Genomic DNA, 54827 nt, shown 5'->3' with positions numbered 1-54827 from the left:
CGTTCGGCGCGGTGGCGCGTGATCCACGCATGCGGATCATCTCGGTCGCGTATCTCGCGCTGCTCGACGAAGCCGCCTTCGCAGCCGCGCTGGAGGACACGCCGGGCCTGCTCGCCGCGACGATCACCGTGCCGTGGCCGGGAGAGACCGGCGGCGCGGTCGAGATCGCGACGCCGAAGGGTGCGGTCCCGCTCGCCTTCGACCATGCCGACATCGTCGCGCTGGCAATGCTGCGCCTGCGCGGCAAGCTCGACTATTCCGATGTTGGCTTCGCGCTGCTGCCCGAGCGCTTCACGCTGCGCCAGTTGCAGGACGTGCATGAAGCGATCCTCGGCGTCGCGCTCAACAAGCCCGCCTTCCGCCGCCGCATGCTCGATCGCGGCTGGCTCGCCCCCACCGGCGAGCGCGAAGGCGGCACCTCGTTCCGACCCGCCGAACTCTACCGTTTTACCAGATCCTCGTAAGGAGCCTACCAATGGCCACGATCCGCAACCTGCTGTTCCTCGCGCAGCTTCGCAGCGAGGCGAGCAGCCACATCATCCGCTACCGCAACGGCAAGGTCCGCCAGAGCGGGCGCGGCCTCGTCTTCTGGTTCCGCCCCGAAACCGCCAGCATCGCCGAAGTGCCGATGGACGACCGCGAGATGACGCTGTTCGTGAAGGGCCGCAGCCAGGATTTCCAGACGGTGTCGGTGCAGGGCAGTGTCGGCTGGCACGTCGTCGATCCGGTGCTGCTCGCCGAGCGCGTGGATTTCACGATCAGCCCGTACAGCGGCAAGCCGCAGGGCGAGCCGGTGCCGAGCATCGAGGCGCGGATCACCGGCATCGCCAACCAGGCGGTGCTGCAATATCTCGGCACCGCGCCGGTGCGCGCGCTGCTCGATGCCGGGCCGGGGCCGCTGCGCGCGCAACTGGAAGCCGCGCTCGCCGCCGATCCGGCGCTGGCGGAGATCGGCGTCGCGGCGGTGTCGGTGCGGCTCACCAACCTCGCGCCGTCGAGTGAACTCGAACGCGCGCTCCAGACCCCGACCTTCGAGGCGCTCCAGCAAAAGGCCGACGAGGCGACCTTCGAACGCCGCGCGCTCGCGGTCGAAAAGGAACGCGCCATCGCCGAGAACGAGCTGGCGACCCGCATCGAACTGGCGCGGCGCGAGAAACTGCTGATCGCCGAGGAAACCGACAACGCCCGCAACCGCGCCACCGGCGCGGCCGAGGCGCAACAGGTCGAGGCGAAGGCCGAGGCCGACCGAATCCGCCTCGTCGAAGGCGCCAAGGCCGAGGCCGAGCAGGCGCACATCGCGGTCTATCGCGACCTGCCGCCAGCCGTGCTGTTCGGCCTCGCCGCACAACAACTCGCGGGCAAGCTCGACACGATCGAGCATGTCAACATCACCCCCGATCTGCTCGCGGCGGTGATGGGCGAGTTCCGCAAGAGCCCGGTGGTGGTCGCGGGTTGAGCCCTACCCCGTTCGTCCTGAGTGCTGCTGAGTAGCCCGAAGGGCGTATCGAGGCAGCGTATCGAAGGACGGCCCCCGCGCGGGGCGGTGCTTCAATCCGCGCCTTCGGTACGGCTCTTCGAGCCCACTCAGGCGCTACTCAGCACACACGGATTTTCAGGAGTTCCTCATGTCCAGCATCCCGCCCCGCGCGGTGTTCGTCATCCGCGAAACCGATCTCGAACGGCTCATCGCCCGGCACGCCACGCGCGATCAGGCGCGTTTCTTCCTGGAGACGCGCGGGCAGCGGATCGAGACGGTCGAGCAGCGTCACCATGAGTTCCACGCCGCGCTGGCGGCGGCCCGCGCTTCGGTGCCGGCCGAGTGGCGGCAAGCGCTGGTGCGCCGCGCCGATCTCGACCGTTTCCTGTTCGCGCGCGAGGATGTCGTCATCGCGGTCGGGCAGGACGGCCTTGTCGCCAACGTCGCCAAATATGTCGCGGAGCAGCCAGTGATCGGCGTCAACCCAGCGCCCGATCTGTATGACGGCGTGCTGGCGCGCGTCCGCGTCGAGCGGCTGGCGCGCTTGCTGCCCGGTACGGTGCGGCCCGATGCGCCGGTCGAGCGGCGCACGATGGTTCAGGCGACACTCGACGATGGGGAAATTCTGATCGCGCTAAACGAGATCTTCCTCGGGCATCGCAGCCACCAGTCGGCGCGGTACCGGATCGAACTCGCCGGCGATGGCGAGGAGCATTCGTCGTCGGGACTGATCGTCGCCTCGGGCACCGGCGCGACCGGTTGGGCGCGTTCGATCGCCGAGGCGACCCATCTGCCGCTGCCGCTCGGCACCGATGAACGCGCGGCGGGCTATTGGGTGCGCGAGCCGTTCCCGAGCATCGCCACCGAGACGCGGATGCGCGCGGGCAAGCTCACCGACGATCCGCTGATCGTCACCTCGCGCATGAACGACGGCGGGGTGATCTTCGCCGACGGGATCGAGCAGGATTTCCTCGGCTTCGACTGGGGCCGCCGCGCGACGATCACGCCCGCACCCAATTCCCTTCATCTCGTGATCGGGTAAGGATCGCACACATGGCCGTTACCGACATCGCAACCCGCACCTACAACCACAATTTCCGGCTCGATCCGATCGTGCGGAGCTTGCTCGACACCGATTTCTACAAGCTGCTGATGTTGCAGATGATCCGCCACATCCACCCCGACGTGACCGCGACCTTCTCGCTCATCAACCGGACGAAGAGCGTGCGACTGGCCGAGATCATCGACGAGGGCGAGTTGCGCGCGCAGCTCGACCATGCCCGCACCGTGCGCTTCAGCCGCAAGGAGCTGATCTGGCTCGCCGGCAACAGCTTCTACGGCAAGCGCCAGATGTTCGCGCCGGACTTCATCGCCTGGCTCGCCGAATTCCAACTGCCCGAATACGATCTCCGCAAGGTCGACGGCCAGTATGAACTGCATTTCGACGGGCCGTGGAGCGGCACCTCGATGTGGGAAATCCCCGCGCTCGCGATCATCAACGAACTCAAATCGCGCGCCGCGACGCGCGACATGGGCAAGTTCGCGCTCGACGTATTGTACGCGCGCGCCAAGGCGCGGCTGTGGGAGAAGGTCGAGCGGCTGCGCGACCTGCCCGATCTCGTCCTCAGCGATTTCGGCACGCGGCGGCGCCACGGCTTCCTGTGGCAGCGCTGGTGCGTCGAGGCGCTCAAGGAAGGGCTGGACCACCGCTTCATCGGCACCTCGAACGTGCTGCTGGCGATGGACGCCGATCTCGAGGCGATCGGCACCAACGCGCACGAACTGCCGATGGTCGAGGCGGCGCTGTCGGATAGCGACGCCGAACTCGCCGGCGCGCCCTACCGCGTGCTCGAACAATGGCGCGCGCATTACGGCGGCAATCTGCTGATCGCCTTGCCCGACGCGTTCGGCACCACCGCCTTCCTCAGGCAAGCACCGGCGTGGCTCGCCGACTGGACCGGCTTCCGCCCCGACAGCGCGCCGCCGATCGAAGGCGGCGAACAGATCATCCGCTGGTGGCAGCAACAGGGCGTCGACCCGCGCGAGAAACTGCTGATCTTCTCCGACGGCATGGACATCGACACGATCGAGCAGACCTACCGCCATTTCCACGGCCGCGTGCGAATGAGCTACGGCTGGGGCACCAACCTCACCAACGATTTCCGCGGTTGCGACCCGCGCGGCGGGCACGCGCTGGAGCCGATCTCGCTGGTCTGCAAGGTGACGCGCGCGAACGGGCGGCCGGCGGTGAAGCTCTCGGACAATCCGGCGAAAGCGACCGGCGAGCCGGAGGAAATCGCGCGGTATCTGCGGGTGTTCGGTGACGATGGGCGGGCGGAGAGCGAGGTGAGCGTATAAGGGCGCGCGCGACGTTTCGCCTGCCGGGGCACTTGAAATCCTCCCCCGCCAGGGGGAGGTGTCGCCATAGGCGACGGAGGGGGCGGTCGACGATGCGGATGACAGGGACGAGCAACAGCCGGCAAAACGCGAAAACGCTACGCCGCGAGATGACGCCGCCAGAAATCGCGCTTTGGCGCGCCTTGCGGAAGAATGACGATGGACTGCGATTCCGTAAACAGCATCCCGCAGGCGATTATGTGCTCGATTTCTACTGCGCCCCGGCGAGGCTGGCGATCGAGGTCGATGGCGAAGTGCATGGACGCGGCGACAGGCCCGCGCGAGACGTCGTTCGGGACGCCTGGCTCGCAGCGCAAGGCGTGACGGTGGTGCGCTATCCGGCGCGGGAGGTGCTTTCCGAATTGGATTCTGTCGTTCGCCAGATCGTCGCGGTTGCGGTCGCGCGTAGGGACACCATCGCTAACGGATCCCGAACCTCCCCCTCCGTCACGCTGCGCGTGCCACCTCCCCCTGGCGGGGGAGGATAAGGACAGAGGTGGCGCCGAAGGCGACGGAGGGGGAGGTCTGCGGAACCTTTCAGCGTTTAGCTGCCTCGAACACCGCCAGATCGCGCTCGACCTGCGCCTCCTTCGCGGCCTTGGGGTTCGCGGTCAGAAACGCCTCGCACGCCGGCCCCTGCGTCACGCACGCCGCCGCCTTCACGCCGCCCGCCCGCGCGCGCCACAGGCTCGCGCCCGGCAGGAAGCTGTAGTGGATGCTGTCGCGCACGATCTGCTTGAGATCGGCGTAGCGAAGCCCCTGCTCCACCACCGCGCGGACATATTCGTTGGTCATGTCGCTGCGCGATACGCCTTCGTCGTCGGTCGAGAGCGTCACCGGAACGCCGGCCTCGCGGTACAGCGACAGCGGATGCGCCTTGCCCTTCACGCCGAGGATCACCGCGTTGCTGGTCAGGTTGATCTCGACGTCGACCTGCTTCGCCGCCATCTCGCTGAGCAGCCCGGCGGCGTCGTCCTCATAGGAGATGTCGATGCCGTGGCCGATCCGCCGCGCGCCAGCCACCTCGACCGCCTCGCGGATGTGGAACGCCAGGTCGCGCGGCGGCACCAGCCCGAGCGTCAGTTCGCCGGCATGGAGCGACAAAGCGACCTTGGGGTGCCGCGCCTTGAGAAACGCGATCATCCGCATGTGCAGGGTATAATCGCGCACCGCGATCGGATCATGCTCGGGTGCTGCGATGTTGACGCCGACGAAGCGCGGATCGGCCTCGGCCAGCGCGAAGCCGAGCGCGAGCTGCGCGAAGGTCTGCGCGGGCGGAATGGTGCGGATCGCGGTGTAGAGATAGCGCATCTCGACCGCGCAGGCGGGCTTCGGCCTGGCCGTATCGCACGCGTCGATCCTGGCCGATTCCGCCTCGAAGCGATCATAATCGGCCCGCGCGCGCGCCACCGCATCGGGCAACAGCGGCGCGAGTTTCGCGGACAGCGCCGCGAAGTCGGTCGGGTCCACGTCCTTCACCGCCGCGACGAGCGCGCGGGCCTGACGCGCGCCGCTGCCGAGCTCGACATAGGACACGCGATCCGCCGCCGCCTGCTCGCGAGTGAGCGCGAGTTCCTTCGCCTCGTTGCCGGACGATGCGGTACCGAACGCATCGAACGTCGCGAAGAAACGGTCGTACCCCGACAGCGTCGGCGCGTTGACGCCGGTCTCGAACCCGCGTGTCGAGAGCGCGTCGAGCATGCGGCTGTACAGCGGGTAATTCTGCTCCAGCCCGGCCGCCGGCACGCGGTTCGGCGTGTCGCAGGGCGGCGGCACGATGCTGGCGGTGTCGGTGGCGATGCACAGCCCGCCCGCCGCCGCCCAGCGCAGCCAGTCCTCGGCGTAGATCGAGCCACCGCCGTGATTGTGGAGGTCGCCACCCTTGGGCATGGTCTGGAGGAACACGCGCAGCCGGGGCGGGCTGTCGGCGATCGCGTCGAGCCGCGCGGCGGTGCGCGCTTCGTCCGACAGCGGTCTGGCCTCGCGCGCCGAGGCCGCGCCGCTCGCCAGCAACAGCGCGATGATGAGTGCGGCCAAACGCATGCTTTTCCCCCGGATAACCCCGGAGGCGGCGCTAGGCGATCGGGTGTGCTTCGCCAACCGCAATGAAAAGCACGATCCGTTGCACAAATGCGCGCGGCCGGGTGCGCGCATTTTTCGATGCCGTCGTGCCGTTAACGGCAATGGACGCTTGCACCCACGCGCTTACTAGGTCCGCAATCGCCAAAAATCGGGTCGCGCTTTGAAGATTCCCTGCCCTCTTCGGAAAGCCGTGCGTTGATGCTGTCGCGGCCCTCTCTCGGCGGCGCGCTGTTGCTGCTCAGCACCGCCGTCGCGGCGCTCGCGGCGGCGACGCATTCGGACGGCGTGCGCGCGCAGGCCGTGCAACCGGCGGTCGCGCATGTCGAGAACGGGCCGCCCGAGCTGCTCGAGCAATATTGCGCGCGCTGCCACAATGACGACGACAAGGTCGCCAACCTCTCGATCGCCGATCTGCGCGACAATGATCTGCTGATCGGCAAGCACGCCGACGAGTGGGAGAAGATCCTCCGCCGCACCAGCCTCGACGAGATGCCGCCGCGCAACAAGCCGCAGCCCGATCCGGCGATGCGCGCGGCGTTCATCCAGTGGCTCAAGGGCTCGCTCGACGCCTATGCCGCCGCGCATCCCGACCCCGGCCGCGCGACGATCCGCCGGCTCAACCGAGTCGAATATGCCAATGCCGTGCGCGATCTGCTTGCGCTCGATACCGATGTCAGCCGCGATCTGCCGCAGGACAATTCGGGCTATGGCTTCGACAATATCGCCGATGTGCTGACGGTCTCGCCGACGTTGATGGACCGCTATGTCAACGTCGCGGGCAAGGTCGCGCGGATGGCGACGGGGATGAGTTCGCCGCGTGCGTTCGTCACCAGCTACGAATTGCCCAAGGACGGATCGGTGCTCAACTCGGGCCGCCCCGCCTATAACGAACGCGCCAGCGACGCGCTGCCGCTCGGTTCGCGCGGCGGTGGCGCGTTCAAATATTACGCGCGCCACGCCGGCATCTACGAGGTGAGCGGCTGGCTCAACGCCAACACCAACAACGAGACCGACCGGCTCAAGGAGGACAAGGTCAGCGTGCGCGTGCCCCTGAAGGCGGGCGCGCATACGATCGGCATGACCTTCCACCGCACGCTCGCGCCCGACGAGAGCGTGCAGACGTTGCGCAACGATCTCGACAAGGTGCCGCTGCCGGTCGATGCACCGAAGCCGCTGCCGCTCGACGTTCTGGTCGATGGCGTGCGGGTGAAGCAGATCAGCGTGCCGTCGTACCGGCTGTCGCCGCGCTATTCGCAGCAGAATTTCCCACGCGACGTGCTCCAGATCGACGTCGCCGGGCCGTATGACGCCAGCACTAAGGACGACACGCCGAGCCGCAAGCGCATCTTCCTGTGCCGCCCGCGCGCCGCCTCGGCGGAGACGGCGTGCGCGCGGAAAATCATCACCGCGCTCGCGCATCGCGCCTATCGCCGTCCGGTCGGCGAGGCTGATGTCGCCCCGCTGATGAAGCTTTATGCGAGCGAGCGCGCCGCGTCCGACTTCGATCACGGCATCGCGGCGGCGGTGGAGGGCGTGCTGGTCGCGCCGCAATTCCTGTTCCTCGTCGAAAGCGATCCCGCCGGCAGCGCGCCGGGCAGCGTCCACCGTGTCAGCGATCTCGACCTCGCCTCGCGGCTGTCGTTCTTCCTGTGGAGCAGCATTCCCGACGACACGCTGTTGAAGGCGGCGGAAGAGGGCAAGCTCGCCACGCCGGGCGCGATCGAGGCGCAGGTGACTCGGATGCTCGCCGACCGCCGAGCCGACGCGTTGACGAAGAACTTCGCCGGCCAGTGGCTGTATCTGCGCAACCTCGATCAGCAGCGGCCCGACATCAGCGTCTATCCGGCGTTCGACGCGCGGCTGCGCTCGGCAATGGCGCAAGAGACCGAGATGTTCTTCGGGTACGTGCTGCACAACAACCGCAGCCTGCTCGATTTCATCGCGGCGGATTACACCTTCCTCAACCAGCGGCTCGCCGCGCATTACGGCATCGCCGGGGTGAGCGGCACCGCGTTCCGCAAGGTGGCGCTCGATCCGGCGTGGCATCGCGGCGGCCTGCTCGGGCAGGCGAGCATCCTCACCGTCACCTCCTATGGCAACCACACGTCGGTGGTGAAGCGCGGCAAATGGGTGCTGGAGAACATCCTCGCCGCCGCGCCGCCCCCGCCGCCGCCCGACGTGCCGGCGCTTCAGGAAACGCATGACGGCCGCAAGCTGACCGCGCGCGAGCAGTTGGAGATGCACCGCGCCAACCCGGCCTGCGCCTCGTGCCACGTCAAGATGGACCCGATCGGCTTTGCGCTGGAGAATTTCGACGCGGTCGGCGGCTGGCGCACGCAGGACGCCGGGCAGATCATCGACGCGGCGGCGGTGCTGCCCGACGGCACCAAGTTCGCCGGTTTCGACGGGCTTCAAAAGATCCTGCTCGCGCGCAAGGACGAGTTCGCCGGCGCCTTCACGCGCCGCCTGCTCACCTATGCGCTCGCGCGCGGGCTGATCGCGCAGGACATGCCGACCGTGCGCAAGATCGCGGCGAGCGCGGCGGGCGACGATTATCGCATCCAGACGATCATCAAGGGCATCGCCACCAGCGCGCCGTTCACGCTCAGGAAGACGCCAGCGAAATGACGCGCGCCGCCGTCCCGACCATCAACGTCACCCCGGACGTGTTCCGGGGGCCACGGTGCCGCGCATTGTGCCGCCCGCCGCGCCTGCGGAACGGTGAACCCCGGAACACGTCCGGGGTGACGGAGCGCATAAACCCCACCCGTTCCCCTGCGAAAGCGGGGGTCCAGGGCCACGAGCGCGGCGCTGCGTGGCTCTGGGCTCCCGCTTTCGCGGGAGAACTGCAAGGACCAACGCCATGATCCTCCCCCGCCCCGCGATCAGCCGCCGCACGATGTTGCGCGGCGCCGGCACGATGCTGGCGCTGCCGTTCCTCGAAGCGATGATGCCGGACGCGCGCGCCGCCGATCTCGCGTCGCGGCCGAAGCGGTTGCAGGTGTTCTACTCGCCCAACGGCATGATGATGGACGCCTTCCGCCCGACCGCGCAGGGCAAGGGCTTTGCGCTGCCATCGACGCTGGAGCCGCTCGCGCCGCACCGCGCGCAGATCAGCGTGTTCAGCGGGCTCGGCCATCCGCAGGCGGCGGCGATGGGCGATATCGCCGCGGGGCACGGCCGCTCCTGCCCCGCCTTCCTCACCGGCACGCACGTCAAGCAGACCGAGGGCACCGATATCCGCTGCGCGGTGTCGATCGATCAAGTCTATGCGCAGCATCTCGGCGACGCGACGATGCTCAGCTCGCTCGAACTCGGCATCGATCCCGCAAGCCTGCTCGGCAGTTGCGACATCGGCTATAGCTGCGCCTACACCAACGGCATTTCGTGGATGAACCCGAACGTGCCGCTCCCCGTCACCGCCAATCCGCGCGACGTGTTCGAGCGGCTGTTCGGCGACGGCGACGCGCTCGACGCGCAAAGCCGGCTCGCGCAGGCGCGCCGCCAGACCAGCATTCTCGATTTCGTCCGCGACGATACGCAGCGGCTGTCGGGCCGGCTCGGCGTGGAGGATCGCCGCAAGCTCGACGAATATCTCGAAGCGACGCGCGATATCGAGAAGCGAATCCAGCGCGCCGCCGTTTCCGGCGGGCAGCAGACCGACATGGAGCGCCCGGCGGGCATTCCCGATTCGTTCGACGAGCATGTCCGCATGATGATCGATTTGCAGGTGCTGGCGATGCAGGCCGACATCACCCGCGTCGGCAGTTTCATGATCGGCCGCGAGCTTTCGAACCGCACCTATCCCGAAATCGGCGTGCCGGATTCGCACCACATGCTCAGCCACCACGGCAACAACCCGGAGAAGATGGCGAAGCTCGCGAAGATCAACCGGCACCACATGGAATATTTCGCCTATTATCTCGACCGGATGAAGGCGGTGAAGGACGGCGACGGCACCTTGCTCGATCGCACGATGGTGATCCGCGGTTCGGCGTTCGGCGATTCGAACCAGCACGATCACATGGACCTGCCGGTGATCGTCGCGGGCGGGCTGGTGCCGGGTGACCGCAGTGTCTCGGTGCCCAAGGGCACGACCATGTCGAACCTGCTGCTCGCCGCGCTGAACGTGCTCGACGTGCCGACCAAATCGTTCGGCGACAGCAATGCCCCGCTCGCGGAGCTGGTGCGTGCCTGATCGCGCGCGGATCGCTTTGGCGCTGGCGGCGGTGGCGCTGTGGAGCGGCAGCGCGCAGGCGCGCAAGCCCGTGGATAACGACGCGCTGGTCCGCGCGATCTCCGCCGACGATCTCGCCGCGACGCAAGCCGCGCTCGCCGCGCATGCCGACCCGAATGCCCGGCTCGACTATGGCGCGACCCCGCTCGCGCTCGCGGTCAACACGCAAGACCCGGCGCTGGTGGCGGTGCTGCTCGCCGCGCATGCCAGGCCGAATACCGCCGACGCGGACGGCGTCACGCCGCTCGCGCTCGCGTGCGAACTCGGCAATGCCGCGATCGTCTCGCACCTGCTCGACGCGCATGCCGATGTCCGCGACGCCGCCCCCGACGGCACGACGCCGCTCGCGATCTGCGCGCGCTTCGGGCCAGCCGAGGCCGTGGCGCGGATGCTCGCGGCGGGTGCCGCGCCCGATACGCCTGATGCGCGCGGCCAGACGCCGCTGATGTGGGCGGCCTCGGGAGGCCATGTCGACGCGGTCGCGGCATTGCTCAAGGCTGGCGCGGACGCCAACCGCGTCTCCAAGGGCGGTTTCACGCCGCTGTTCTTCGCGATCAAAAGCGGCGTGCCGGCGGCGACAGCCGCACTGCTCGCCGCCGGCGCGAAGGCGGACTATCGCGGCCCGGAAAACACCAGCGCGCTGCAACTCGCGCTGTACCAGCACAATTACGCCGCCGCCGCGCTGCTCGTGCCCTATGGCTTCGATCTCGCCGCGCGCGACCGCGAGGGCAAGACCCCGCTCGACGCCGCCGCCGAAGGTGGCGACGCGACGCTGGTCAAGCTGCTGCTGGCGCGCGGCGCCGACGCCAATGCGCTGAGCGGGCCTTCCACGATACAATGGGTGACGGAAGCCAATTTCGGCGTCGCGCCGCCGCCGGTCCCGCCCACGCCGCCGCTGCTGTGGGCGGCGCAGTCCGGCCATGCCGAGGCGATGGCGGCGCTGATCGCCGGCGGCGCCGACCCGCATTTCGTCGCGGCGGACGGCACCAATGTCGTGCTGGCGGCGGCAAAGGGTGGCAGCGACGCCGCGCTCCGGCTTGCGCTGCAGGTCGCCCCCAACGTCGATGTCGCCAACGCGACCGGATTTACCGCGCTCCACATCCTCGTCGCCGGACGACCCTTCCCCGATCTCGCGGCGATGCTGCGCACGCTCGCCGCGCATCATGCGCGCACCGATCTCAAGAGCAAATACGGCACCGCTGCCGAGATCGCCGGCAAGGGCCTCAACGAAGTGAAGGCGATTTTCGCCGAAACCTTTCCCGATGGGGCTGGCGCAAACCCGGCAAATCGGGGAGGACAGCAATTGGCCGCGCGGCCATGATCCACGTTAATTCGGAGCGAGACCGTTCATGATCGTGACACCAGCTTTCAAGACCCTCCGCGTCGCGGCGCTCGCCGTGATCCTGTCGTCGCCGGTGATGGCCGCCGCCCCCGCGCCGCAGGACATCGTCAACGCGCGCGTCGTCGGCTTCAAGAAGATGGGCGGCGCGATGAAGGCGATCGGTGATCAGCTCAAGAGCGGTGCGCTCGACAAGGCGAAGACGCTCGCCGCCGCGCAGACCATCGCCACGACCGCCAAGGGCCAGGGCAAGCTGTTCCCGGCCGGCACCGGCCCCGCCGCCGGCGTCAAGACCGATGCGCTGCCCGGTATCTGGACCGACCGCGCCACCTTCGACGCCGACATGGCCAAGCTCGTCGGCGAATCGGGCAAGCTGGTGACGGTCGCCGGCACCGGCGATGCCGCCGCGATCGGCGCTCAGATGAAAGCGGTCGGCGGCACCTGCGGCGCCTGCCATCGCCAGTTCCGCGCCGATACCTGATCCTGCGTCATGACGACGGACACCGTTACCGCGAGCGTGTGGGATCTGCCGGTCCGGCTGTTCCACTGGCTGCTCGTCGCCCTGCTCGGCTTTTCGTGGTGGAGCGGCGAGAATCACCACATGGATTGGCACCGGCTGTCGGGCTACACCATCCTGGCGCTGCTGGTGTTCCGCATCTACTGGGGCTTCGCCGGCAGCCGCACCGCGCGTTTCACGCAGTTCGTGCGCGGGCCGCGCGCCGCGTTCGCCTATCTGCGCACGCTCGGCAAACGCCCCTATCAGGCGGCGGACGGGCATAATCCGGTCGGCGGGTGGAGCGTCGTTCTGATGCTGTCGGCGCTGGTGGTGATGGTGACGGCGGGGCTGTTCTCGGTCGATGTCGACGGGCTGGAATCGGGGCCGCTCGCCGATTACGTCAGCTTCGATGCCGGCCGCGTGGCGGCGGATGTGCATCACCTCGTCTTCAACGTGCTGCTCGCGCTCGTCGCGCTGCACGTATTGGCTGTGCTGTTCTACCTGATCGGGCTGCGCCACAACCTCATCGCGCCGATGATCCACGGCCGTCGCAGGGCCGGTGCGGAGGCGGTCGCGGCAAAACTCGGCGCGTCGCCGTGGAAGGCGGCGATCGGCGTGCTCATCGCGATCGCCTTCGCTTATGCGGTGTCGAAGGGCTTCCGCTTCTAACATTTGATGGCGGATGATGCGTTCACCTTGCACGGCAATCTGCCGTTGTACGAGCGAGTCGCGATCCTCGACGCCGCGCGCCACGGCGACTGCGCGCTGCTCCCCGCCGATGCACCCTATCGCTTCGCCAGCGCTGCCCCGCTGATCGCGGTGACGATCGACGAGTTCGATCGCGCCGCACTCGATTACCCGATCCTCTTCTTCGCGGCGGAGCGCGAAGCGGTGATCGTCACCGGGCTGACCGCCGATCGCAACCTGTTCGTCGCGCCCGACGGGCATTACGCACCCGGCGCCTATGTGCCCGCCTATCTGCGCCGCCACCCGTTCACGCTGGCGCGCCGCGAGGGGCAGGATGGCAACGTCATCTGCATCGACGAAGCATCGGAGCGGCTGGTCCCGCTCGGCACGCCGGGCGCGGTGCCGCTGTTCGAACGCGGCCGCCCGAGCGACGTGGTGCGCGAGGCGATCGGCGTCTGCAACGCGGTCGATGCCGCCGAAACGCGCACCCGCGCCTTCGTCGCGATGCTCGACGATCTCGGGCTGCTGGAGCCGCGCCAGGCGTATCACAGCCCCCCTGGCGGCGCGCGCATGCTGGTGGTGGAGTATGACTCGGTTTCACGCGCCAAGCTCGACGCGCTCGATCCGCCCGCGTTCGCGCGGCTGCGCCAAGGCGGCGCGCTCGCGGCGATCTACGCGCACCTGCTGTCGGCGGGGAATTGGGACGTGCTGCCGCTGTGGGCGGCAGGATAACACTCCCCCGTTCGTGCTGAGCTTGTCGAAGCACGTGCCGCAAACGTTGAGGTGTTTAGCACGCCCTTCGACAAGCTCAGGGCGAACGGGATTAGCCGTTCAGCCCGTGTACGCCTTCACCAGCCGGTACATGAACGCGCGCCCGTCCATCAGCGACTTCACCCGGATACGTTCGTTGAGGCCATGCACCCCCTGCCCGTCCGGGTCCGAGAACAGCCCCGAGACGCCATAGGTCGGGATGCCGGCCGCATTGGTGAAGCGGCCGTCGGTCGCGCCGGTCGACAGGCGCGGGATCACCGGCACGCCCGGCCACATCTCCTTGGTCAGCGCTTCGATCGGCGCCATGATCTGCGGCGTCAGCGGCGGCGCGGAGGATTTCGGCTGGGGCGGATCGGCGAGCGCCACCGTCACCTTCGGGTTGGCCGATACCGTCGTCAGCGTGGCGAGGATCGCATCGACGCTCTCGCCCGGAATGATCCGGCAATTGACGTTGGCGCTCACCGATTGCGGCTGCGCGTTGGTGGCGTGTCCGCCCGAGATCATCGTCGGGATGCAGGTGGTGCGCAGCGTCGCGTTCCAGCTTGCGTTCGCGGCGGACACCGCGGCGTAATCGGCAGGCGTAGCCTTGCCCGCGCCGATCGCCGCCATCGCGCTTTGCGTCCTGGGATAGAGCGGCGCCGACGCGCCGAAATAGGCCTTGGCGGCAGGCGTCAGATCGACCGGGAAATCATAAGCGTTGATCCGCGCCAGCGCCTCGGCCATCCAGCCGATCGCGTTGACGTGCGGCGCCTGGCGCGAGCTGTGCCCGCCCGGCGCGGTCGCGGTGAAGGTGAAGTCCTGATAGACTTTCTCGCCCGCCTGCACGCCCTGGCTGACCGGCTTGCCCGCCTCGTCGAGCGACCCGCCGCCGCCTTCGTTGAGCGCCCAGCCCGCCTGCACCGTCTCGGGCCGGTTCTTGAGCAGCCATTCGACGCCGTTGAGCGCCTTCTCGGTCTCCTCGCCGCAGGTCAGCGCGAGCTTGATCGTGCGCCTGGGTTTGTACCCCTCCTGCCGGAAACGCACCATCGCATCGGTGAACGACGCCGCCATCGCCTTGTCGTCCGAAGTGCCGCGCCCGTAGAAATAGCCATTTTCCTCGATCAGCGTGAACGGATCGCGAGTCCAGTCGCTGCGCTTGGCGGCGACCACGTCGATATGCGCGAGCAGCAGCAGCGCGGGCAGCTTGGCGTCGCTGCCGCGCAGGATCGCGGACAGATTGCCTTCCTTGGGGTGCGCGGGATCGACGATCACCTGAACGTCGGCGGCCGGATAGCCCGCCGCCGTGAGATGCGCGCCCATCCGCTCGGCGGCGAGCGTGCAACTGCCGTCGGGCCAGCTCGAATCGGTTTCGACGAGTTCCTTGTAGAGCGCGCGGAACGCCGGTTCGCCGCCGCGCGGATCGGCGGGCGCGGCGTGGAGCGGTGCGGCGCTGATGAGCAGAGCGGCGAGCGCGACGGGTGCGGCGCGACGGATGGGCTTCATGGCAGGCGTTCCCCCTGGTGTGATGCGCAGAGTGACCGAGCCGCCGCGCTTCGACAAGCAGCACATCGACTGGACGCGCATAGATTTTCTCCTTATGCGAATGACTCTCATTATTGCTTGGGGAAGCATGAGCATGAATGCGCCGTTCATACCGCCACGGACGCTGCGGCCTGCCTTCGCGACCGCGACCGAGCGCACCGCATATGACGGTGCGCGGGGGTTCGACCCGATATCGCTCGCCGCGACCTTGCTCATCATGGCGGGTCTGTTCGTGGTGTTGATGACGATGGCGGGGCATCATCGCCACCACCGCCACCATCGGCAGCGGCTCGTCTTCGACATGCTGGAGATGCCGCGCCAGCCACCGCCCGCGCCTCTGGCCCCCGCACCCAAGACGGTCCACAAGACCCCGCCGCGTGTGTCCGAAATCGTCGCGCCGGTGCCGCAGGTCACGACGCCCACGCCAGCGCCTGCCGTGTTCGTGAGCGAAACCACCGCGCCGCCCCGCCCGGCACCCGCCGCCGCCAGCGCCGAACCAGCACCCGCCGCGCCCCCGGCACCGCCCGCGCCCGCGCCCGCCGCCGGCGGTGATCTCTCGGCCAAGATGCTTTCCGCCAAGCCGCCGAGCTACCCGCTCGAATCCCGTCGCCTGCGCGAGCAAGGAACGGTCGTGCTGGCGGTGCTGCTGGCCACCAACGGGCGTGTCGAGGAGATTTCGGTCGCGCACAGCAGCGGGTTCGAACGGCTCGACCACGCCGCGCTCTCCGCCGTGCGAAGCTGGCGCTGGTCGCCGCTGATGCGTGGCGGCGAAGCTGTGATGGTGCGCGGCATGGTGACGATCCCGTTCGTGCTGCGGACGTGACCAGAAATCATCGAAGACACGCAATAGTTTAATGCGATAATGCCTCGCATTATGAATTGACCTTGCGAATGACTCGCAATATCCGGCCCCCACACAACAACCGTTTCGGGGAAACAATGACACAGTCCAGCTCGCGCGCCGCACGGCAGCACGCTTTTCTCGCTCTTTCGTGCGTCGGCGCGCTGATCGCGCCAGCCGCGCTCGCGCAGACCGCCGACGACACCAGCCGGAAAGATGCGCCCGCGCTCGGCGGCGTGACCGTAACCGATACGGTGATCACGCAGGCACCCGGTCGCAGGCAGGACAGCCCAAAGGCGACGCGTCCGCTGCGTGACACGCCGCAGACCGTCACCATCCTCACCAAGGAGGTGCTCGAACAGCAGAACCTGCTGTCGCTGAAAGACGCGCTCTCCACCGTGCCCGGCATCACCTTCGGCGCGGGCGAAGGCGGTGGCGGATACGGCGACAGCATCACGCTGCGCGGCTATTCGGCGAACAACGACATCACGATCGACAACGTCCGCGACAGTGCCCAGTACAGCCGCACCGATACGTTCAACGTCGAGCAGATCGAAGTCACCAACGGCGCCAATTCGGTCAGCAACGGCTCGGGTTCGGTCGGCGGTAACATCAACCTCGTCACCAAGCGCCCGCTCGATCACGATACGTCGATCGTCACCGCCGGCGTAGGCACCGACAATTACTACCGCGCCACCGCCGATATCAGCCAGCATGTGACCGACACGATCGCTGTGCGGCTCAACGCGATGTACCACCGCAATGACATTCCCGGTCGCGACGTCGAGAAGAACAGGCGCTGGGGCGTCGCACCGTCGATCACCTTCGGAATGGGCACGTCCACGCGGCTGACTTTCGAATATATGCACCAGGAGGATACCAATATCCCCCAGTTCGGCGTGCCCTATATCAGCGGCGCGATCGTCGGCAGCACGACCGGGGCGTCCTACAGCGGGCCGATCCCCGGCGTCGATCGCTCCGATTATTACGGCTTCCGCAACCTCGATACGCAGCGCATCAATTTCGATCAGGCGACGCAGATCTTCGAGCATGACTTCAGCGACAAGGTCTCGATCCGCAACCTGACGCGGTATCAGGACGTGACGCAGTTCACCCGCGCCGATGGTCCAGAGGGCAATTTCTGCCTGCCCTCGGGCCGCACCGTGCTGGGCGCGGTCTGCAGCGCGCCGGGGCTGTTCACCCCGAGCGGCGGCTCGCGCGGCAACACGCGCTCGACCGAGAACCAGCTCGCCTATACGCAGACCGACCTGAAGGCGGTGGCGAACACCGGGTTCATCGAACACACGCTCGACGTCGGCTTCTCGCTGTCGCGCGAAAATTACAATGCCGCGACCGGCAACTCGCAGCGCGCCGCCAACGGTGCCGCGGCGACGATCACGCCGTATGCGATCTTCAATCCCGACGCGAACAACGTCTATACCGGCCCGGTCAACTTCGTCGTCGCCTCGCGGCCCAAATCGCAGGTCGACAATTACGCGGTCTATCTGTTCGATGCCGCCAAACTGTCCGACCATTTCGAGATCAACGGCGGCGTGCGCTGGGAACGCAACATCGCCAAGTCGCAGACCAACAGCTATTCGACCACGGTCGGATCGACGTTCGGCACGCTGACCACCGCCGGGCCAACGCTCTACAACCGCGACAGCCTGTTCTCGTACCGTATCGGCCTCGTCTACAAGCCGATCGAGGCGGCGAGCCTCTACGTCGCCTATGGCAATTCGAAAACGCCGTCGCAGAGCACCGTCAACGGTAGCTGCACCTTCACGCCGACCGCCACCGTGCCGTCGTCAACGTGCAGCACGCGCCCGGAAGGCGCCAAGAATTACGAGATCGGCGGCAAGGTCGAGCTGTTCGATGGCGGCTTGTTGTTGACCGCCGCGCTGTTCCGCAACGAACGCGACAGCTACCGGGTGCCCTCGGGCGATCCGACCGTGCCCGACCAGCAGACCGACGGCCGTTCGCGCGTCAACGGCCTCGCGCTCGGCGCTTCGGGTCACATCACTCCGGCATGGTCGATCACCGCCAATTACACGCATCTCAACAGCAAGCTGCTCCAATCGGTTTCGGACAAGTGCCTCGCCGCGCCGGGATCGGGCAATTGCACCAACACCGTGGCGGCGCCCAATCCGGGCGGCGGCTCGGAACTGTTGGCGACGCCCAAGGATTCGGGCAGCATCTACACCGCCTACACGCTGCCGTTCGGGCTGACGCTGGGCTATGGGGCGACGTATCAGGGACCGTTCGCGCTCAACACGCCGACCACCACGTCGGCGCTGGTGTACCACTCGCACGGCTACATCGTCCACAACGCGACGATCAGCTACGACATCACCAAGGCGCTGTCGGCGCAGGTCAATGTCAAGAACATCGGCGACAAGCTGTACTACACGCGTATCCGCGCCAACAACGGCTGGGCGACGCCCGGCGACGCGCGCTCGGCGTTGCTGACGATCAGCTACAAGCTCTGATCCGGTGTCGGGCGGCGGGCCCCGGTTCGCCGCCCTTCCCTTCTGCGCACCGCGCCGTAAGACACGATCATGCTGCTCCACATTCCCGCGCTGTTTTCCACCGACGAGGTGCGCGAGGCGCGCGCGCTGCTCGAAACCGCCGATTGGCAGGATGGCCGCGCCACCGCCGGGCACCGCGCCGCACTGGTGAAGCGCAACCTGCAACTGCCGCTCGACCATGCCGTCACCCGCCAGCTCGGCGCGCGCATCCTCGATCGGCTCGGCGCGACGCCGCTGTTCATCGCCGCGACGCTACCGCTGCGCGTGCTGCCGCCGCGCTTCAACCGCTACGAGGGCGGCGGCGACTATGGCCCGCATGTCGACAACGCGATCTTCCCGCTGCCCGGCTCCGCCGAGCGCGTGCGCAGCGACGTTTCCAGCACACTCTTCTTCAGCGACCCGCAAGAGTATGACGGCGGCGAGCTGGTCATCGAGGATACCTTCGGCGATCGCCGCGTGAAGCTCGCCGCCGGCGACATGATCGTCTATCCCGGCACCAGCCTGCACCATGTCACGCCGGTAACGCGCGGCACCCGCTTCGCCGCGTTCTTCTGGACTCAGAGCCTGGTCCGCGCCGACGAGCAGCGCCGGCTGCTGTTCGATCTCGACACCGCGATCCAGTCACTGAGCGGCGACCATCCCGAGCATGGTTCGATCGACACGCTGACCGGGGTCTACCACAATCTGATGCGGCAATGGTCCGAGACGTGACCCCGCTGCCACCGCTGACGGCGATCCCGCCCGACCTCCAGACTCTCGCCGACTATGAGCGCGTGGCCGAGCGCCACATGCCCGCCGCGTCCTGGGCGCACGTCCAGTCCGGCAGCGCCGCGACGCTGGCGCGCAACCGCGCCGCGTTCGAGCGGATATCCCTGCTGCCGCGCATGCTCGCCGATCTGCGCGGCGGCCATACCCGGCTGACATTGTTCGGGCGCGAGCATCAGGCGCCGATCCTGTTCGCGCCGGTCGCCTATCACCGCCTCGCCCACCCCGAGGGCGAACTGGCATGCGTGCGCGCGAGCGCGGCGATGGGGATCGGCATGGTCGTCAGCACGCTGTCGAGCGTGCCGCTGGAGACGATCGCCGAGGCCGCACGCGATGCGGCGCGCACGCTCGGCGTCGCGCCGGTGCCTTTGTGGTTCCAGCTCTATCTTCAGGAGGACCGCGCGGTCTCCGCCGAACTGGTCGCGCGCGCGGAAGCCGCCGGATACGAGGCGATCGTGCTGACGGTCGATGCGTCGATCAAGACCTCGGGCTTCGCGCTGCCGGCCGGCGTCACCGCCGCGAACCTCCCCGGCGGCGCCGATCGCCGCCAGACCAGCGCGCCGGGCGGCCGCATCCTGTTCGGCACCCGGCTCGCGGACGACGCGCCGAGCTGGGACGATGTCGCGTGGTTGCGCGCGAGCACGCGGTTGCCGGTGATCCTCAAGGGCCTGCTCGCCGCCGAGGATGCGCACATCGCCATCGCCCACGGCGCCGAGGCGATCATCGTCTCGAACCACGGCGGCCGCACGCTCGACGGTGCGCCCTCGGCGATCGATGTCCTGCCAGCGATGGCGGAGGCGGTCGCCGGCGCGGCGCCGCTGCTGATCGACGGCGGCGTGCGGACCGGCACCGATATCGTCAAGGCGCGCGCGCTCGGCGCGACGGCGGTGCTGGTCGGCCGCCCGCAACTGCACGGCCTCGCCGTGGCGGGCATGGCGGGTGTGGCGCATGTCGCGCACATCCTGCGCGCCGATCTCGAACTGGCGATGGCGCAACTCGGCTGCCCGACGCTCGATCGCATCGGCCCTGCCTGCCTGTTCACCCGCGCTTCATAACGCTTCCGTCATATCTGTTGCGCCGCAGCAACAGCTTGCGACTTTCCGCAATGGGGGTGGATCGTCCGCGTCGGATGATGGTTACGCACCCGCTGAATATAAAAACACCAAAGGAACTACGTATGCGTAAAGCTTTCCTCTCCGCCGTCGCCCTCGGCCTCGCCACCTTCGGCGCACAGGCCGCAACCGCCCAGGACACGACCGTGACGGACACCTCCACGCAGGACACCAGCCCGAACGGCGCGTCGACGTTCCGCGGCTTCCGCGTCGAAGGCAATGCCGGCGGCGATCGCTTCCAGTCGCAGGGCCGCCACCACGACAAGTTCGGCTACGGCGCGACCGTCGGCTTCGACGGCGTGATCGGCGACAAGATCGTGGTCGGCCCGGAAGCATCCTACTGGCGCGCGAACAACTGGAACGAGAACTGCTCGCTCGGCGGCGGCAACAGCCGGATCTGCGAAAAGTCGTTTGAGGAATATGGCGCGGCGGTGCGTGCGGGTTACCTCGTCACCCCGAACTTCCTCGTTTACGGCAAGGGCGGCTACGTCAACAACCAGCAGCGCAAGCGCATCGACGCGCCGAACGGCCAGAACATCGTGTACGATCGCTACAGCACCGACGGTTATCAGGTCGGCGGTGGCGTCGAATATTCGCTCGGCAAGGACGTCATGAAGATGCCGCTCTTCGTCGGCGCGCAGTACGTTTTCTCGCAGTATAACGACCACACCTCGCGCCAGCGCGTGATGGGCACCATCGGCTTCCACTTCAAGTAAGCGTCACGCTTCTTCAGGAAGTAGGGAAAGGGCGGCTCGCAAGGGCCGCCTTTTTTCGTTGGGGCCGAGAGCGCGTCCGCGCGCGTCTCAGCCGTGGCGCACAGCGCGCGCGGCGTCGGCAAGGAACCCGGAACGGTTCGATGCGATCCGGTCGATCCGGTGCAACAGAACTTCATCGCGCTGATGTTGAGGCGGACGGCCTTTTCCCGGCCGCTCGGCCCGGACCAGAATGCGCGCGACCTCATCGACCTCTGGATACCGACCAGCGTGCGATTGCCGACGTCACGCGAGCAGCGCGCGCGTGGCTGCCCCCGGCTGAACCAGGATTTCACGCTGGCATATGGTGATGAGCTTCGAGCGCACCGTGCCGTGCTGCATGGCGCTCGGGAAACAACGGCTTCTGAGCCGTTGGGAGACACCCCGGGATGAAGGGGTGGTGGACAGGGCTGGATTCGAACCAGCGTACGCTTGCACGGGCAGATTTACAGTCTGCTGCCTTTAACCACTCGGCCACCTGTCCAGATTGGGCCGCCAAAAAAGCGAGGCGTGCCAATGCCGACCTCGAAGCCCCCTGTCAACGCCCAACAGCGGCGAATTGCGGCCGAGACTTGCATGCGGGCAGCGCGGCGCATACCGAACGGCGAAGATTCCTCGCCGGGGACGTTGATCCCCGCGCTTATCCGGACGATTCTTGATGATGACCTGTGCCGATCTCCCTCCCGTTGCCAGCGCCCCTGAAGCCGCAGGAGCGCCGAACTGATGGCGCGGCGTGGACATCGCCCGTCGCAGGCACCCGCCGGCCGGCCGCGCTTCTGGGGCCGCCATGCGGTGATCGCAGCGCTCGCCAACCCCGATCGCGTCGTGCGCAAGATGTGGGCGACGCGCGAGGCGCTGGCGAGCCTCGACATCCCGCCGGTGATCCCGATCACCTACGCCGAGGTGACCGATCTGGCCCGGCTGGTGCCGTCCGACGCGCCGCATCAGGGGCTGGTGGCGGAAGTCGATCCGCTTGAGGATATCTGGCTCGGCGATCTGCTCGAACAGGGTGCGGACGATCGCCGGCCGCTGCTGGTGCTCGATCAGGTCACCGATCCGCACAATGTCGGCGCGATCCTGCGCTCGGCGGCGGCGTTCGATGCGCTCGGCATCATCACGCCGGACCGCAACGCGCCGCCCGAATCGGGAACGATCGCGCGCGCCGCCTCGGGCGCGCTGGAGATGGTGCCGTGGGTGCGCGTGGTGAATCTCGCGCGTGCGCTCGAAGAGGTCGCCGAGGCCGGCTTCTGGCGCGTCGGATTGACCGGCGAGGCGCCGCAGACGCTCGAACAGGCGATGGGGCAGCAGCGCGTGGCGCTGGTGCTCGGCGCCGAGGGCGAAGGCATGCGCCAGAACACCGCCGCGCACTGCGACGAACTCGGCCGCCTGCCGATCTCGCCGCGCATGGAGAGCCTCAACGTCTCCAACGCCGCCGCGATCGCGCTCTACGCGGCGACGACGCGGGTTATGCCGTAGCTATCTGGGGACGGTTCGCTGGCCCCACCTCACCGTTCGTCCTGAGCTTGTCGAAGGACGTCTCCAAGGCGCAGTCGCCGGTGTGCGGGACACGTGCTTCGACAAGCACGAACGGCGGAGGTGTGTAGAGACGGGGCTAAGCCCCCCTCACCCCTCCAGCGTGTGCAGCAGCGTCCTGACGGCGGTATCGACATCGCGATCCTTGTCGCGCAGTTCCTCGATGCGGCGCACCGCATGAATCACCGTCGAATGGTCGCGGCCGCCGAACTTGCGGCCGATCTCGGGCAGCGAGCGCGTGGTCAGCCGCTTGGCGAGGTACATCGCGATCTGGCGCGGGCGGGCGATCACCACCGCGCGGCGCGCCGAGATCAGTTCGAGCGGCTTGAGATCGAAATGCGCGGAAACCACCTTCTGGATCTCGTCGATCGTCACGCGCCGCTCGGCGCCGCGCAACACTTGGCCCAAGGTCGCCACCGCGAACTCCAGGTCGATCGCGTCGCCGGTCAGTTGCGAATAGGCGATGACGCGGTTGAGCGCGCCTTCCAGATCGCGAATGCTCGCGGTGATGCGAGTGGCGAGCAGGTCGAGCACCTCCTGCGGCACCCTCACGCCCGGCAGATCGGCGAGCTTGCGGGCCAGCACCGCGCGGCGCAGCGCGAGATCGGGCGCCTTGATATCGGCGACGAGGCCACATGACAGCCGCGAGGTGATCCGCGCCTCGACTCCGTCGAGATCCTGCGGGCAGCGATCGGCGCTGATGACGAGCCGTTTGCCCGCGCCCATCACCTCGTTGATCGTGTGGAAGAATTCCTCCTGAGTCGAATCCTTGCCGGCGATGAACTGGAGGTCGTCGATCAGCAGCACATCGGCCGAGCGCAGCCGCGCCTTGAAGCTGTGCGTGTCGCGCGCGCGCAGCGCCTGGACGAACTCGAACATGAAGCGTTCGGCCGACATCAGGATCACGCGCGCGCCGGGCACCGCCTCCAGATACGCCGCGCCGATCGCGTGCATCAGGTGCGACTTGCCCTGTCCGGTGCCGCTATGCAGGAACAGCGGGCTGAACCGCGGCACCCCCGGCTCGGCGAGCGCGCGCGCGGCGTTGAACGCCACCCGGTTCGAGGCATCGACGACGAATCGGTCGAAGGTGAAGCGCGCATCGAGCGGCGGACGCTCGACGGCGGCGGGCGCCGGCGCGGCCGCCACCGGGCGCAACACGGCAACCTCGGCGGGCAAAGCTTCGGCGCGCAGCGTCGCAGGCTGCGGCATCGCCGACCGAGTCTCGATCGACACGGTCCGCACGCTCGGCACCTGTGCGCGGAATTCCTGAAGCAGCCGGTCGGCATAATGGTTGCTGACCCAGTTGCTCATGAATGCGGACGGCAGCGCGAGCCGCACCGCTTCAACAGTATCGTCCTCGATCAGCTCAATCGGCTTGAGCCACTGGTCGAACAGCCGCACCCCCGCCGATTCGCGCAGATGCGCGCGCACCACTGCCCAGGCTTTCGCGATCTCGCCGCGTCCGTCCCGGTCGTCCGCACGCAACGCTCCCCTGGCCCCGATCCCGTTCACGCAACACCTTTCCGGCGGCCGCAACGCGTCGCGGCCACAAATTCAGACACACCCTCCCCCAGCCGGGAATCGCAATGCCCCGTCCGTTGGTGACGTTCAATCAATTGGGTAGCGCGGACGAACGTCTGCGCTTCGAGGGTCGATTATGAAGATCGCGGCGAGTCGATCAAGAGCCGGAGCCGTCAGATATCTGAAATAATCCGGTTGACTCGGTACGGGCCTAGGTTTCCCGTCGAAAATCTTATAACCGACTGAAAAGCGGTCTATTTTCGGAAGAGGCTGGGTCGATGGGGGGTGCGAATCGCGGGGAATCCGACACTTACCGTCTGGCCCGGGATTTGCTCACGCCTATCGGTACGGCGCGAACCTTCGCACCGCATCTATCGCGGACACAGCAAAAGCCCGCTTGGAGAAACCCCAAGCGGGCATCGGCATTCTGGTACGGGGAAAACGGCTTAGGCGAGCGCGGCGAGGCGCTTGGTCAACCGTGAGAATTTCCGCGAGGCGGTGTTCTTGTGCATCACGCCCTTGGAGACGCCACGCGCCAGCTCGGGCTGAACCTGTGCCATCGCTTCGCTCGCGGCGGTCTTGTCGCCCGATGCGAGCGCAGCTTCCGCCCGCTTCACGAAGGTACGGATGCGACCGACCCGATTGCCGTTCACAAGGGCGCGGTTCGCGTTGCGCCGGATTCGCTTTTTCGCCTGTGGCGTATTGGCCATGAAGCCCTCTAAGTCTGAAGTTCGGATGACGCGCAGGGATCACTCCCCGCGCCGGAAGGCAGGCCCCTTAGCCAGTCATGATAAACCGGTCAACCATTTACCGCTGACACTCCGGGCACCAGAAGGTCGATCGACCACCATCGGCATAGCGTAAAACCGTGCCGCCACAGCCACATGGCTCGCCCTCGCGGCCATAGACCGCGAACTGCTTGGAAAAATAGCCAAGCTCTCCATCCGGCCGCGCATAGTCGCGCAGCGTCGAACCGCCCGCCGCGATCGCGGCGAGCAACACGTCGCGAATCGCCACGACCAGCTTGGCGAGCTTCGCGCGCGAAATCTGCCCGGCGGCGCGCTTGGGGCTGATGCCCGCGAGGAACAGCGCCTCGCACACATAGATATTGCCGAGTCCCGCGACGATTCGCTGGTCGAGCAGCATCGCCTTGATCGGCGCGATTCGCCCTTCGAGCATGCGCGCAAGATAGGCCGCGGTGAGAGTCTCGCCGAGCGGCTCCGGCCCCATCGTGGTGAAAGGCGGATACGCACCGAGCGACTCGGTCAGCACCAGATCGACCGAGCCGAACCGGCGTGCGTCGTTGAGCGCGAGCCGCCGGCCCGCGTCGGTTTCGAGAATCAAATGATCGTGCGCCAACACTTCGCCCGGATCGACTCGCCATCGCCCCGACATGCCGAGGTGGAAGATCATCGTGTCGCCGCGATCGGTGTCGATCAGCCCGTATTTGGCGCGCCGGCCAAGGCCCGTCACGCGCGCGCCGGTCAGCCGCTGGCGCAGATCCTCGGGGAACGGACGGCGCAGATCGGGGCGACGCATCTCGACCAGCGTCAGCCGCGCGCCCTCCAGCACAGGTGTCAGCCCGCGCACGGTGGTTTCGACTTCGGGAAGTTCTGGCATCGCCATCAGCTAGGTTGCGTTTGCCCGCGCCACAAGCGCCCGCTAGAGCGGCGCGATGACCGATACCGTATCCTTTGGCTATGAAGACATCCCCGCCGCCGAGAAGACCGCCCGCGTCGGCGGCGTCTTCTCGAACGTCGCCGCGAAATATGATCTGATGAACGATGCCATGTCGGGCGGCATGCACCGGCTCTGGAAGGATCGCTTCGTGCGCCGCGTGAAGCCGCGCGAGGGCGAGCAGATCCTCGACATGGCGGGCGGCACCGGCGACATCGCGTTCCGGCTGGAAACGTCGGGCGCGTCGGTCACGGTCGCGGACATCAATCCCGAGATGCTCGCGGTCGGCATGGAACGCGCCGCCAAGCGTGGGATAGACGGCCTGGTCTGGACCGAAGCCAACGCCGAGACGCTGCAATTCCCCGACCGCTTCTTCGACGCCTATACGATCGCGTTCGGCATCCGCAACGTGACCGATATCCCCAAGGCGCTGCGCGAGGCGCACCGCGTGCTGCGGCGTGGCGGTCGCTTCTTCTGCCTCGAATTCTCGACGACGGTGTGGCCGGGTTTCGCCGAGGCGTATGACGCCTATTCGCACAAGATGGTGCCGCAACTCGGCAAGCTGCTGGCGGGCGATGCCGACAGCTACCGCTATCTGATCGAATCGATCCGCCGCTTCCCCGACATGCCGACCTTCGAGGCGATGATCCGCGACGCGGGCTTCGTGAACACGAACGTCGAGCCGATGCTCGGCGGGCTGGTTGCAATCCACAGCGGCTGGAAGATTTGAGCGTGGTACATCGCTGTCTCCCCTCCCTCGAAGGGAGGGGTCGGGGGTGGGTCGGCCCGCGTGGAAACGGTACGACCGCCTCAAGCCAACCCACCCCCAGCCCCTCCCTTTCAGGGAGGGGATCAAAGTCGTGACCGCCCCCACCGTCCACCTCTGGCGGCTCCTCAAATGGGGCCGCATCCTCGCCCGGCACGGCGCGTTGCAGGGGATCGAGCGCGATCCCAATACCCCCACCCCGGTACGCCGGCTGGTGCGGATCGCACGGCTCGGCGCGCGCGTGCCGGCGACGCCGCGCTATGCCGATGCCTTCCACGCGATCGGCCCGGCCGCGGTCAAGCTCGGCCAGACGCTCGCGACCCGGCCCGACATCGTCGGTGACGCCGCCGCGCATGATCTGCTGCGCTTGCAGGACGCGCTGCCGCCGCTCCCGTATGAGACGATCCACGCCGCGATGGCGAAGGCGTTCCAGCGCGATCCGGCCACCTTGTTCGCCTCGATCGATCCGGTGCCGGTCGGCGCCGCCTCGATCGCGCAAGTCCACCGCGCCGTCACCACCGACGGACGTCACGTCGCGGTGAAAGTGCTGCGCCCCGGCGTCGAGGACGATTTCGCCCGCGCGATCGACACCTATGAATGGGCCGCCGCACAAATAGAAGCGATGGGCGGCGAACTCGCCCGGCTGCGCCCGCGCCTCGTCATCGCCACCTTCAAACGCTGGACCGCGCGCGAACTCGATTTCCGCCGCGAAGGCGCCTCGGCGTCCGAACTCGCCGATGCGATGACGGCCGAACCCGATTTCGTCGTTCCCAAGATCGACTGGCAGCGCACCACCGGCAAGGTGCTGACGCTCGAATGGATCGACGGCATCAAACTGTCGAACCGCGCCGCGCTGGTCGAGGCCGGCTATGATCTGCCCAAGCTCGCCAACACGCTCGTCCACGCCTTCTTGCGCCAGGCGATCGCGGAGGGCTTCTTCCACGCCGACATGCACCAGGGCAATCTGTTCGCGCTGCCGGGCGCCAACGGGCAAGGGCGGATCGCGGCGATCGACTTCGGCATCATGGGCCGGATCGACCGGCGCGCGCGCGTCTGGCTCGCCGAAATCCTCTACGGGCTCATCACCGGCAACTACAAACGCGTCGCCGAGATTCATTTCGAGGCGGGCTACGTACCCGCGCACCATAATGTCGCCGAGTTCGCGACGGCCTTGCGCGCGGTCGGCGAGCCGATGCGCGGCCTCGCGGTGAAGGACATGTCGATCGGTATGATGCTCGACAGCCTGTTCAACATCACCCGCGATTTCGACATGCGCACGCAGCCGCATCTGCTGCTGTTGCAAAAGACGATGGTGATGGTCGAGGGCGTCGCGACCAGCCTCGATCCCGATATCAACCTGTGGGACACCGCAGCGCCGTTCGTGCGCGAATGGATTCGCACCGAACTCGGCCCCGAGGCGGCGGTCGCGGACCGGCTCATCACCGATCTGCGCACGCTCGCGCGGATCCCCGAACTCGTGCGCAACATCGAACGGCACTTCCCCACCCCCGGCGGCGCCCCGCCCGAACCGCCGATGAAGCCGATCGCTGTGCTCGGCTCGGGCCGGCACGTCGCGCTACGCTACGTGCTGGTCGCGGTGGTGAGCGCGAGCGCCAGCTTCGCCGCCGCCTGGCTGGCGCTGCACTGACACGGTGTCGCGCCCGCTCGCCCCGCTCTGGCTTGCCGCCCCCAGCCGCTTCGCGCGGCTGAGCCGGGCGCAGGCGCGGCTGGTGCTCGCCGGGCTGGCGCTGCTGATCGCGGCGAGCCTGTTCGCGCTGGCGGTGCCAGCGTCCGTGGATGCGCCGGCCGATCCGGCGCAGACCGATCTCAATCTCTACCAGACGATCGTCGAGGGGGTTCGCGCCGGCGGCGATTATTACAGCGTCGCGGCACGGTCGCTTCGCGCTGGCGATTTTCCGCTCAAGCCCTTCGTCACCTTCCGCTTGCCGACTCTGGCGGTGATCGAGGCGGCACTGCCGCATGATGCGATCGTGGCGTTGCTCGACGTGCTGGCGCTCGGCGTGTTCGTGGCGTGGGGCTTTCGGCTGCGCGATGCCTTCGCGCGGCGGCTGCCGCTGGTGGCCGCGCTGATGCTGCTCGCCGGCGGGATGCTCGGCTTCGTGCAGAGCGATCTCGCCGCGTTCCATGAAATCTGGGCCGGGCTGCTGATCGCCTTGTCGCTCGCGCTGCGCAAACCGGGTCGCTGGGTCGAGGCGGTGGCGTTCGGGATGATGGCGATGCTGATCCGCGAGACGGCGGCGTTGTACGTCGCGATCATGGCGGCGCTCGCGCTGGTGCAGGGCCAGCGGCGCGAAGCCATCGGCTGGGGCGCGACGCTCGGTGTGTTTGCGGTGGTGGTCGCGCTGCACGCGCATGCCGTCGGGCAGGTCGTACATGCCACCGATCCGGCTTCGCCGGGCTGGGCCGGAATGCTCGGCTTCGGCTTCTTCGCCGGGGCGATCGCGGTATCGACCGTGCTGACGCTGTTTCCGCTGGTGGTGGCGGCGCCATTGGTCGCGCTCGCGCTGGCGGGCTGGGCGGCGTGGGAGAACGATCTCGGGTTGCGCGTGACGGTGACCTTGGTCGCTTACGCGGTGCTGATCGCGCTGTTCGCGCGCGTCGACACCTTCTATTGGGGGCTGATGATCGCCCCCACGCTCCTCGTCGGCCTCGCCTTCGTGCCCGATGGCCTGCGCGATCTGGTGCGTGTCGCCGCAGCGCGCCGGCGGATCACGGTAACCCGGGTGGTGCGGTGAAGATCCTGCTCATCATCGGCGGCGGCATCGCCGCCTACAAGGCGTGTGAACTGATCCGGCTGTGCCGCAAGGCGGGCATCGCGGTGCGCTGCGTACCCACCGCCGCCGCGCAGCACTTCGTCACGCCGATGACGCTGGCGGCGTTGTCCGAGAATCCGGTGTTCACCTCGCTGTGGGATCTCAAGGACGAGGCCGAGATGGGCCACATCCAGCTCAGCCGCGAGGCCGACCTGATCGTCGTCGCCCCCGCCACCGCCGATCTGATGGCGAAGATGGTCGCCGGCATCGCCGATGATCTCGCGACGACGGTGCTGCTCGCCACCGACAAGCCGGTGCTGGTCGCACCGGCGATGAACGTGCGGATGTGGGGCCACCCCGCGACTCGCCGCAACGTCGCGACGCTGCGCGGCGACGGGCTGACCGTGCTGGAACCCGACGAAGGCCCGATGGCCTGCGGCGAATTCGGCGCCGGGCGGTTGCCGGAACCGGACGCGATTCTGGCGGCGATACAGGCCGCGCTCGCGTGACGAAGCGAAACTCGTCGCCCCGGCGCAGGCCGGGGCCGCTGGGTGTGGGGCAATCGGCCCGCCAAGCTACGCAGCGGCCCCGGCCTGCGCCGGGGCGACGATAATGGTCCACATCCTCATCACCGCCGGCCCAACTCACGAACCGATCGATCCGGTCCGCTACATCGCCAACCGCTCGTCGGGCAAACAGGGCTTCGCGATCGCCGGCGCGCTTGCCGAGCGCGGCGCGCGAGTCACGCTCATCGCCGGCCCGGTGACACTGCCAACGCCGCCCAACGTCGACCGCATCGACGTCGAAACCGCGCGCGACATGGCCGCCGCCGTCAAGGCGGCGCTCCCCGCCGACGCCGCCGTGCTGGTCGCCGCCGTCGCCGACTGGCGTGTCGAAAGCACCGCGCAGAAGATCAAGAAGGGCGCCGGCACGCCCATCCTCCAGCTCGTCGAGAACCCCGACATCCTCGCCGGCCTCGCGCAAAGCCCCGAGCGCCCGCGCCTGCTGATCGGCTTCGCCGCCGAGACCGAGCGCGTCATCGAACACGCCACGGCCAAGCGCGAGCGCAAGGCGGTCGACTGGATCGTCGCCAACGACGTGTCGGGCGACGTGATGGGCGGCGCCGACAATGCCGTCCACATCGTCACCGCATCGGGGGTGGAAAGCTGGCCGCGCATGTCCAAGCAGGCGGTCGCCGACGCGCTCTCCGAACGAATCCTCGCGGCGCTCGCCGGGGGCGCATGAGCGCGCGGCCTTAGACAAATCCCTCACAACCGTTAAGATGCGCGCCATGAGTCCACCGCCCATCACCATCAGCATCAAGCGTCTCGATCACGGCAAGGGCCTGCCCCTGCCCGCCTATGCGACGGAGGGTGCCGCCGGCATGGACGTTGTCGCCGCGGAGGCGCTGACGCTCGCGCCCGGCGCGCGCGCGGCGGTCGCGACCGGCTTCGCGATCGCGATTCCCTATGGGTTCGAGGTGCAGGTCCGGCCACGCTCTGGCCTCGCGCTCAAATACGGCGTCACCTGCCTCAACACGCCGGGCACGATCGACAGCGATTATCGCGGCGAAGTGAAGGTCATTCTCGCCAATCTCGGCGACGAACCATTCGAGATCGCGCGCGGCGACCGGATCGCGCAACTCGTCCCCGCCCCCGTCCAGCGCGCGACGCTCGGCGAAGTCGATGATCTCGACGAAACGACTCGGGGCAGCGGCGGGTTCGGATCGACCGGGCGGTGATGCTCGCCTTCCTCTTGCTGTTTCAGGCGACCACCGACGCGCTCCCGCCCTTGCCGACCGACTGGTCGAGGCTCGCGCCGATCCCCTATGTCGATGCGCCGACCATCACCGCGCCGCTCGTCAAGTTCGTCGCCGGAGAGGTCGCCGCCGGCCGCTGCGCGATGCAGAGGCCATCCGACGGCCATTATGTCGTCAAGGTCGATGTCGCCGCGCTGGTCGATCAGGACGGAATCCTGCGCCGCGCGGTACCGCGCGCGATCGATTGCCCGACGGTCGAGCAATATAGCGCCGGGCTCGTCACCAGCTTCGCACGCGCCAATCTCAGCGATGGCCCGACGGCGATGTGGTATCGCGCCACTCTGGTCTATGACTGGCAGGGATGACGCTGACCGACGCTGAGCTAGACCGCTACGCCCGCCACATCGTTCTGCGCGAGGTCGGCGGCGCGGGGCAGAGGAAACTGCGCGCCGCACGCGTGGCGGTGATCGGCGCCGGCGGCATCGGATCGCCCGCCATCCAGTATCTCGCGGCGGCGGGCGTCGGCGAGCTGATCCTGATCGATGACGACCGCGTCGATCTCTCCAATCTCCAGCGCCAGACGATCTTCGGCGGCGACGATGTCGGCGCGGCCAAGGTGGCGGCGGCGGCGGCGGCGGTGGCGCGGCTCAACCCGGCGGTGCGCGTGACCGGGCGCGCGGTGCGGCTCGACGCCGGCAATGCCGCCGGTCTGATCGCCGGTGCCGACGTCGTGCTCGACGGCACCGACAGTTTCGCCGCGCGACTCGCGGTGGCCGATGCTGCGCTGGCGGCACGCGTGCCGCTCGTCTCGGCGGCGGTCGCGCAGTTCGAGGGGCAACTCGCGGTGTTCCGTGGCTGGGAAGCGGACAAGCCCTGCTACCGCTGCTTCGTCGGCGACGATCCCGACCGGCCCGACACGAGCTGCGCCGAAGCCGGCGTGCTCGGCGCGATGGCGGGGGTGATGGGCAGCCTCGCCGCGCTGGAAGTGCTGCGCGCGATCACCGGCTTCGGTGACGACAGCGCCGGTAAATTACTGCTGGTCGATGCGCTCGCCTTCCGCTTCCGCACCATCGCCCTGCCCAAAGACCCCGGCTGCCGGAGCTGTGGCGGCCGCACGGATCAGACCCCCGGCTTCGCCGCCGTCTGATCTTCCTTCCCCAGCACATGCCAGCCGTGGAAATCGCGCACCATCTGCACGCGACATCCCTTGCAGACGCCTCGAAACGAGGTGCCATCATGCCAGACAGAGTGGCGGTCGCGGTGATGTTTCCCGAAGATGCAGGAAATGCGCTGCACGATATTCATGCGGTCAGGCTCCGGCGGAGTTCCAAAAACGGATGGCGGTCGCATACTCCCGACCGCGGCGGCTTGGTCATGAATTCTTCGTCACGAAGGAGCGGTTAGCCCGTCCTTAACGCTCGATCGGCAAAGGCTTCGCCATGCAGACCTCCACGCCGCGCACCGTCCTCGTCATCTTCGGCACACGGCCCGAGGCGATCAAGCTGTTCCCCGTCGTTGCCGCGCTCAAAAACATGCCCGGCCTCGTCGTGCGGACCTGCGTCACCGCCCAGCATCGCGGCCTGCTCGATCAGGTTCTCGAGATCGCCGGTCTCACCCCGGACATCGACCTCGACCTGATGGAGCCGGGCCAGTCGCTCGACCGGCTCACCGCGCGGCTCCTGACCGGGCTGGGCGGCGTGATGGACGCCGAGAAGCCCGACCGTGTCATCGTACAGGGCGATACCGCAACCGCCATGGTCGGCGCGCTCGCCGGCTATTACAGGAAAGTGCCCGTCAGCCATGTCGAGGCGGGCCTACGCTCGGGCCATATATACCAGCCCTGGCCCGAGGAAGTAAACCGCCGCATCGTCGCGCCGATCGCCGATCAGCATTTCGCGCCGACCGAAACCGCCGCCGATGCGCTGCGCCGCGAGAACATCGCGCCCGCCACGATCCACGTCACCGGCAACACCGTGATCGACGCGCTCCACGCGACTCGCGCCAAGCTCGATGCCGATCCGTCGCTCGCCGCCGGTCTCGACGAGATCGCCGCGCGGTTCGCGGGCAAGCGGCTGATCCTCGTCACCACGCACCGCCGCGAGAATTTCGGCGGCGGCATGGAAAGCATCGCCCGCGCGATCGGCCGAATCGCCGACCGGCCCGATACGGCGGTGCTGTTCCCGGTCCACCCCAACCCCAACGTCGTCTCGGTGATGGACGCGCTGCTGGGCGACCGCGCCAATGTCGCGCGAATCGAACCGCTCGATTACCCGCACTTCATCCGCGCTTTGGGCATGTGCGAGATCGCGCTGACCGATTCGGGCGGCGTGCAGGAGGAAGCGCCCGCGCTCGCCAAGCCCGTTCTCGTCATGCGCGAGACGACGGAGCGCCCCGAAGGCGTGATCGCGGGCACCGCGAAGCTGATCGGGACCGATTCCGACCGAATCGTTTCCGAAATATCAACTCTCCTCGACGACAAGCAGGCCTATTCGGTCATGGCCCGCGCCCACAACCCGTTCGGCGACGGTCATGCATCCGAGCGGATTGCAAGGATCGTCGCTGATGGTTTCCAATGCTGAACTCAAGGTCGTCGTCGTCGGTCTGGGATATATCGGGCTACCCACCGCCGCGGTGATCGCGCGCACCGGCGCCAAGGTGCTCGGCATCGATGTCAGCGCGCACGTCGTCGAGACGGTCAATTCGGGCAAGGTGCATATCGAGGAGGTCGATCTCGACGGCCTCGTCTCGGGCGTCGTCGCGCGCGGCACGCTGCGCGCCGCGACCGAGATCGAGCCGGCCGACGTGTTCGTCATCGCCGTGCCGACGCCGTTCGCGGACGATCATGCCCCCAACATCGGCTATGTGCTGCGCGCCGCCACCACGATCGCGGCGGTGCTCAAGGTGGGCGACGTCGTCATCCTCGAATCGACCTCGCCGGTCGGCACCACCGAGAAGGTGCGCGATCTGCTCGCGCAGCTCCGCCCCGATCTCAAGGTGCCCGGCAAGACCGGAGAAGGCTCCGACATCGCCATCGCCTATTGCCCGGAGCGCGTGCTGCCCGGCCGCATCCTCGTCGAGCTGATCGACAACGACCGCGTGATCGGCGGCATCACCCCACGGTGCGCGCGCAAGGCACTGACCTTCTACCGCCGCTTCGTGCGCGGTGCCTGCGTGACGACGACGAGCCGCGCCGCGGAAATGACCAAGCTCACCGAAAACGCCTTCCGCGATGTGAACATCGCCTTCGCCAACGAACTGAGCCGGCTCGCCGATACGATGGAGGTCGATGTGTGGGAGGTGATCCGCCTCGCCAACCGCCATCCGCGCGTCAACATCCTGTCGCCCGGCCCCGGTGTCGGCGGGCATTGCATCGCGGTCGATCCGTGGTTCCTCGTCCATGCCGATCCCGCAAACTCGCCGCTGATCCGCACCGCGCGCGAGGTAAACGACGCCAAGATCGAGTATGTCGTGGCGCGCGCCGCCGCGCTGATCGAGGCGCGGCCGGGCGTGCGCGTCGCCTGCCTGGGCCTCGCGTTCAAGGCGAACATCGACGATTTCCGCGAAAGCCCCGCGCTCAAGGTCGCGACCGAACTGGCACGCCGCTTCGGCAGCCGCATCGCCGTGGTCGAACCCTATACCAACGCCCTGCCCGCCGCCTTCGCGGGCACGGGCGCTGGCCTGATCGACATCGACTCCGCGATCGAGCAATGCGGCATCATGATCGTGCTGGTCGATCACGACATGTTCAAATCGGTCCCGCTCGATGAGCGCATCGGCAAGCAGGTCTATGACACGCGCGGCATCTGGCCCGATCAGCCCGCGCCCAAGGCATGGGGCGAGCCGGAACCGCTCCGCCTCGCCAGCTGACCGCACGCTCGCGTGCCGCGAGCCGACCCGGCGGAAATGCGACGGAAAACCGAACGCCGCCACCGCGGATGATGGTCATTGCGCAAGCGTGCGGCAATGTGCCATTGCGCGCTCGTTTCCGATCGCATGCGACCAGAGACCGATACTGGCCGTTGCGGAGAAAAGGGGAGCGCGGTGGAGAGTGCGTTGGGGAACGCAGCCGAGTGCATCGGCGACCATGCATCACGCGACACACGTCGGCCGGCGGTCGATGTTCGGGCGTCGTCGCGGACGGGCGCATCGCGATCCAGAATGGGATGCGGGACGCTCCCGATCGCGGATATCCCTAACGCATCCTGTACGCAGTTCGCCAATTCATCGCTTTACTTTCAAGGGACTATGCCATTCCTTGCGGCACGAACGCGCAGGATTGGGTTCGCCGCAGCGCGATTTTATGCTGCACTGCAAAAATACGCTTTATAGAACGGGTGAATTCCTTTACTTTTATGGGCACGCAACGATTGAATCACTGCGCGGGAAGCCAACATGAACCTGGAACTCGGACGATCCGGCTGGGCGCAAGAGCCTGGGTCTCGTGATTCGATGACCTCGGTCAGCACACCCGCGTGGCGCCCGCGCGCCTCCGCGCTGCGCAGCCGCGCTTTCACCGGCCTGATGTTGCTCGATCTGCTGTGCATCATAGCATCGTTCATGGCCGCGGCGCTGCTGCGCGCCCGGTTCGGCAGCGACAAGAACTGGCTCGTGCTGCTCGCGGTGCTGCTGCCGATGTATCTGGTCATCGCGCTCAACGCGCATGCCTATGCCTCGGCCAACCTTCAGGACCCGTTCCGCGCTGTCGCCAAGGGCGCCCAGGCGCTCGTCATCGCGATCAGTGCGGTGATCTTCGTCGCGTTCTTCGTGCGCGCGTCCGAAGGGTTCCCGCGCATGCTGGTGACGCTGGGCGCGATCTTCTCGCTCGGGTCGTTGATCGCGGCGCGCTACCTGTTCGTGAAGCACATGGCCGCGATCATCGGCGGCAACCCGTTCAGCGTGATCCTGATCTGCGAAGGCGATCAGCGCGTGCCGCCGGGCAAATTCTCGGTGGTGATCTCGCCCGAGGCATTCTTCGATCCCGAACAGCATGATCCGGTGATGTACGACCGGCTCGCCAAGTCGCTCGAAAGCGCCGATCGCGTCGTCGTCGCGTGCAGCCCCGAGCGCCGCACGGCGTGGGCGCATGCGCTCAAAGGCGCGAACATCCAGAGCGAGATCGTCGCGCCCGAACTGCGCGATCTGGCGCCGCTCGGCATGGGCAGCCACGGCAGCGAACCGACCATCGTCATCGCCAACGGTCCGCTCGGCCTGTTCGATCGGTTCATGAAGCGCGCGTTCGATTTCAGCCTCGCGCTCGGCGCGTTGCTCGCGCTGCTGCCGATCCTCGCGGTCATCGCGGTGCTGGTGAAGCTCGACAGCGCCGGCCCGGTGTTCTTCAAGCAGACTCGCATCGGCCGCGGCAACCAGATGTTCAAGATGCTCAAGTTCCGCAGCATGCGCGTGCTCGAATCCGATCTCGCGGGCGCGCGCTCCGCCTCGCGCGACGATGATCGCGTCACGCGCGTGGGCAAGTTCATCCGCCGCACCAGCATGGACGAGCTGCCTCAGCTCATCAACGTGCTCAAGGGCGACATGAGCATCGTCGGCCCGCGCCCGCACGCGCTCGGCTCGCGCGCCGCCGACAAATTGTTCTGGGAAGTCGATACGCGCTACTGGCATCGCCATGCCGCCAAGCCGGGCCTGACCGGGCTCGCGCAGGTGCGCGGCTATCGCGGCGCGACCGTCTACGAATCGGATCTGCGCAACCGGCTCCAGGCCGATCTCGAATATCTCGATACCTGGTCGATCTGGCGCGACCTGCTCATCATCGCGATGACCTTCCGCGTGCTGCTGCACCGGAACGCCTTCTGATCCCGCGATGGCGCGCGGCGACTGAAGCGCGTAGTATCGGCTAAACGATGTTCCGCTTACCCTTCAAGAAACGCGTCCCGCCGCCACCGCCGCCGATGATCCCGCCGGGCGTTCGGGCCTATGCGATCGGCGATGTGCATGGCCGCGCCGACCTGCTCGACGCCTTGCTCGACGATGTCTTCGCCGATCACGCCCGCCGCGCGCCCGCCGCGCTGCGGCTGGTCTTCCTCGGCGACCTGATCGATCGCGGCCCCGCCTCGCGCGAGGTGGTCGAGCGGGTGCGCGATCTCGTCGCCTCGGACGATCGCGTGTCCTGCATCACCGGCAACCATGAGGAAGTGTTTCTCCTCGCGCTCGACGGCGATGTCGAGGCGCTGGGCATGTTCCTGCGGATCGGCGGCGATACGACGCTCGCCAGTTACGGCATCGTCGATGAAATCTATGGCGCCGGCAGCGACGCCGAACTCATCGACATCATGCGCGCGCGCGTGCCCGCCGATCATGTCGATTTCCTCGCCGGGCTTGGCGACCGGATCGAGATCGGCGGCTATCTCTGCGTCCATGCCGGGGTGCGCCCCGGCGTGCCGCTCGACGCGCAGCAACCCGCCGATCTGCGCTGGATTCGCCAGCCGTTCCTCGATCATCGCGGTGCCTTCGGCAAGTTCATCATCCACGGCCACACGCCGACGGGCGAGGTGGATGTCCAGCCAAACCGGATCGGCATCGATACCGGCGCGGCCTATGGCGGCAAGCTCACCGCGATCGGGCTGGAGAGCATGCAGCGCTGGTTCCTCAGCGTCGGCTGACCCGAACGGCAATTTTTGTGCAATTGCGTTGTACGGCGATTTGCGCCAGATCGACGCCACATTCGCAAGGGAAGACACCATGGACCGCGAAGAGATCACCGGCATCGTTACCGAGATCATGTGCGATGTCTTCGACCTCGACGAACTCGACTATTCCGATGGCCTCTCCGCCGAGGTGATCGAGGAATGGGACAGCCTCAGCCACATCCGCTTCATCGTCGCGGTCGAGAAGCGCTTCGGCTTCCGCTTCTCCAGCGCCGAGATCGAGGGCTTTTCGAAGGTCGGCGATCTCGTCGACAGCATCGCCGCGCATATTGGCTGATGCACGGCTGAGGACGCGGCCGTGAGCGACCCGTTCGCCCTCCCCTGGCTGCTGCCCGCGCCTGCCGATTTCCGTGCCCGGCTCAAGGCGATCCGTACCGCCGACCCTATCGACGCGGGCGCGTTGCGGGCGCTCGTCCAGACGGCACTCGATGCGACCCAACTCGAACAGGCCAGCCGCGTCGTCTCGGCGCGGGTCGGCGATCTCGCCGGCGCGGGGCTGAGGCCGCTCAAGCTCGGTATCGTCGCGTCGCACACCGCCAAGGGGATCGCCTATGCGCTTCCCGCCGCCGCCTTGCGCCACGGGCTGCTACTGAGCGTCGAACTCGCCGATTACGGGCAGGCCGCGCAGGCGTTGCTCGATCCCGGTTCGAGCCTCGCGCAATCGCGGCCCGACGCGATCCTGCTCGCGCTCGACGCGCAGGCGCTCGGCCTCGCCCGCCCCTGCCTCGACCCCGCCGAAGCCGAGGCGACCGTCACGCGCGCGTTCGACTATGTCGCCGCCCTCCGCGCGGGCGCGCGCGCGCATGCCGGCGCGCCGGTGATCGTCCAGACGCTCGCCCCCCCGGTCGAGAGCCTGTTCGGCAGCTTCGATGGCCAGCTCGCCGGCACGGTGCGCTGGCTGATCGCCGAGTTCAACGCCCGGCTGCTGCGCAGCGTCGCCGGCAGCGGTGATCTCGTCCTCGACGTCGCCTTCCTCGCCGCCAGCGTCGGGCTCAGGCAGTGGCACGACGCGCGTTTGTGGCACGATGCCAAACTCCCCTTCGCGGTCGAGGCGCTTCCGCTCTACGCCGACAAGCTCGGCGGGCTGCTCGCCGCGTTTCGCGGTCTGTCGCGCAAGTGCCTCGTGCTCGATCTCGACAACACGCTGTGGGGCGGCATCATCGGCGACGACGGGATCGACGGCATTTTGCTGGGGCAAGGTTCGGGCACCGGCGAGGCGCATCTCGCCGTACAGGCGTTCGCGCTCGATCTGCGCGCGCGCGGCGTCGTGCTGGCGGTGTGTTCGAAGAACGAGGATTCCGCCGCGCGCCTGCCCTTCATCGGTCCCAATGGCGGGCATAGCGAAATGCTGCTGCGCGAAGAGCATATCGCCGTGTTCCTCGCCAACTGGACCGACAAGGCATCCAACCTGCGGCAGATCGCGGCGACTCTCAACATCGGCACCGATGCGCTCGTCTTCCTCGACGACAACCCCGCCGAACGCGCCCAGGTCCGCCAGGAACTGCCCGAGGTCGCCGTCCCCGAAATCGGCAGCGATCCTGCTGATTTCACACGGATTTTAGGGCAAGCCGGCTATTTCGAAGCCGTCTCCTTCGGCGCCGAGGATCGCAGCCGCGCCGCCATGTACAGCGCCAACGCCCAGCGCGCCGCCGCGATGACGTCTGTGAGCAACCTTCACGACTATCACGCCTCGCTCGAGATGGTTTGCACGATCGCCCCGTTCGACGACGCCGGCCGCGCCCGCATCGCGCAGCTCGCCAACAAATCGAACCAGTTCAACCTGACGACGCGCCGCTACACCGAAGCCGACATCGCCGCGATCGCCGCCGATCCCACGCGCTTCACGATGCAAGTCCGCCTCGCCGACCGCTTCGGCGACAACGGCATGATCTCGGTGCTGATCTTCGCACGCGGCGCGGAGGAATGGCGCTGCGAGACATGGCTGATGAGCTGCCGCGTGCTCGGCCGCCGCGTCGAGGAAGCCGTGCTCGCGCATGTCGCGGCGGCGGCGCGCGCCGCCGGCGCGGCGCGGCTGGTCGGCGAATATATCCCGAGCGCCAAGAACGCGATGGTGCGCGACCATTTCGCCAAGCTCGGCTTCGTCAAGACCGCGGACCGTGCCGACGGCGGCACCGAATGGGCGCTCGATCTGGAAACTTACGTGACGCCGACGCTGCCGATGATTCTGGAGTAAGCAGCGACATGGCCTCGCAACACAATCCGCTCGCCCGCATGTTCCCCGGCCGGCACCGTCAGGCGCTCGATCCCGAAGAGCGCAACGTCCTCGACAAGATCGAGTCGAAGCTGCCGATCGCACGCGACGCCGCCGACGTCGCCGACGAACGCTCGACCTATGGCCAGCGCCTCGCCGACAAGGTCGCTGCGGTCGGCGGTTCGTGGTCGTTCATCATCGTCTTCGCGATCATCCTGCTCGGCTGGATGCTGCTCAACAGCAACATCTTGACGCATTGGGGTCTGGCGTTCGATCCCTATCCGTTCATCTTTCTCAATCTGATGCTGTCGACCGTCGCGGCGATCCAGGCGCCGGTCATCATGATGAGCCAGAACCGCCAGTCGCAGAAGGACCGGCTCGCAGCGAGCCTCGACTATGAGGTCAATCTGCGCACCGAACTGGAGATCCTGCGCCTGCACGAGAAGATCGACATGGCGATCGCCGAGCGGCTCGACCGGATCGAGGCGCGGCTCGGCCTTGCCGCGCAAAACGACGGGCAGCCGAGCGCGTAACCGCATTTTAGCACCAAGGCGGTACGCCGATCCCGATGACAGCCGCCCCCGCCCCGACGATCAGCGTGCTGATGGCGATCTACAACGGCGCGGCGCTCGTGCGCGAGACGATCGCGAGCTTGCAGGCGCAGACGTTCGGTGATTTCGAACTGATCGTGGTCGATGATCGCTCGACCGACGACAGCCTCGCGGTGCTGAAGGCGATCGGCGATCCGCGCATCCGCGTCATCGAATCGCCGATCAACCAGGGCGTCGTGCTGGCACGCAACACCGCGTTCGCGCACGCACGCGGTCGCTATATCGCCGCGCTCGACCATGACGATCTCTGCCACCCGGAGCGGTTCGCCGCGCAGGTCAACTATCTCGATTCGCACCCCGAGACCGTACTGCTCGGCACCGCCGCCAACATCCTCGAAAACGGGGCGATCCTGCCAGCGACGCTCGCCGCCGCGACCACGCCGAGCGTGATCGAATGGCTGCTCAAGATTGAAAACCCGCTTGTCTGGTCGTCGGTGATGATGCGCGCCGACGCCGCGCGCAAGCTCGACATCTTCATGCGCCCCGAGCTGATCTGCGCCGAGGATTACGATCTCTACCACCGCATCGCCCGGTTCGGCACGATCGCGCGGCTCGACGCGGAATTGGTGACCTATCGTCGGCATGGCGGCGGCCTCTCGCAGCGCCGCGTCGAGGAACTGCGCGCCTGTTCGGTGTCGATCCTCGCCGACGCGCACCGCGATCATCTCGGCGACGAGGCCGAGGCGGTCGCGTCGCTGATCGTCCTGCACGTGATGGGCCAAATCCCCGTACCCGATCGTGAGACGCTACAGCGGCTCGGCGACGCGCTGGTGCGCCTGCAGACGCACTTCATCGAGACGCGCCGCCCCGACGCCGCCAGCCGCCGGCTGCTGCGCTGGGAAACCGCGCGGCGCTGGGCGCGGGTCGGTCGGATCGGGCTGCGCACCGGCGCGCTCGGCCTGATCGAGACCGCGACGGTGCGGCCCGACCATCTCGGGCTGGGCTATGCTGGGTTGGACGACCTGATCCTGTCGCGGATCGTCGGCGGCGCGCGCAATGTCGCGCGGCAGCGCCGCCCGGCCTGACCGTCGCCCCGGCGCAGGCCGGGGCCGCCGCGTGTCGGGCAATCCGCTCGCCAAGCAACCCACCGGCCCCGGCCTGCGCCGGGGCGACGATTGTAGCGGACCAAGCGATATGGTTACATTTGACACCATTCTGCCGCACGCGTATCTAGTATCACATGATACAAGATGCCGAATCAACCCCGCGCCAGAACCCCTTGGGCCTCAACGGCTTCGAGTTCGTCGAGTTCACCTCGCCCGATCCCGAAGGCATGGGCCGGCTGCTCGAGCAGCTCGGCTTCACTCCCACGCACCGCCATCCCAGCAAGAACGTCACGCGCTACAAGCAGGGCCGCATAAACCTGATGATCAACCGCGACGAGGCTGGCCGCGTCGCCGCCTTCCGGGGCGAACACGGCCCCTCGGCGAGTGCGATGGCGTTCCGCGTCGCCGATCCGGCCAAGGCGATGGAATGGGCGCTCGCCAACGGCGCCAAGCCTACGGAGGAAGACGATACCGTCATCCAGGGAATCGGCGGTTCGTACCTCTATTTCATCCAGGACGGCATCGACCTCTATGCCGATTGGGCCGAGTTCCCCGGCTGGCGTGAGGCCGAGGCGCGCAATTCGGTCGGGCTCGACCTGCTCGATCACCTCACCCACAACGTCCGGCGCGGGCAGATGCGGGTGTGGAGCGAATTCTACCGTACCCTGTTCGGCTTCGAGGAGCAGAAGTTCTTCGACATCAAGGGCCAGGCGACGGGTCTGTTCAGCCAGGCGATGATCGCGCCCGACCATGCGATCCGCATTCCCCTGAACGAGAGCCAGGACGACAAGAGCCAGATCGAGGAATTCATCCGCGAATATAATGGCGAAGGCATCCAGCATCTCGCGCTGACCACCGACGACATCTTCGCCACCGTCGAGGCGCTGCGCGCGCGCGGCGTGCGGTTGCAGGACACGATCGAGACCTATTACGAACTGGTCGACAAACGCGTCCCCGGCCACGGCGAGGATCTCGAGCGTTTGAAGCGCAACCGTATCCTGATCGACGGCGACGTCGAGACTGAGGGGCTTCTGCTCCAGATCTTCACCGAGAATATGTTCGGGCCAATCTTCTTCGAGATCATCCAGCGCAAGGGCAATGAAGGGTTCGGCAACGGCAACTTCCAGGCGCTGTACGAATCGATCGAACTGGACCAGATTCGCCGCGGCGTGGTGACGGTGGAGGGCTGAGTCCGGCCCTTTTGCTTCCAAGACCGTTCGTGTCGAGCGAAGTCGAGACACATGGCGTAGCGCCGAGGTCTGTCCCTCGACTTCGCTCGGGACGAATGGAGATGCCTCAAGGAAACGCAACGTGACCGACTATCTCACCGGCTTCGGCAACCACTTCGCCACCGAGGCCGTGCCGGGCGCGCTGCCGATCGGCCGCAATTCGCCGCAACGGCCCGCCTTCGGCCTCTATGCCGAACAGCTCTCGGGCACCGCCTTCACTGCGCCGCGCCACGAGAATCGGCGGAGCTGGCTGTACCGGCTGCGCCCGTCCGCCGAACACCCGCCCTACACGCGCTATCAGGGCGCACCGCGCTTCGCACCGGGCACCGACGATGCGCCGCTGCCACCAAACCGGCTGCGCTGGTCGCCGATCGATGCGCCAACCGAACCGACCGACCTGATCGACGGCATCACCACGATGCTCGCCAACCGCGATCCAGCCGATCTGGAGGGCGTCGCGGTCCACCTCTACGCCGCCAATCGCGACATGACCGAGCGCGCGTTCGTGAATGCCGATGGCGAGCTGCTGTTCCTGCCCCAAGCGGGTCGCCTCACGCTGCTTACCGAACTCGGCCGGATCGATGTCGCGCCCGGCGAGATCGCGTTGGTCCCGCGCGGGGTTCGCTTCCGCGCGTTGCTGCCGGATGGTGCCGCCAGCGGTTATATCGCCGAGAACCACGGCGCGCTGTTCCGCTTGCCCGATCTCGGCCCGATCGGGGCCAACGGCCTCGCCAATCCGCGCGATTTCGAGACCCCGGTCGCATGGTTCGAGGACATCGACGCCCCCTTCACGCTTGTGCAAAAGGCGTTGGGAAGTCTGTGGATAACCACGCTCGACCATAGCCCGCTCGACGTGGTCGCGTGGCACGGCAATGTCGCGCCGTGGCGATACGATCTCGCGCGGTTCAACACGATCGGCACCGTCAGCTTCGATCATCCCGATCCTTCGATCTTCACGCTGCTGACCTCGCCGTCGGACGTTCCGGGCCGCGCCAATGCCGATATCGTGATCTTCCCGCCGCGCTGGATGGTGGCGGAGGACACGTTCCGCCCGCCGTGGTTTCACCGCAATGTGATGTCGGAAGCGATGGGCCTCATCACCGGCGCCTATGACGCCAAGGCCGACGGCTTCGCGCCCGGGGGATTGTCGCTGCACAATCTGATGGCCGGTCACGGCCCGGACGTGGCGAGCTGGCGCGCGGCGAGCGAGGCCGATCTGCAACCGCGCAAGATCGCCGATACGATGGCGTTCATGGTCGAAAGCTGCTGGCCGTATCGCCCGACCCGTTTCGCGCTCGAACATGCCCTGCCCGATTACGACGCGGCGTGGGCGGGCTTCCCCAAGGCGACTCTGCCCGGCAGTTGAACCCGGCGGCATGCCCGCCTAGGCTCACGCGATGCATGACGCCGCGCTGAAGCTCGACGACTTCCTGCCGTTCCGGCTATCGTTCACCTCGAACCTGGTGAGCGACCGGATCGCGCGCGCCTATCAGGCGCTGTTCGGACTGACGATCCCCGAGTGGCGGCTGGTCGCGGTGATCGCCGAGGGCGACGGCATCACCCAACAGGCGATCGGCGCGAACACGCGCATGGACAAGGTAACGGTCAGCCGCGCGGCGATCGCCCTGGTCGAACGCGGCCTCGTCGAGCGCGTCCCCAACGCGGGCGACCGCCGCTCGCACCTGCTGCGGCTGACCGCGTCGGGCCGGGCGCTGTACGAACAGGTCGCGCCGAAAGCGCTGGAACTGGAACAGCGTGTCTTCGGCGGGTTCGATGCCGCTCGGGTGGAAGGCTTCGTCGCTATGCTGCGCGAGATCGACGCGCTGGCAATGGCGGTGGAGGCCGAGGACGCCGGCTAGACGGGGGTGATCGCCAGCGGGTGCCCGATCAGTTGCCGGTCGCGCGTCAGCAACTTCGCATCGCGCCGCGCCGCATGAACGAGCAGCATTTCGTCGAACGGATCATTGTGCACCAGCGGCGGTTCCAGCCGGGTTGTAAAATCCGCTCCGGACAAGGGTATAAGGGCCAGATCATTCCGCTCGACGTACGTCAGCGCATCTTCTGGCGACAATTCGCCTTTGCGAACGCCGTTTCGATCGAACTTCTGCCACTTGATTCGAATTTCCCAGATCGAGATCACCGACACCAGAAGCGAGACATCCTCGCTGGCGAGAATGCCTCGCTCGAACCGGCTTAGCTTTTGGGGAGAGCGCGCCATCCACAACAGGATGTGGGTGTCCAGCAACACCCTCATTTGCGACCGGGTTGCCAATCGTCACCCAGCCCGAACAGCTCCCGGCCCCAAGCGGCGTCGTTGAACTCTTCGAGCCATGCATCGTCGAGCGGCGGGCCGTCGTATTTGTCGAGGCCGAGTTCCTTGCGGACCCGTTCGTTCCGTTCGAAATCGAACCCGCCCTTCTTCTTGCGCGGCGGACCGAGTTCGGCGACGGGTTCGCCGTTCTTGGTGATGATGACCTGCTCGCCCTTCGCCGCAGCGTCGAGCGCTGACGCGAAGTTCGCCCGAGCTTCCCGTACCGACATTTCCATGACGAAGACTCCTTGTGTACTCACGTGTACACGAACCACGCCGTCTTTGCAAGAGTTCCCGATGGTGGCACCGCAGCCGCTGCTTGCCTGCGAAGCGCGACGAGCATAAACAGGCCGCATCTCAAGGAGTGTTTTCGAAATGATCCAGCGCCACCGCTGACGCGGCCCTTCGCAGCGGAGCGATCCGCCGACTGGACTCTGTTTCGAGATCATCATGCAAAGACTGAAGAACAAGACGTGCGTCGTTACCGGCGCCGCGCGTGGCATCGGCCGCGCGATCGCGGCGCGCTTTCACGACGAAGGCGCGATCGTCATCGCCACCGATGTGGATGAAGCCACCGGCGCGGCCACCGCCGCCGAGATCGGCTGCCGGTTCGAACCGCTCGATGTCCGCGAGGAAGCCGACTGGCTTCGCCTCGCCAGCGTCGTTCCAATTGCTGATGTCGTGGTCAACAATGCCGGCGTTACCGGGTTCGAATCGGGCGCGACCGCGAACGACCCCGAGCATGCCAGCCTCGCCGACTGGCGCGCGGTCCACCGCGTCAATCTCGACGGGACGTTCCTCGGCTGCCGCTATGCGATCGGCGCGATGAAGGCGAAGGGTGCGGGTTCGATCATCAACATCGCGTCGCGTTCCGGGCTGGTCGGCATTCCGATGGCGGCGGCCTATGCGTCCTCCAAGGCGGCGATCCGCAATCATAGCAAGACGGTCGCTTTGTACTGCGCGCAACAGGGCTGGACGATCCGGTGCAACGCGATCCACCCCGCCGCGATCCTGACGCCGATGTGGGAACCGATGCTGGGAAACGGTCCCGATCGCGAGGCGCGGATGCAGGCGCTCGTCGCCGACACGCCCTTGAAGCGGTTCGGGACACCCGATGAGGTCGCCGCAGTCGCGGTCATGCTCGCATCCGACGAAGCGACCTATGTGACGGGTACGGACATCCATATCGACGGCGGGTTGCTGGCCGGCTCCGCCGCGTCGCCCGGATAAGCGCGCACTATCCGCTCGCGCCCTTCGTGCGGCAACGGTCGGAGCAGAACTTCACGCTCTCCCAGTCGCGCTGCCACTTCTTGCGCCACACGAACGGCCGCGCGCACGCGGCGCACGTCTTGGTTGGGAGGGTGAGCTTCTTGTGCGCCATGTCGGCCCAACGCACCAAACGGCGGTTACGCTCTACAGCACCCCGAGCCGCGCCAGATCGGCGCGTAGCGTCGCCGCGTCCTCGAACACCAGCCCGTGAATACCGACCGCATTGGCTGCGGCGACGTTGTCGGCACGATCGTCGATGAATACGGCGTCCGCCGCCGTCACGCCGAACCGGTCGAGCGCGAGGTGGTAGATCGCGGGATCGGGCTTGGTCAGCAGCTCGTCGCCCGACACGACGATATCGCGGAAGCGGTCGAAGATGTCCGCCTCGCGGGTTCGGAAGGGCGGCCAGAACTCGCCCGAGAAATTGGTGATCGCGTAGAGCGGCACGCCGCGCGCATCGAGCTGCTCGACGAGCTCGCGCATCCCCGGCAGCATATCGCCGAGCTGTTCGATAAAGCGTGGCCCCCAGGCGGCGATCAGGTCGCTATGCTGCGGATGCACGGCGGCAAGCTCCACCGATGTCTCGGCGAAGGGGCGGCCAGCGTCATGCTGGAAATGCCATTCCTTGGTCGCGACATCGCGCAGGAACGCATCGAGCGCCCGATCGTCGTCGATCAGGCGCTCGTAGAGGAACCTCGGGTTCCAATCGAACAGGACATTGCCGACGTCGAAAATGACGACAGACGGCGTTCCCGCCACAATCAGCCCTGGCGGGCCTTGAAGCGGCGGTTGGTCTTGTTGATGATATACGTGCGGCCGCGACGGCGGATCACGCGGTTATCGCGATGCCGGTCCTTGAGCGACTTCAGGGAATTGCGGATCTTCATGATCGATTCGCTTCTTGGTTCAGGGGTTCGTGAAAAGAGGCGCTCGCCTATAGTCGCGCCCCTTCCAAGTCAAGGCGGCGCGGCTGGTAAAAATCTCGTGCCGCCGACACATTGCTGACAAATCCGTGGAGCTCAAGCGGGATACGATCACCCCGCGCGAGCGTTCCACAAGGGTAACGAGCGCGCTCGTAAGGTAAGGAAAGCACGACCATGAAAGCCTTCATTGCAATGGCGATGGCCCTCCCCGCGCTGGCGCTGGCGGGATGCGCGACGACGAACGGCGGCCCAGTGCAGGTCACGCGCTTCCACCTTGGCGCGCCGGTGGTGACGGGTACGCTCGCGGTGGAGCCGATGGCGGGCGGATCGCCGGCCAGCCTTGAGTTCAAGACCTATGCCGCCGCGGTGCAGACGGAGTTGCTCAACTATGGCTACGGCGTACCGCCGGCTGGAGATGCGGGTCAGTTCCTCGCCGTCGTGGGCTTCACGCGCACCACCGAGGAAGACGGGCCGGCGCAGCGCTCCGGCGTGTCGCTCGGTCTCGGCGGTGGCGGCTTCACTGGTGGCGGACGCCGTGGCGGCGGCGGTGGCATAGGCCTCGGCGGCGGCATTTCGTTCCCGATCGGCAAGCCCAAGCAGCGCTACGTGATCCTCACCGAGCTATCGGTGCAGATCAAGCGCCGCAGTGACGCGACCGTGGTCTGGGAAGGCCGCGCGCGCACCGCCGCGCCCGAGACGGCGGCGGCGGCGCAGACCGACGCCACCGCGCACAAACTGGCGAACGCGCTGTTCCGGGGCTTCCCCGGTGAATCGGGGCGCACTATCACGGTGCGATGAGCATCAGCATCAACGCCGCCTTCGACAGCGGCAACATCCGCGTGGTCGGCATCGAGGGCGATATCGCCACGCTGGAAATCGTTACCGACCGGCATAGCGATTTCTACCAATGGTTCCATTTCCGGGTGGCGGGCGCGCACGGTCGCGCGCTCACCTACCGGATCGTCAACGCCGGCGGATCGGCCTATCCGCCGGGCTGGCCAGGCTACAAGGTGCGGATGAGCACCGACCGCGAGACATGGCGCCTCGCGCCGACCCGCTATGCCGACGGCGCGCTCGAATTCGGCTCGGACGGAAGCAGCGAACTCGTCTGGTTCGCCTATTTCGCGCCGTACACGATGAACCGGCACGATGCCCTGATCGCGCGGATGGCGCGCGAACCCGGCGTCACCCACCGCGAACTCGGCCAGACGCTCGACGGGCGCGCGATCGATTGCCTCACGCTTGGCGACGGACCCAAGCCGGTGTGGCTCTACGCCCGCCAGCATCCCGGCGAGACGATGGCGGAATATTGGGCCGAGGGCGCGCTCGAACGCCTCACCGACACCGCCAACCCGGTGATGGCGGCGCTGCGCGAAAAGGCGACGTTCCACATCGTCCCCAACATGAACCCCGACGGCAGTTTCCGCGGCCATCTGCGCACCAATGCGGCGGGGGTGAACCTCAACCGCGAATGGCACGCGCCGACGCTGGAAAAGAGCCCCGAGGTGCTGTGCGTGCGCAACGCGATGGATGCGACCGGCGTCGCCTTCGCGATGGACGTCCACGGCGACGAATCGATTCCCGCCAATTTCATCGCCGGGTTCGAAGGCATCCCCAACTGGACCGACGCGCAGGGCGAAGCCTTCTACGATTTCCAGCGCCGTCTCACCGCGCACACGCCCGATTTCCAGATGGAGCAGGGTTACGGCAAATCGGCGCCGGGCAAGGCCAACCTCACCATGTCGACCAACCAGCTCGCCAATCGCTTCGGCGCGGTGGCGATGACGCTGGAAATGCCCTTCAAGGACCATGACGCCAATGCCGATGCCGAATTCGGCTGGTCACCGGAGCGGTGCAAGCGGCTGGCGGGATCGTGCCTCGAGGTGCTGGCGGACATGATCGACGGGATTTGAGCGCAGCCGACCGTTCCTCACCCGTTCGTGTCGAGCGAAGTCGAGACACCATGCGCAGCGCTTTGGGCTTGTCCCTCGACTTCGCTCGGGACGAACGGTGTGGGGTTCGGCCGACGCGGATAAAACCTGAAGCTCAACCCAGCGGCCAGCGCGCGATCGTATCATAGCGCGCACCCCCGGCGCCGAGGGTGCTTTCGAACAGGATCAGATGCTCCATCGTGAACGGCGCGCTCGCCAGCCCCGCCTGCGCCGCGCGCCAGCGTTCGATTTCGTGCGGATCGGCGGTGCGCGGCAGCCGGGCGAGCGTGATGTGCGGCAGATAGGCGCGCCCCTCGGGCGGCAGGCCGAGCCGCACCAGCGCGTGATCGACCTTGCGGTGAAGCGCGGCCAGTGCATCATGTGGGGTCAGCCCCGCCCATAACGCGTCGATCCGCCCGCGCCGGTCGAACGCGCCGACACCCGCCACCGCCGCCGTGATCGCGTGCCCGTGGACATGGCCAAGTTCCACCGCGATATCCTCCGCCATGCGCCGGTCGACCTCGCCGATATAGCGGACCGTCAGGTGCAACTGGTCGTCATCCTGCCAGCGCGCGTCACCGATGCCGTGCATCACGTCGGCAAGGTGCAGGCGGATGGCACGCGGCGGGCGGAGAGCAACAAAAAGTCGGTGCATGGCAACACATCATTAACAGAAGACAACGACATCTTGATAAGGCGGAATTGCTTGAAAAGCCCCTCGCAAACGCCGATATTCGCGAAGAACCGGCACATGGCCGGTCCAAGGAGATGTGTTACAATGGCCAACTGGTCTGATCCCCGTCCCGGCGCAGCCCCCTTCGGGGCGGACTCGGCGGCGCGCGCAGGCGCGTTCGACGCGGGTCTGCGCCGCTATATGTTGTCGGTTTACAATTACATGCTCTCGGGCGTGCTGCTCAGCGGCATCGTGGCGCTCGGCTTCGTCGCCAGCGGCATGGCCGCTCAGGTGTTCGGCGGCCCCGGCCTGCTCAAATGGGTCATCAGCTTCGCACCGCTCGGCTTCGTGTTCGGCATGAGCTTCGGCGGCGGTCGCATGTCGTCCGGTGCGCTTCAGGCGATGTTCTGGGGCTTCGCGGTGGCGATGGGTCTGTCGCTCTCAACGATCTTCCTGGTCTATTCGCCGATCGCGATCGCGCAGGCGTTCTTCGCGGCATCGGCGGCGTTCGGTGGCCTCAGCCTCTATGGCTACACCACCAACCGTAACCTGTCGGCGATGGGCACGTTCCTGATGATGGGCCTCGTCGGCCTGATCGTGGCGAGCCTGCTCAACCTGTTCTTCCACTCGGGTCCGCTCGATCTGGTCATCAGCTTCGTCGGCGTGCTGATCTTCGCTGGCCTCACCGCCTACGATACGCAGCGTACCAAGAGCCTGTATGCGCAGGTCGCTGGAACCGGTGCGGAGCAGCATACGATCATCATGTCGGCGCTGAGCCTGTACCTCGATTTCATCAACATGTTCCTGTTCATCCTGCGTCTGTTCGGCAACCGCAACTAAGCGGCGTCACAAACGTCTGATATCGGGAAGGCCCGGCGGAGCGATCCGCCGGGCCTTTCGCTTGCCAAAAGGGAAAAAAATGCGCCTCAAGATCGACGTCGAACTGGACTATGATATCGATGGCGCGACCGACATGCTGCTGCTGGTGCAGGCCGCGGCGATGGCGGACCAGCAGCTCGAATATGACAATCTGCTGATTTCCAGCAACGAGCCGCTGCGCGCGATGCCGGGCGCGGACGATGTCGGTGTCCGGTGCTGGGCGCTCGCGGAAAATCGCTTCCATGCCACCTATCAGGCGGTCGTGATCATCGACCGTGACGATGTCGCGCTGGCGTCGCTCGGCGATACGGCACCGCGGCTGCTGCCGCCCGAGACGGTGCCGTATCTGATGCCGAGCCGCTATTGCGAATCGGACCAGTTCCAGGGCTTTCTCGAACAGACCTTCGCCGGCCTGCGCGGCGGTGCGCTCGCGGCCGCGCTGACCGAGTGGGTGGGCGATCACCTCACCTACACTTCGGGCAGCAGCACCGGCGCGACCACAGCATTGATGACCTTCGCCAACCGTCAGGGCGTCTGCCGCGACTATGCCCATCTGCTCGTCGCGCTTGCCCGTGCCGGCGGCATCCCGGCGCGTTGCGTCTCGGCTTATGCTCCCGGCGTCGAACCGCCCGATTTCCACGCGGTCGCCGAACTGTGGCTGGAAGGTGCGTGGCGGCTGGTCGATGCGACCGGCATGGGCAGCGCGCGCGATCTGGTGCGGATCGCGGTCGGTCGCGACGCCACCGACATCGCCTTCATGACCACGTTTGGCGCCGCCACGCTCAACCAGCAGCAAATCGTGGTCGAGCGGATCGACCAATAGCCGCTGGAACGCGGCCTGTGTTTCGATCGTTCTCCCCGCGTAACCGATAGGAGAACGGTAATGACAGAGGACGATACGCCAGTCGCTAAGGACACCGATACGGGTGCGCACGTCCACGATCCGCGTCAGGATGCGGGACAGGACGAGTCGATCGCCGCGCGCCTAGAGCGCGACCCGGCCAATGCCGAGGCCAAGCTCGATCGCGGCCTCGACGAGTCGATGGACGCGAGCGATCCGCCCTCGACCAGCCAGCCCAAGAGCAACGATACCCCTCCGGCGTCCTCCGGCTATGACGAGGAAGCGGAACGCAAGTTGCAGCAGGAAAAGTCCGCCTGATACGTCCCGCCCCTGTCGCATGCTGGCGGGGGCGGGAAGACTTCACTCCAGGACATCAGGGCGTTCCCCGCGCATGCGGAGGCCCAGGACCGCACACGCGGCGCTGCTTGGCTCTGGACTCCCGCGTTCGCGGGAGAACCCCATGTAAATCCCGCAGTCCTAAAGCTTCCACGCCGCGCGCAGAGTGAAAGTGTCACTTTCGCTACCGTAAGAATACGGTTCGATCTCCATTCGTCGCAACCTTTGTTGCATCGCAACACATTATATGATGCGATGTGAATATCGGGCGACGGCGCGTTCAGCATGGCCTCAACCATCTCGGCGCAGTGTCTCCCGGTTGAACGGTCGAGCGGGGTGGATTTATGGGTGCGCGCATGAAGCCGGCTAATGGTGCGGTCACGCTGGCGGAGATGAAGGAATTCGCGGGGTTCTCGTCGGCGACGCAGCGCTATGTGCGCCGCTCGCTTGATATCGGGCTGGACCGTGATGATGCGATGAGCCGCTGGTCGCGCGATGTCGTCGAGGCGGCGAGCATCCGGGCGCAGGCTCGGCTCTACAGCCGCCTCCCCGACATCCGGCTGATGATCCCGGACGACAGCGGCCTCGACGCGATCGAGCCCTTCCTCGCCCCGTTGATGACGGTGACGGCGTTCGATCTCGGTCAGGGTCGGCTTACCACCTTCTCGGCCTATCGCTTCCTGTACGAGCGGTTGATCGGCGCCGAGGTACGGCCGTGGCTGCCCGCCGCGTTCTGCTCGGCGGCGGCGCTGCCGCAATTGCATCCCGATCTGCGCCGCAAACTGCTCCAGTCGATCAGCGAGGCCGCGGCGACCGCCTCGGGCTGGTCGAACCGGCAGCCGGCCTTCTATCCGAAATGGGTCGAAAAGGTTGAAGCCAACGCGATGCGGAACTGAACGGCATGCGGTGACGCCCCCCTCCCGCAAGCGGGAGGGGGCATCGCTGCCGAATGCGTCCTCCCGCACAAGCTTGATTGGCTTCGGTTTGTCATGACAATGTCGGGCAACTATGGTAGAGTGGCCAAGAAAGGTTGGCTCGCTCATGGTCACGACATCATCCCGCACGGAAAAGGTCGATCTCCGCGTCACCGCGGCGGCGAAGCATATCCTCCAGACGGCGGCCCGCGCGAGCAGCCGGTCGGTTAGTGAGTTCGTGCTGGAGAGCGCGCTTGCCCGTGCGGAAGAGACGCTGCCCGATCGGCAGCATTTCGGCCTCGATGCCGAGCAATGGGCCGCTTTTCAAACGGCACTGGACGCACCAACGCGCCCGCTGCCACGGCTGGCCAGACTGCTGTCCGAGCCGGGTCCGTTCGACATACGTCTGCCCAAGTGAGTGAAGGCTTGCGTATCGAGACGCTGCGACCCGGCCACGCCATCGCAGGGTTCGACTGTGGGAAGGAAGCACTGAACCGCTATCTCACGCGCTATGCGTGGCAGAACCAGCAGGCCGGCGCGTCGCGGACCTATGTCGCACTCGACGACGAGCATGTGGTTGGATTCTACACGCTCGCGGTGGGCCACATCGCCTTTGACGACGCCGCCGAGCGCCTCAAAAAAGGTCTCGCCCGCCATCCTGTCCCGGTCATGCTGCTGGCGCGGCTTGCCGTCGGCATTGACCGGCAGGGCCAGCGCCTTGGCGCCGGATTGTTGAAAGACGCCATGCTTCGGACATTGCAGGCGGCGGAGATCGCCGGCATCCGCGCCTTCGTGGTACATGCCAAGGACGACAACGCGCGCGCCTTTTACGAACGCCACGATTTCCTGCCCTCGCCGACCGACCCGTTCCACATGTTCGTTCTGCTCAAGGATGTTCGGGCGCTGATCGACTGATGGATCTCACGTCACCGGCACGCGCGCCAGCCCATTGCGCCGCGTGCCGCCTGATCGAGATGCAGATGGTTGCGGTGCGCGGCGTTATATTCGGGCGACAGCACGGTCGAGAACAACTTGCAGGCGCCGTTACGGACGGTGTGGAGGAAGGTCGCGCGCGGGCCGTCGCCCTTCCAATCGTCGCTCAGCGTGATGCGCGTGCCATCCGCCAGCCGGAACGCCGAAACGTCGATCGCGTCGGCGCTGCCATGTTCGCTCAGCGCCGTGGCGCTGCCGCGGATTGACCGGCAATTATAGGTGCCGAGTTGCTCGATCGCGACCACCGGCGCGCCGAGATAGCGCTGCGCGGCGGGCTGGACGATGTTCCACTCCCACATCGCCAAGCCGGCCGCGACCGGGCACGCCATCACCGGATCAGCCGGCGCGAGCACGATTCGCCGCGCACCGCTCGCCGCGAGGCGCAGCCCGTCGGTATAGCCGCAGATGCCGTCCTTGATCGGCGGCGCGGTCTCGAACCGCACCCCGGCCTCGGTGAGCAGTTTCTCGCATTTCGGCCCTTTGTCGTGCAGCCCGGCGAGCTTGCGGCCGGTGAACAGCCCGACCGGCTGGCTCAGATGCAGCGGCGTCCACGGCAGATCCTCGGGGTTGCTACGCAAGCCGGCGATCGCGGCGAGGATCAGCACCAGCAGCAGCGCCGCGATCAGCACCGCCAGCGCGGCGCTTCGGAACGCCGCCATCACCCGCGCTTTGCGTTCGCAACCGGCTCGGCCGTCACCGGATAACCGAGATCATCCGGGATGCAGAGGTGCGCCACGCCGGCGCGATCCTCGGTCCACGGTGAAACGGTTCGGATCGGATAGGCCAAGGCGTCGGCGCGCGCCTGCGCGAAATCCGCATATTGCGCGAGCCGTTCGAGATTGCGGCGGGTCGGGAAGATCACATGCTGCCGCCCCGCCGCAGCCTCCTCCAGCACGCCGCGCGCGCTCGCCCAGAAGACGCAGGTGTTCTCGGTCGCATCGACCACCGGCTCCGGCGCACCC

At 67.1% G+C, this 54827-nt stretch carries 58 protein-coding genes, 1 tRNA gene and 1 pseudogene (2 of these 60 cut by a window edge); 45 read left to right on the top strand and 15 right to left on the bottom strand.

Annotated elements, in window-relative coordinates; genetic code table 11:
* The 5 genes from J0A91_RS11760 to J0A91_RS11740 all read left to right on the top strand — a co-directional run.
* Nucleotides 1-464 carry the 3' portion of an NUDIX hydrolase gene (locus J0A91_RS11760; protein ID WP_069205071.1) on the top strand. 256 nt of this gene lie to the left of the window's left edge, so 464 of the gene's 720 nt are visible here — the last part of the coding sequence; its start codon lies off the left edge, out of view; the stop codon is at nucleotides 462-464.
* Between the two features lie 11 nt (nucleotides 465-475).
* Nucleotides 476-1456, top strand: a complete 981-nt coding sequence (locus J0A91_RS11755) for an SPFH domain-containing protein (RefSeq protein WP_069205070.1) — start codon at nucleotides 476-478, stop codon at nucleotides 1454-1456.
* A 169-nt stretch (nucleotides 1457-1625) separates the two neighbouring features.
* Nucleotides 1626-2519: an NAD(+)/NADH kinase gene (locus J0A91_RS11750; RefSeq protein ID WP_069205069.1), complete on the top strand. Its 894-nt coding sequence runs from the start codon at nucleotides 1626-1628 to the stop codon at nucleotides 2517-2519.
* An 11-nt stretch (nucleotides 2520-2530) separates the two neighbouring features.
* Nucleotides 2531-3835, top strand: coding sequence for a nicotinate phosphoribosyltransferase (gene pncB / locus J0A91_RS11745; RefSeq protein WP_069205068.1), 1305 nt, complete (start codon nucleotides 2531-2533; stop codon nucleotides 3833-3835).
* Nucleotides 3836-3984: 149 nt separating this feature from the next.
* Nucleotides 3985-4362 (top strand): endonuclease domain-containing protein, encoded by a 378-nt coding sequence (locus J0A91_RS11740; RefSeq protein ID WP_338056856.1) that lies wholly within the window; start codon nucleotides 3985-3987, stop codon nucleotides 4360-4362.
* 49 nt (nucleotides 4363-4411) lie between these two features.
* On the opposite strand, the gene J0A91_RS11735 is transcribed toward J0A91_RS11740, so the two are convergent.
* A complete protein-coding gene (locus J0A91_RS11735; protein ID WP_069205066.1) occupies nucleotides 4412-5917 on the bottom strand; it encodes an adenosine deaminase family protein in 1506 nt (501 codons plus the stop codon).
* A 237-nt stretch (nucleotides 5918-6154) separates the two neighbouring features.
* Here J0A91_RS11735 and J0A91_RS11730 point away from each other — a divergent pair, with 237 nt between their 5' ends.
* The 6 genes from J0A91_RS11730 (at nucleotide 6155) to J0A91_RS11705 (ending at nucleotide 13447) form a co-directional block, all read left to right on the top strand.
* Nucleotides 6155-8584, top strand: coding sequence for a DUF1592 domain-containing protein (locus tag J0A91_RS11730; RefSeq protein WP_083224651.1), 2430 nt, complete (start codon nucleotides 6155-6157; stop codon nucleotides 8582-8584).
* Nucleotides 8585-8819: 235 nt separating this feature from the next.
* Entirely contained in the window at nucleotides 8820-10154 is a 1335-nt protein-coding gene (locus J0A91_RS11725; RefSeq protein WP_069205064.1) for a DUF1552 domain-containing protein, read from the top strand.
* Complete coding sequence (locus J0A91_RS11720) at nucleotides 10147-11514, top strand: ankyrin repeat domain-containing protein (RefSeq protein WP_069207255.1); 1368 nt, start codon at nucleotides 10147-10149, stop codon at nucleotides 11512-11514. The genes J0A91_RS11725 and J0A91_RS11720 overlap by 8 nt, the downstream gene beginning before the upstream one ends.
* A 28-nt stretch (nucleotides 11515-11542) precedes the next feature.
* A complete protein-coding gene (locus J0A91_RS11715) occupies nucleotides 11543-12013 on the top strand; it encodes a c-type cytochrome (protein WP_069205063.1) in 471 nt (156 codons plus the stop codon).
* Nucleotides 12014-12022: 9 nt separating this feature from the next.
* Entirely contained in the window at nucleotides 12023-12697 is a 675-nt protein-coding gene (locus tag J0A91_RS11710) for a cytochrome b/b6 domain-containing protein (protein WP_206364902.1), read from the top strand.
* 6 nt (nucleotides 12698-12703) lie between these two features.
* A complete protein-coding gene (locus J0A91_RS11705) occupies nucleotides 12704-13447 on the top strand; it encodes a SapC family protein (protein ID WP_069205062.1) in 744 nt (247 codons plus the stop codon).
* 99 nt (nucleotides 13448-13546) lie between these two features.
* Here J0A91_RS11705 and J0A91_RS11700 read toward each other — a convergent pair whose 3' ends face one another.
* Complete coding sequence (locus J0A91_RS11700; protein ID WP_069205061.1) at nucleotides 13547-14968, bottom strand: M20/M25/M40 family metallo-hydrolase; 1422 nt, start codon at nucleotides 14966-14968, stop codon at nucleotides 13547-13549.
* A 133-nt stretch (nucleotides 14969-15101) separates the two neighbouring features.
* Here J0A91_RS11700 and J0A91_RS11695 point away from each other — a divergent pair, with 133 nt between their 5' ends.
* The 6 genes from J0A91_RS11695 (at nucleotide 15102) to J0A91_RS11670 (ending at nucleotide 21398) form a co-directional block, all read left to right on the top strand.
* Nucleotides 15102-15830, top strand: coding sequence for an energy transducer TonB (locus tag J0A91_RS11695; protein WP_069205060.1), 729 nt, complete (start codon nucleotides 15102-15104; stop codon nucleotides 15828-15830).
* 116 nt (nucleotides 15831-15946) lie between these two features.
* Entirely contained in the window at nucleotides 15947-18337 is a 2391-nt protein-coding gene (locus J0A91_RS11690) for a TonB-dependent receptor (protein WP_069205059.1), read from the top strand.
* 69 nt (nucleotides 18338-18406) lie between these two features.
* Entirely contained in the window at nucleotides 18407-19087 is a 681-nt protein-coding gene (locus J0A91_RS11685) for a Fe2+-dependent dioxygenase (RefSeq protein WP_069205058.1), read from the top strand.
* Nucleotides 19072-20196: an alpha-hydroxy acid oxidase gene (locus J0A91_RS11680; RefSeq protein WP_069205057.1), complete on the top strand. Its 1125-nt coding sequence runs from the start codon at nucleotides 19072-19074 to the stop codon at nucleotides 20194-20196. Before J0A91_RS11685 ends, J0A91_RS11680 begins: the two co-directional genes overlap by 16 nt.
* A 122-nt stretch (nucleotides 20197-20318) precedes the next feature.
* On the top strand, nucleotides 20319-20969 hold the full coding sequence (locus J0A91_RS11675) for an outer membrane protein (protein ID WP_069205056.1): 651 nt from the start codon (nucleotides 20319-20321) through the stop codon (nucleotides 20967-20969).
* A 93-nt stretch (nucleotides 20970-21062) separates the two neighbouring features.
* Nucleotides 21063-21398 carry a hypothetical protein gene (locus tag J0A91_RS11670; protein ID WP_069205055.1) on the top strand — a complete coding sequence of 112 codons (336 nt, stop codon included), beginning with the start codon at nucleotides 21063-21065 and terminating at the stop codon, nucleotides 21396-21398.
* 5 nt (nucleotides 21399-21403) lie between these two features.
* On the opposite strand, the gene J0A91_RS11665 is transcribed toward J0A91_RS11670, so the two are convergent.
* A tRNA-Tyr gene (locus tag J0A91_RS11665) sits at nucleotides 21404-21489 on the bottom strand.
* Nucleotides 21490-21728: 239 nt separating this feature from the next.
* On the opposite strand from J0A91_RS11665, the gene rlmB reads away from it, so the two are divergent.
* Entirely contained in the window at nucleotides 21729-22481 is a 753-nt protein-coding gene (gene rlmB / locus J0A91_RS11660; protein WP_069205054.1) for a 23S rRNA (guanosine(2251)-2'-O)-methyltransferase RlmB, read from the top strand.
* 147 nt (nucleotides 22482-22628) lie between these two features.
* Here the strand turns inward: rlmB and dnaA are convergent, their stop codons facing one another.
* The 3 genes from dnaA to mutM form a co-directional block, all read right to left on the bottom strand.
* The gene (dnaA, locus tag J0A91_RS11655; protein WP_240502288.1) at nucleotides 22629-24041 is read right to left on the bottom strand and encodes a chromosomal replication initiator protein DnaA; all 1413 of its coding nucleotides are present in this window, start codon (nucleotides 24039-24041) and stop codon (nucleotides 22629-22631) included.
* A 464-nt stretch (nucleotides 24042-24505) separates the two neighbouring features.
* Nucleotides 24506-24769: a 30S ribosomal protein S20 gene (rpsT, locus tag J0A91_RS11650; protein WP_069205052.1), complete on the bottom strand. Its 264-nt coding sequence runs from the start codon at nucleotides 24767-24769 to the stop codon at nucleotides 24506-24508.
* A 97-nt stretch (nucleotides 24770-24866) separates the two neighbouring features.
* A complete protein-coding gene (mutM, locus tag J0A91_RS11645) occupies nucleotides 24867-25679 on the bottom strand; it encodes a bifunctional DNA-formamidopyrimidine glycosylase/DNA-(apurinic or apyrimidinic site) lyase (RefSeq protein WP_069207253.1) in 813 nt (270 codons plus the stop codon).
* Nucleotides 25680-25734: 55 nt separating this feature from the next.
* Here mutM and J0A91_RS11640 point away from each other — a divergent pair, with 55 nt between their 5' ends.
* The 7 genes and pseudogenes from J0A91_RS11640 (at nucleotide 25735) to J0A91_RS11610 (ending at nucleotide 32182) form a co-directional block, all read left to right on the top strand.
* Nucleotides 25735-26466, top strand: coding sequence for a class I SAM-dependent methyltransferase (locus tag J0A91_RS11640; RefSeq protein ID WP_069205051.1), 732 nt, complete (start codon nucleotides 25735-25737; stop codon nucleotides 26464-26466).
* A gap of 130 nt (nucleotides 26467-26596) precedes the next feature.
* The gene (gene ubiB / locus J0A91_RS11635) at nucleotides 26597-28150 is read left to right on the top strand and encodes a 2-polyprenylphenol 6-hydroxylase (RefSeq protein ID WP_069205050.1); all 1554 of its coding nucleotides are present in this window, start codon (nucleotides 26597-26599) and stop codon (nucleotides 28148-28150) included.
* A gap of 4 nt (nucleotides 28151-28154) precedes the next feature.
* A complete protein-coding gene (locus J0A91_RS11630) occupies nucleotides 28155-29258 on the top strand; it encodes a glycosyltransferase family protein (protein ID WP_069205049.1) in 1104 nt (367 codons plus the stop codon).
* Nucleotides 29255-30521 (top strand): annotated as a pseudogene (locus tag J0A91_RS11625) (bifunctional phosphopantothenoylcysteine decarboxylase/phosphopantothenate synthase). The gene J0A91_RS11630 and the pseudogene J0A91_RS11625 overlap by 4 nt, the downstream one beginning before the upstream one ends.
* 46 nt (nucleotides 30522-30567) lie before the next feature.
* Nucleotides 30568-31017, top strand: a complete 450-nt coding sequence (gene dut, locus J0A91_RS11620) for a dUTP diphosphatase (RefSeq protein ID WP_069207252.1) — start codon at nucleotides 30568-30570, stop codon at nucleotides 31015-31017.
* Complete coding sequence (locus J0A91_RS11615) at nucleotides 31017-31400, top strand: hypothetical protein (protein ID WP_069205048.1); 384 nt, start codon at nucleotides 31017-31019, stop codon at nucleotides 31398-31400. The genes dut and J0A91_RS11615 overlap by 1 nt, the downstream gene beginning before the upstream one ends.
* A complete protein-coding gene (locus J0A91_RS11610) occupies nucleotides 31397-32182 on the top strand; it encodes a HesA/MoeB/ThiF family protein (RefSeq protein ID WP_069205047.1) in 786 nt (261 codons plus the stop codon). The genes J0A91_RS11615 and J0A91_RS11610 overlap by 4 nt, the downstream gene beginning before the upstream one ends.
* On the opposite strand, the gene J0A91_RS11605 is transcribed toward J0A91_RS11610, so the two are convergent.
* The gene (locus J0A91_RS11605) at nucleotides 32155-32340 is read right to left on the bottom strand and encodes a hypothetical protein (RefSeq protein WP_069205046.1); all 186 of its coding nucleotides are present in this window, start codon (nucleotides 32338-32340) and stop codon (nucleotides 32155-32157) included. The genes J0A91_RS11610 and J0A91_RS11605 overlap by 28 nt on opposite strands.
* Before the next feature lie 134 nt (nucleotides 32341-32474).
* Between J0A91_RS11605 and wecB the strand changes: the two genes are divergently transcribed.
* The 11 genes from wecB (at nucleotide 32475) to J0A91_RS11550 (ending at nucleotide 44654) form a co-directional block, all read left to right on the top strand.
* A complete protein-coding gene (gene wecB / locus J0A91_RS11600; RefSeq protein WP_069205045.1) occupies nucleotides 32475-33614 on the top strand; it encodes a non-hydrolyzing UDP-N-acetylglucosamine 2-epimerase in 1140 nt (379 codons plus the stop codon).
* On the top strand, nucleotides 33598-34902 hold the full coding sequence (gene wecC / locus J0A91_RS11595; RefSeq protein WP_069205044.1) for a UDP-N-acetyl-D-mannosamine dehydrogenase: 1305 nt from the start codon (nucleotides 33598-33600) through the stop codon (nucleotides 34900-34902). The genes wecB and wecC overlap by 17 nt, the downstream gene beginning before the upstream one ends.
* Nucleotides 34903-35427: 525 nt before the next feature.
* The gene (locus tag J0A91_RS11590) at nucleotides 35428-36846 is read left to right on the top strand and encodes an exopolysaccharide biosynthesis polyprenyl glycosylphosphotransferase (RefSeq protein WP_083224649.1); all 1419 of its coding nucleotides are present in this window, start codon (nucleotides 35428-35430) and stop codon (nucleotides 36844-36846) included.
* Between the two features lie 47 nt (nucleotides 36847-36893).
* Complete coding sequence (locus J0A91_RS11585) at nucleotides 36894-37652, top strand: metallophosphoesterase (protein ID WP_069205042.1); 759 nt, start codon at nucleotides 36894-36896, stop codon at nucleotides 37650-37652.
* Nucleotides 37653-37731: 79 nt separating this feature from the next.
* A complete protein-coding gene (locus J0A91_RS11580; protein ID WP_069207251.1) occupies nucleotides 37732-37974 on the top strand; it encodes an acyl carrier protein in 243 nt (80 codons plus the stop codon).
* A gap of 21 nt (nucleotides 37975-37995) precedes the next feature.
* A complete protein-coding gene (locus J0A91_RS11575; RefSeq protein WP_069205041.1) occupies nucleotides 37996-39891 on the top strand; it encodes an HAD-IIIC family phosphatase in 1896 nt (631 codons plus the stop codon).
* An 8-nt stretch (nucleotides 39892-39899) separates the two neighbouring features.
* Complete coding sequence (locus J0A91_RS11570; protein WP_069205040.1) at nucleotides 39900-40442, top strand: DUF1003 domain-containing protein; 543 nt, start codon at nucleotides 39900-39902, stop codon at nucleotides 40440-40442.
* Nucleotides 40443-40477: 35 nt separating this feature from the next.
* Entirely contained in the window at nucleotides 40478-41545 is a 1068-nt protein-coding gene (locus tag J0A91_RS11565) for a glycosyltransferase family 2 protein (protein ID WP_069205039.1), read from the top strand.
* Nucleotides 41546-41700: 155 nt separating this feature from the next.
* Entirely contained in the window at nucleotides 41701-42756 is a 1056-nt protein-coding gene (hppD, locus tag J0A91_RS11560) for a 4-hydroxyphenylpyruvate dioxygenase (protein WP_069205038.1), read from the top strand.
* Nucleotides 42757-42877: 121 nt separating this feature from the next.
* A complete protein-coding gene (gene hmgA, locus J0A91_RS11555) occupies nucleotides 42878-44161 on the top strand; it encodes a homogentisate 1,2-dioxygenase (protein WP_069205037.1) in 1284 nt (427 codons plus the stop codon).
* A gap of 31 nt (nucleotides 44162-44192) precedes the next feature.
* On the top strand, nucleotides 44193-44654 hold the full coding sequence (locus J0A91_RS11550) for a MarR family winged helix-turn-helix transcriptional regulator (RefSeq protein WP_069205036.1): 462 nt from the start codon (nucleotides 44193-44195) through the stop codon (nucleotides 44652-44654).
* Here the strand turns inward: J0A91_RS11550 and J0A91_RS11545 are convergent.
* Together J0A91_RS11545 and J0A91_RS11540 are read right to left on the bottom strand one after the other, a co-directional pair.
* Nucleotides 44651-45049 carry a type II toxin-antitoxin system VapC family toxin gene (locus J0A91_RS11545; protein WP_083224648.1) on the bottom strand — a complete coding sequence of 133 codons (399 nt, stop codon included), beginning with the start codon at nucleotides 45047-45049 and terminating at the stop codon, nucleotides 44651-44653. The genes J0A91_RS11550 and J0A91_RS11545 overlap by 4 nt on opposite strands.
* Complete coding sequence (locus tag J0A91_RS11540; RefSeq protein ID WP_069205034.1) at nucleotides 45046-45342, bottom strand: type II toxin-antitoxin system Phd/YefM family antitoxin; 297 nt, start codon at nucleotides 45340-45342, stop codon at nucleotides 45046-45048. The genes J0A91_RS11545 and J0A91_RS11540 overlap by 4 nt, the downstream gene beginning before the upstream one ends.
* A 214-nt stretch (nucleotides 45343-45556) precedes the next feature.
* Here J0A91_RS11540 and J0A91_RS11535 point away from each other — a divergent pair, with 214 nt between their 5' ends.
* Nucleotides 45557-46336 (top strand): SDR family oxidoreductase, encoded by a 780-nt coding sequence (locus J0A91_RS11535; RefSeq protein WP_069205033.1) that lies wholly within the window; start codon nucleotides 45557-45559, stop codon nucleotides 46334-46336.
* 7 nt (nucleotides 46337-46343) lie between these two features.
* On the opposite strand, the gene J0A91_RS11530 is transcribed toward J0A91_RS11535, so the two are convergent.
* From J0A91_RS11530 to ykgO, 3 genes are read right to left on the bottom strand one after another with little or no spacing between them, the layout of a single operon-like run.
* Nucleotides 46344-46487: a DUF2256 domain-containing protein gene (locus tag J0A91_RS11530; RefSeq protein ID WP_083224647.1), complete on the bottom strand. Its 144-nt coding sequence runs from the start codon at nucleotides 46485-46487 to the stop codon at nucleotides 46344-46346.
* A 32-nt stretch (nucleotides 46488-46519) separates the two neighbouring features.
* Nucleotides 46520-47134 carry an HAD-IA family hydrolase gene (locus J0A91_RS11525; RefSeq protein ID WP_069205032.1) on the bottom strand — a complete coding sequence of 205 codons (615 nt, stop codon included), beginning with the start codon at nucleotides 47132-47134 and terminating at the stop codon, nucleotides 46520-46522.
* A gap of 2 nt (nucleotides 47135-47136) precedes the next feature.
* On the bottom strand, nucleotides 47137-47262 hold the full coding sequence (ykgO, locus tag J0A91_RS11520; RefSeq protein ID WP_069205031.1) for a type B 50S ribosomal protein L36: 126 nt from the start codon (nucleotides 47260-47262) through the stop codon (nucleotides 47137-47139).
* Between the two features lie 210 nt (nucleotides 47263-47472).
* Between ykgO and J0A91_RS11515 the strand changes: the two genes are divergently transcribed.
* Complete coding sequence (locus J0A91_RS11515; RefSeq protein WP_069205030.1) at nucleotides 47473-48096, top strand: DUF4136 domain-containing protein; 624 nt, start codon at nucleotides 47473-47475, stop codon at nucleotides 48094-48096.
* Nucleotides 48093-49211 (top strand): M14 family metallopeptidase, encoded by a 1119-nt coding sequence (locus J0A91_RS11510; RefSeq protein WP_069205029.1) that lies wholly within the window; start codon nucleotides 48093-48095, stop codon nucleotides 49209-49211. The genes J0A91_RS11515 and J0A91_RS11510 overlap by 4 nt, the downstream gene beginning before the upstream one ends.
* A 133-nt stretch (nucleotides 49212-49344) precedes the next feature.
* On the opposite strand, the gene thpR is transcribed toward J0A91_RS11510, so the two are convergent.
* Nucleotides 49345-49884 (bottom strand): RNA 2',3'-cyclic phosphodiesterase, encoded by a 540-nt coding sequence (gene thpR / locus J0A91_RS11505; RefSeq protein WP_069205028.1) that lies wholly within the window; start codon nucleotides 49882-49884, stop codon nucleotides 49345-49347.
* A 123-nt stretch (nucleotides 49885-50007) separates the two neighbouring features.
* Between thpR and J0A91_RS11500 the strand changes: the two genes are divergently transcribed.
* The 6 genes from J0A91_RS11500 to J0A91_RS11475 all read left to right on the top strand — a co-directional run bounded on the left by J0A91_RS11500 (nucleotide 50008) and on the right by J0A91_RS11475 (nucleotide 53787).
* The gene (locus J0A91_RS11500; protein ID WP_069205027.1) at nucleotides 50008-50742 is read left to right on the top strand and encodes a Bax inhibitor-1/YccA family protein; all 735 of its coding nucleotides are present in this window, start codon (nucleotides 50008-50010) and stop codon (nucleotides 50740-50742) included.
* Nucleotides 50743-50821: 79 nt separating this feature from the next.
* Nucleotides 50822-51604: a transglutaminase-like domain-containing protein gene (locus J0A91_RS11495; RefSeq protein WP_069205026.1), complete on the top strand. Its 783-nt coding sequence runs from the start codon at nucleotides 50822-50824 to the stop codon at nucleotides 51602-51604.
* A 60-nt stretch (nucleotides 51605-51664) separates the two neighbouring features.
* Nucleotides 51665-51940 (top strand): hypothetical protein, encoded by a 276-nt coding sequence (locus J0A91_RS11490; RefSeq protein WP_069205025.1) that lies wholly within the window; start codon nucleotides 51665-51667, stop codon nucleotides 51938-51940.
* 374 nt (nucleotides 51941-52314) lie between these two features.
* Nucleotides 52315-52854: a hypothetical protein gene (locus J0A91_RS11485; protein WP_476749566.1), complete on the top strand. Its 540-nt coding sequence runs from the start codon at nucleotides 52315-52317 to the stop codon at nucleotides 52852-52854.
* A 145-nt stretch (nucleotides 52855-52999) separates the two neighbouring features.
* Nucleotides 53000-53290: a type II toxin-antitoxin system TacA family antitoxin gene (locus J0A91_RS11480; protein WP_069205023.1), complete on the top strand. Its 291-nt coding sequence runs from the start codon at nucleotides 53000-53002 to the stop codon at nucleotides 53288-53290.
* 8 nt (nucleotides 53291-53298) lie between these two features.
* Entirely contained in the window at nucleotides 53299-53787 is a 489-nt protein-coding gene (locus tag J0A91_RS11475) for a GNAT family N-acetyltransferase (RefSeq protein WP_240501983.1), read from the top strand.
* 11 nt (nucleotides 53788-53798) lie between these two features.
* Here the strand turns inward: J0A91_RS11475 and J0A91_RS11470 are convergent, their stop codons facing one another.
* Both J0A91_RS11470 and J0A91_RS11465 read right to left on the bottom strand, forming a co-directional pair.
* Nucleotides 53799-54524 carry an extensin-like domain-containing protein gene (locus tag J0A91_RS11470; RefSeq protein ID WP_069205021.1) on the bottom strand — a complete coding sequence of 242 codons (726 nt, stop codon included), beginning with the start codon at nucleotides 54522-54524 and terminating at the stop codon, nucleotides 53799-53801.
* Nucleotides 54524-54827: the end of an NUDIX hydrolase gene (locus tag J0A91_RS11465; protein ID WP_069205020.1), read on the bottom strand. The gene runs 455 nt beyond the window's last position; 304 of the gene's 759 nt are visible here — the last part of the coding sequence; its start codon lies beyond the right edge, outside the window; its stop codon occupies nucleotides 54524-54526. Before J0A91_RS11465 ends, J0A91_RS11470 begins: the two co-directional genes overlap by 1 nt.

The sequence above is a fragment of the Sphingomonas panacis genome, assembly GCF_001717955.1.
GTDB lineage: Bacteria > Pseudomonadota > Alphaproteobacteria > Sphingomonadales > Sphingomonadaceae > Sphingomonas > Sphingomonas panacis.
Note: the sequence above shows the minus strand (reverse complement) of the source record. Positions and strands in the feature narration are given on the sequence as shown.

Excerpts from the sequence above, each read along its gene's own strand:
- wecB (WP_069205045.1), top strand. The coding sequence starts at position 32,475 with ATGCAGACCTCCACGCCGCGCACCGTCCTCGTCATCTTCGGCACACGG.
- J0A91_RS11605 (WP_069205046.1), bottom strand. The coding sequence starts at position 32,340 with ATGAATATCGTGCAGCGCATTTCCTGCATCTTCGGGAAACATCACCGC.
- J0A91_RS11500 (WP_069205027.1), top strand. The coding sequence starts at position 50,008 with ATGGCCAACTGGTCTGATCCCCGTCCCGGCGCAGCCCCCTTCGGGGCG.
- J0A91_RS11470 (WP_069205021.1), bottom strand. The coding sequence starts at position 54,524 with ATGGCGGCGTTCCGAAGCGCCGCGCTGGCGGTGCTGATCGCGGCGCTG.
- J0A91_RS11610 (WP_069205047.1), top strand. The coding sequence starts at position 31,397 with ATGACGCTGACCGACGCTGAGCTAGACCGCTACGCCCGCCACATCGTT.
- J0A91_RS11540 (WP_069205034.1), bottom strand. The coding sequence starts at position 45,342 with ATGGAAATGTCGGTACGGGAAGCTCGGGCGAACTTCGCGTCAGCGCTC.
- J0A91_RS11640 (WP_069205051.1), top strand. The coding sequence starts at position 25,735 with ATGACCGATACCGTATCCTTTGGCTATGAAGACATCCCCGCCGCCGAG.
- dut (WP_069207252.1), top strand. The coding sequence starts at position 30,568 with ATGAGTCCACCGCCCATCACCATCAGCATCAAGCGTCTCGATCACGGC.
- J0A91_RS11485 (WP_476749566.1), top strand. The coding sequence starts at position 52,315 with ATGAAGCCGGCTAATGGTGCGGTCACGCTGGCGGAGATGAAGGAATTC.
- rpsT (WP_069205052.1), bottom strand. The coding sequence starts at position 24,769 with ATGGCCAATACGCCACAGGCGAAAAAGCGAATCCGGCGCAACGCGAAC.
- J0A91_RS11515 (WP_069205030.1), top strand. The coding sequence starts at position 47,473 with ATGAAAGCCTTCATTGCAATGGCGATGGCCCTCCCCGCGCTGGCGCTG.
- J0A91_RS11750 (WP_069205069.1), top strand. The coding sequence starts at position 1,626 with ATGTCCAGCATCCCGCCCCGCGCGGTGTTCGTCATCCGCGAAACCGAT.
- thpR (WP_069205028.1), bottom strand. The coding sequence starts at position 49,884 with ATGCACCGACTTTTTGTTGCTCTCCGCCCGCCGCGTGCCATCCGCCTG.
- J0A91_RS11580 (WP_069207251.1), top strand. The coding sequence starts at position 37,732 with ATGGACCGCGAAGAGATCACCGGCATCGTTACCGAGATCATGTGCGAT.
- J0A91_RS11550 (WP_069205036.1), top strand. The coding sequence starts at position 44,193 with ATGCATGACGCCGCGCTGAAGCTCGACGACTTCCTGCCGTTCCGGCTA.
- J0A91_RS11695 (WP_069205060.1), top strand. The coding sequence starts at position 15,102 with ATGAATGCGCCGTTCATACCGCCACGGACGCTGCGGCCTGCCTTCGCG.
- J0A91_RS11715 (WP_069205063.1), top strand. The coding sequence starts at position 11,543 with ATGATCGTGACACCAGCTTTCAAGACCCTCCGCGTCGCGGCGCTCGCC.
- J0A91_RS11545 (WP_083224648.1), bottom strand. The coding sequence starts at position 45,049 with ATGAGGGTGTTGCTGGACACCCACATCCTGTTGTGGATGGCGCGCTCT.
- J0A91_RS11495 (WP_069205026.1), top strand. The coding sequence starts at position 50,822 with ATGCGCCTCAAGATCGACGTCGAACTGGACTATGATATCGATGGCGCG.
- wecC (WP_069205044.1), top strand. The coding sequence starts at position 33,598 with ATGGTTTCCAATGCTGAACTCAAGGTCGTCGTCGTCGGTCTGGGATAT.
- J0A91_RS11510 (WP_069205029.1), top strand. The coding sequence starts at position 48,093 with ATGAGCATCAGCATCAACGCCGCCTTCGACAGCGGCAACATCCGCGTG.
- J0A91_RS11685 (WP_069205058.1), top strand. The coding sequence starts at position 18,407 with ATGCTGCTCCACATTCCCGCGCTGTTTTCCACCGACGAGGTGCGCGAG.
- J0A91_RS11755 (WP_069205070.1), top strand. The coding sequence starts at position 476 with ATGGCCACGATCCGCAACCTGCTGTTCCTCGCGCAGCTTCGCAGCGAG.
- J0A91_RS11565 (WP_069205039.1), top strand. The coding sequence starts at position 40,478 with ATGACAGCCGCCCCCGCCCCGACGATCAGCGTGCTGATGGCGATCTAC.
- J0A91_RS11490 (WP_069205025.1), top strand. The coding sequence starts at position 51,665 with ATGACAGAGGACGATACGCCAGTCGCTAAGGACACCGATACGGGTGCG.
- J0A91_RS11700 (WP_069205061.1), bottom strand. The coding sequence starts at position 14,968 with ATGAAGCCCATCCGTCGCGCCGCACCCGTCGCGCTCGCCGCTCTGCTC.
- J0A91_RS11675 (WP_069205056.1), top strand. The coding sequence starts at position 20,319 with ATGCGTAAAGCTTTCCTCTCCGCCGTCGCCCTCGGCCTCGCCACCTTC.
- J0A91_RS11615 (WP_069205048.1), top strand. The coding sequence starts at position 31,017 with ATGCTCGCCTTCCTCTTGCTGTTTCAGGCGACCACCGACGCGCTCCCG.
- J0A91_RS11530 (WP_083224647.1), bottom strand. The coding sequence starts at position 46,487 with ATGGCGCACAAGAAGCTCACCCTCCCAACCAAGACGTGCGCCGCGTGC.
- J0A91_RS11690 (WP_069205059.1), top strand. The coding sequence starts at position 15,947 with ATGACACAGTCCAGCTCGCGCGCCGCACGGCAGCACGCTTTTCTCGCT.
- J0A91_RS11535 (WP_069205033.1), top strand. The coding sequence starts at position 45,557 with ATGCAAAGACTGAAGAACAAGACGTGCGTCGTTACCGGCGCCGCGCGT.
- J0A91_RS11585 (WP_069205042.1), top strand. The coding sequence starts at position 36,894 with ATGTTCCGCTTACCCTTCAAGAAACGCGTCCCGCCGCCACCGCCGCCG.
- mutM (WP_069207253.1), bottom strand. The coding sequence starts at position 25,679 with ATGCCAGAACTTCCCGAAGTCGAAACCACCGTGCGCGGGCTGACACCT.
- J0A91_RS11725 (WP_069205064.1), top strand. The coding sequence starts at position 8,820 with ATGATCCTCCCCCGCCCCGCGATCAGCCGCCGCACGATGTTGCGCGGC.
- ykgO (WP_069205031.1), bottom strand. The coding sequence starts at position 47,262 with ATGAAGATCCGCAATTCCCTGAAGTCGCTCAAGGACCGGCATCGCGAT.
- J0A91_RS11480 (WP_069205023.1), top strand. The coding sequence starts at position 53,000 with ATGGTCACGACATCATCCCGCACGGAAAAGGTCGATCTCCGCGTCACC.
- J0A91_RS11590 (WP_083224649.1), top strand. The coding sequence starts at position 35,428 with ATGAACCTGGAACTCGGACGATCCGGCTGGGCGCAAGAGCCTGGGTCT.
- hppD (WP_069205038.1), top strand. The coding sequence starts at position 41,701 with ATGATACAAGATGCCGAATCAACCCCGCGCCAGAACCCCTTGGGCCTC.
- J0A91_RS11680 (WP_069205057.1), top strand. The coding sequence starts at position 19,072 with ATGGTCCGAGACGTGACCCCGCTGCCACCGCTGACGGCGATCCCGCCC.
- J0A91_RS11705 (WP_069205062.1), top strand. The coding sequence starts at position 12,704 with ATGGCGGATGATGCGTTCACCTTGCACGGCAATCTGCCGTTGTACGAG.
- J0A91_RS11710 (WP_206364902.1), top strand. The coding sequence starts at position 12,023 with ATGACGACGGACACCGTTACCGCGAGCGTGTGGGATCTGCCGGTCCGG.
- J0A91_RS11735 (WP_069205066.1), bottom strand. The coding sequence starts at position 5,917 with ATGCGTTTGGCCGCACTCATCATCGCGCTGTTGCTGGCGAGCGGCGCG.
- rlmB (WP_069205054.1), top strand. The coding sequence starts at position 21,729 with ATGGCGCGGCGTGGACATCGCCCGTCGCAGGCACCCGCCGGCCGGCCG.
- J0A91_RS11730 (WP_083224651.1), top strand. The coding sequence starts at position 6,155 with ATGCTGTCGCGGCCCTCTCTCGGCGGCGCGCTGTTGCTGCTCAGCACC.
- pncB (WP_069205068.1), top strand. The coding sequence starts at position 2,531 with ATGGCCGTTACCGACATCGCAACCCGCACCTACAACCACAATTTCCGG.
- J0A91_RS11740 (WP_338056856.1), top strand. The coding sequence starts at position 3,985 with ATGACGCCGCCAGAAATCGCGCTTTGGCGCGCCTTGCGGAAGAATGAC.
- J0A91_RS11570 (WP_069205040.1), top strand. The coding sequence starts at position 39,900 with ATGGCCTCGCAACACAATCCGCTCGCCCGCATGTTCCCCGGCCGGCAC.